Origin of the sequence: Cellulomonas uda (assembly GCF_006538705.1) — a bacterium.
Taxonomy (GTDB): domain Bacteria; phylum Actinomycetota; class Actinomycetes; order Actinomycetales; family Cellulomonadaceae; genus Cellulomonas; species Cellulomonas uda.
In genome coordinates, this window is sequence record NZ_BJLP01000021.1 from 1 (window position 1) to 56,935 (window position 56,935).

A 56,935-nucleotide genomic window follows, 5' to 3' on the forward strand; every position below is an offset into this window, starting at 1 on the left:
GAGCCGCTCGGCGAGGTTCTCCTCCGAGCCGTGGTACCGGCTCGCGCCGCCCGCGGGCAGCAGCAGGAGGCCCGGACGGACCACCTCGACACCGGCCACCACGCTCTCCGCCGCGACCGCGACGGGCTCGAACAGACGCGTGTCGCGGGCGTCGTCCGCGGGCAGCAGCTCGAGCTCGGGGCACACCGACTGCGCCTGCCGGCGGCGCATGCCGCGCCGCACGCCCTCGACGCGTGCGAGCGCACCCACCGCGACGACGTGCTGGCCGAGCAGGACCGCGGCAGGGACGTGGCGCGGGACCTCCAGCGACTGCGACGCCGCGACCACGGGCCAGTCGGGTACCCACAGGACCGTGGTGCGCGTGCTCGTCGGCCGACGCCCCTGCTCGTCGTCCCTCACCGGACGCACCTCATCCGACGAGCCGCAGCGGTGCGCGCCGCTCCTCGGCCTGCGGCACGGTCCGCGACACGGCCGCCGCGACCGCGGCGTCCTGGCCCGGGGCGGCCAGGGGGAACGTCAGGTCGAGTGCGAGCGGCACACCGGCACCGGCACGCCCCGCGCGCGCGACGCGCACCCGGTGGGTCCGCAGACGGCCGTGCCCGTCTCCGAGCCCCGACCACGCCGCCCGCTCCGCGGTGAGCACGACCTGAGCGCCCGGCCAGGGCGTGGTGGCGAGCAGCACGGCGCCGCGCTCCCGCGCACGTGCGGACAGGCGGCGCCGGTCCGCGTCGACGAGCCGCGCCTCCGGCCCGACGACGACCACGTCCACCCCGTCCAGCAGGGCAGCCAGGACGAGCGCGGCGTCCGCCCCCGGGTGCGGGACGACCGCGAGGCGGTCGAGCACCACGCCCGACTCCGCGGCCGCGAGCAGCCCGAGCGTGGGCTGGCCGACGACGGCCGCCCAGGAGCCCGCGGCGCTCGCCGCGGCCAGGACCGCGAGCGCGAGCGACGTCGAGCCCAGGACCGCGGTGGTCGCACCGCGGCGCAGCCCGTCCGGCAGGAGCGGGGCGAGGGCCGGCGGGACGGGCAGCGCGGGACGCTCGGTGGTGAGCAGCGCGGTCGACAGCACGCCGGGCGCGCGCGCGGGCTGCTCCGGGCCGTGGACGGTCATCCGCTCGGGGCGGGTCACCGGCTCGGGCACGGTCACCGGCTCGGGCACGGTCACCGGCTCGGGGACGGTCCCCGTCTCAGGGATGGTCTCAGGGATGGTCACCGGCTCAGGGACGGTCACCGGCTCAGGGACGGCCACCGGTCCGGGTCCCGTCGTCTCCGGCTCGACCGTCGGGACGGCGACGACGGGTCGCTCGTGCAGCAGCACGCTGCGTGCACCGGTGCGACGCTCGGCGTGCGCGAGCGCGAGCCGGGCCCGCGCGACCCGCTCCTCCCGCGACAGCACGTCGACCGTCATCACGCACCTCTGTGGACGTCGTCGCCGGACCCCCGGCACCTGCACAGACGCCGCTGACCTGCAGGTTCGCGGTCAGATCGCAGCCTGTTCGAACGTCTGTTCGACACTGCTAGTACACGCCCCGCGCGGCGCGATGTCAACCTGCGGCAGACCCGCGACCCGTGTCTCACCCGCATGGGCGAGCGAACCGCGCATCGCCTCCGAGGGCGTATGGTTTGACAGATTCATCAATCCATCAGGCGTTCTCCCCACCCCTGGAGCACCCGTGCCGCAGTCCCCCGGCCTCGACCGGCCCCTGGCCGAGGTCAAGGCCGACCTGTTCAAGGCCCTGAGCCACCCGGTGCGCGTGCGCACCCTCGAGCTGCTCGTCGAGCGCGACCGCCAGGTCGCCGACCTGCTCACCGAGCTCGACCTCGAGGCCTCCCACCTCTCGCAGCACCTGGCCGTGCTGCGACGCACCGGCGTCGTCACCGCGACCCGCCGCGGGAACGCCGTGCACTACACGCTCGCGCTGCCGGCGGTCGCGGACATGCTCGCGGCCGCACGCGCCGTGCTCGTCGACGCCGCCACACGCCGCGCCGAGCTGCTCGAGGACGCGCGGTGACCGCCACCGCACCCTCCGCCGCGCCCTCCTCCGACCACTCCTCCCCCACCTCCTCCACCGACCCCGCCGGATCCTCCAGCGCCTCCGACCCCTGGGGCACCCTGCGCCGCCTGCGCGCGCTGCTCCCCGGCCGCGACGACTACACGGGGCTGTCCCGCTCGTGGCGGCGCGACCTGGTGGCGGGGCTGACGGTCGCAGTCGTGGCGCTGCCCCTCGCGCTCGGGTTCGGCGTCTCCTCCGGGACCGGCGCCGCCGCCGGGCTGGTCACGGCCGTCGTCGCCGGCGCCGTCGCGGCCGTCCTCGGCGGGTCGCACCTGCAGGTCAGCGGACCGACGGGCGCGATGGCCGTGGTGCTCGTGCCCATCGTCGCGCGGTACGGCCCGCAGTGGGTGCCCGTCGTGGCGATCATGGCGGGCGGCATCGTCGTGCTCGCGGGCGTGCTGGGCCTCGGCCGGCTCGTCGCGTACCTGCCGTGGCCGGTGGTCGAGGGCTTCACCATCGGCATCGGTGTGGTGATCGCGCTCCAGCAGGTGCCGCTCGCGCTGGGCACACCGAAGGCGGAGGGCGAGAACGCCGCGCTCGTCGCCGCGCGCACCCTCGCCGCGACCGACTGGTCGGCGGCCGTCGCGCCGCTCCTTCTCGTCGCGCTGGGCGTCGCGCTCGTCGTCGGGCTGCCACGGCTCCACCGCGCGGTCCCGGCCTCGCTCGTCGCGGTCGCCGTGGCCACGGTCGTCGCCGAGGTCGCGCACCTCGACGTGCAGCGCATCGGTGCGCTGCCCTCGAGCCTGCCCGCACCGCACCTGCCGGTCGTGGACCTCGCGACGACGAGCGCGCTGTTCTCGTCGGCCCTCGCGGTGGCCGCGCTCGCCGCGCTCGAGTCCCTGCTGTCGGCGCACGTCGCGGACGGCATGGCCGACGACGTGCCACGCACCCGGCCCAACCGCGAGCTCGTCGGCCAGGGGGTCGCGAACGTCGCGTCCGGGCTGTTCGGCGGACTGCCCGCGACGGGTGCGATCGCCCGGACCGCGGTCAACGTGCGCACGGGGGCACGCACCCGCGTCAGCGCGCTCAGCCACGCGGCGGTCCTCGCGCTCGTCGTCTACGCCGCCGCGCCGCTCGTCGGGCGCATCCCGGTGGCCGTGCTGGCCGCCGTGCTGCTCGTCACCGCGGCCCGCATGGTCGACCTGCGCGCCGCCACGGCGATCTGCCGGTCGGGCCGGGCGGGTGCGCTCGTGCTCGTCGCGACGCTCGTCGTGACCGTCGCGTTCGACCTCGTGCTCGCGGTCGAGGTCGGCGTCGCGGTCGCGGCGGTGCTGTCGCTGCGCGCGGTCGCCCGGTCCAGCGGGCTGCACCGCGAGGACCCGCCCGACGAGGTGCTCCCGGCCAACACCGAGCGCGAGCTGCTGCACGAGCACATCGCGGTGTACCGGATCGACGGGGCGCTCTTCTTCGCCGACGTCCGGCGCTTCCTCGACGAGCTCACGGCTGTCACGGACGTGCGCGTCGTCGTGCTCCGGCTGTCCCGGGTCACCGTGATCGACACGAGCGGCGCGCACGCGCTCGTGCAGATCGTCACCGACCTCGAGCGGCGCGGCGTCGTCGTGCTGCTCAAGGGGCTGCGGCCCCAGCACCGCCGGGTCGCGGAGTCGATCGGCGTCATCGCGGCGCTGCGTCACGAGTCGCACCTGTTCGACGACCTCGAGGCCGCGCTGGACCACGCGCGTGCGCACGTGCGCGCCGCGCGCGTGCCCGCGACGATGGGCTCGGCCGCCCAGCCCGACGGCCCTCACGCCTGACCGGAGGACTCGCATGGTCTCGCTCACCCGCCCCGTCGCGCCGGACCCGTACTCGCTGCTGCCCGCCGTCCCCGCGTTCGAGGTCACCAGCACGGACTGGACGCACGGCGAACCGGTCCCCGACGTCCACACCAACACGCCCGCGGGGCGCAACGTCTCGCCGCACGTCGCGTTCTCGGGCTTCCCGGAGCAGACCGCGGGCTTCGCCGTGAGCGTGTTCGACCCGGACGCGCCCGGCGTCGCCGGGTGGTTCCACTGGACGGTGCTGGGCCTGGGCGCGGACGTCACGTCGCTGCCGACCGGAGCCGGCACGCCCGACGGCGCGGGCCTGCCGGCGGGGGCGTTCCAGCTGCGCAACGACGACGGCACGGTCGGTTACGTGGGCTGCGCGCCGCCGCCGGGCGACCAGGTGCACCGCTACTTCCTCGTCGTGCACGCGCTCGACTCCGCGGACCTCGGCCTGACACCCGACGCCCCGCCCGGAGCCGTGAGCTGCGCGCTGGTGTTCCACACGCTCGCGCGGGGCGTCCTGGTCGGCACCTACCAGCGCTGAGCCGCGCGCGACGACGGACGGCTCGGCCGGCGTCCCCGTTGGTCGGTAGGGTGCGGCGCGTGACCCTCGGGACCCTCGACTGGAAGCCTGCGCTCGAGCACCTCGACCTCGTCGCCGCGCCGACCGCGCGCACGCTGAGCGCGTGGGCCGCGGCCGACGCCGACGTGGCGCAGCACGTGCTCGTCGCCGAGATCGACCCGGACCTGGCCGACACGGCGGCGCTCACCGAGTCGTACGCGCTGCCGCCGTCCGCGTCGGCGAACTGCGTGCTCGTCGCGGGCCGACGCGAGGGCGCCGAACGCGTGGCCGCGGCCGTGGTGCGTGCGACGACGCGCGCCGACGTCAACAACGCGGTCAAGCGGCTGCTGGACGTGCGCAAGGCGTCGTTCCTGCCGATGGACCGCGCCACCACGGAGTCCGGCATGGAGTACGGCGGGATCACGCCCGTGGGCCTGCCGGAGGGCTACCGCGTGCTCGTGGACGCGGCGGTCACGGTGCCCGACGAGGCGGGCGCGCTCGTGGTGGTCGGCAGCGGTCTGCGGCGCTCGAAGATCGCCCTGCCGGGTGCGCTGCTCGCGCGTCTCCCGGGCGCCGAGGTGGTCGAGGACCTTGCCCTCGCTTGAGCGTCTTGGCCCATCGCACGGGCGTTCTTGACCCCGTGGTGACCGGCCCGTGGGGCACCTGTGGAGGTGTGGCCGGAGCCTCGTCGCGGGCCCGCCGGAGTCGGGACGGACGTCCCTGAGAACCCCGCTGCGGACGTCGGACGATCGGGTCATGCACCTCCTCCTGGCCGACCCCACCCAGACCCTGGACTCTCCCGACGCGGACCGCGACGAGCCGGTCGTCACCACCTTCCTCGCGGTGGCGCAGGCGCAGAACGACGAGCTCCCGCCCTTCTGGGACTGACGGGCACCGACCGGCCCCGCGCTCGAACGACGACGATCCGGCGCGGGGTCACCCCACCGCGCGTGTGGCCCAGAACGCGACAGCGGCCGCCGCGGCGACGTTGAGCGAGTCGACTCCCCCGGCCATCGGGATGCGCACGACGAGGTCGCAGGCCGCCACGGTCGCCGGCTTGAGGCCGTGCCCCTCGGCGCCCAGCACGAGCGCCAGCCGGTCCGGCAGGTCGGCGACGAGCGCGTCGAGCGTGATCGCGTCGTCGCCGAGCGCGAGCGCCGCGGTGACGAAGCCCGCCTCGCGCAGCGTGTCGACGCCCGCGGGCCACGGGTCGATCCGCGTCCACGGCACCTGGAACACGGTGCCCATCGACACCCGCACGGAACGCCGGTAGAGCGGGTCCGCGCACCGCGGCGTCACGAGCACCGCATCCACGCCGAGGGCGGCTGCCGAGCGGAACGCGGCGCCCACGTTGGTGTGGTCGACGACGTCCTCGAGCACCGCGACGCGACGCGCGCCCGCCAGCAGCGCCGCCGGGTCGGGCAGCGGTGGGCGGTGCATCGCCGCGAGCGCGCCACGGTGTACATGGAAGCCGGTGATCGCCTCGAGCACGGGCTCGTCGGCGACGTACACGGGCACCGGTGGGTCGTCGTCGGCGGGCAGGGAGGCGACCATGCGCTCGAGGTCGGGCACCCACCGCGGCGCGAGCAGCACCGAACGCGGCCGGTGCCCCGCCCGCAGGGCACGCTCCAGCACCGTCGAGCTCTCCGCGATGTACAGACCCTTGGCGGGCTCGTGCCGCGACCGCAGCGCGACGTCGGTGAGCGACACGTAGTCGGCGAGGCGCTCGTCGTCGGGGTCGGTGACGGTCAGCAGGTCCAGGTGCGGCACGACGCGTGGCCTCCCGCGGTCAGGCGGCGAGCCGGACGACGGGCCGGGCGTCGTCCCCGACGACGAACGACGCCGACGAGCCACCGGCGCGCACCTCGTAGTCGCCGCGCCAGCCGCTGACCGTGACCCGGCCGTCGGCGTCGGTGCGCAGCGTCGTCGGGGCGTGCCACCACTGCCCGCGCACGAGGTCGCGCAGCGCGTGGTACGCGGGCTTGGGCGTGCCGTCACGCCGCACCAGCCCCGCGGGCGCGCCGAGCCACGCCCCCTCGTCGCCCAGCCCCCAGTACGTCACCGACTGCACCGCCGGGTGCTCCGCGAGCAGCGTGTAGTGCGCCGTGAGCTCCGCGGCCTGACGCTCCTCGCCCTGCGGCGTCGAGGGCCACGAGTCGACGACGTAGTCGTTGAGGTCGTCGATCTCGGGCGGCATGAGGTCACCGGACACGAGCGTGGTCTCGGTGAAGTGCAGGGGCAGGCCGAACCGGGCGAACCGCTCGAGCACGCGCTGCGTCTTCTCCTCGCCCCACCAGCCCTGGTGCATGTGGCTCTGCAGGCCCAGCGCGTCGACCTGGATGCCGGCCTCGAGCACGCCCTCGATGAGGCACTCGTACGCGGTCGACATGTCGAAGTCGTTGAGCAGCAGGGTCGCCCCGGGGTTGGCGGCGCGCGCGGTCTCGAACGCGAGCCGGATCGTCTCGATCCGCCCGCGCTGCCACGCGAGCGGCGTGACGGCGTTCTCCTCGGCGCGGAACACCGGCATGATCACGACCTCGTTGATCGCGTCCCACGTGTCCACGAGACCCGCGAACGCCGTGACGTCATGCGTGATGCGCTCGCGCGCGATCCGCTCGACCTCCTCGACCGGGCGTCCGAGCAGCCACTGCGGCGCGAGCGTGTGCCACAGCAGCGGGTGCCCCTTGACGCGGACACCGCGCTCGACGAGCCTGCGTGCGGCCGCCGCCAGAGCGTCCGTGCGCGGGTGCCCCTCCTCGGGCTCGAAGTGCCGCCAGTAGAACGGGAGCGTCGCGGTGTCGAACAGCCCGTGCCACAGGTCGTCGAGCGGGGCGCGCTCACCCGGCGCGAGACGGACCTCGTCGAACGCGATGCAGCCGAAGCCGAACGCGTGCCGCGTCTGGGCGACCTCGACCTCACGCTCCGCCAGCGGGCTGCCCTGCGCGTCCAGGACGGTGAGCGTGGTCGAGGTGGTGCGGTGGTCGAGCGCGGCCATCGGTCGGGTCTCCTTCATCAGGGTTCGCGGTCAGCGTACGGGCGTCGGGGCGACGAGCCGGCCACCGACGAGCGCGACGACTCCCCCGAGCAGCGCGACCGCGGGCAGCACGAGGAACGCGGTGTGCACGCCGACCGCGTCCGCGAGCGCACCGAGCAGGAACGGGGCCACGCCGATCGCGAGCCCGCCGGCGAGCGTGGCCCGCGCCTGCGCGGCGTCCTGCGCCTGCGGGGCGGTCGACAGCAGCAGCGCGATGGACAGCGGGTACTGCACGCCGCAGCCGAATCCGGCGATCACGAGCCCGACCACGGCGACCGTCGACGACGACGCGGTCCACAGCACCGCCCAGCCGGCGATCGTCACGGCGAACGACGCCGCGAGCAGCATCGCCGGACGCACGCGCAGCGACAGCGGCCCGACGAGGAACCGCACGCCGGACACCCCCGCGACGAACCCGGCGGTCGTGGCCGTCGCGATCCCGGCACCCGCGGCGGTCTGCTCGCGCACGAGGTCGGTGGACCAGTACGTGGTGATGTTCTCCAGCGCGATCGCGGCGACGACCGCCGCGAGGAAGCACCACGCCGCGAGCGCGGAACGAGGTGCGGGCTCGTCGGGGGCGTCGGGCAGGTCGTCGACCGGGGCGACGGCCCGGTCCTCCACCGGGGCGAGCGCGTCGACCGGCCCGTGCGCGGTGCCGCCAACGGGCACGAGCCGCGGCTCGGCCCGCGGCGCGCGGGTGCGCGCCACGGCGGGCGGGGTCATCGCGCCACCGACGGGCAGCCGGGAGGCGGCCCACGCCGTCAGCAGGGTGATCGCGATGGTCACCGCGACCGCGGGGCGCCACCCCCACCCGATCGCGACGCACGCCCCCGCGGCGAGCGGCCCGACGAGGCCGATGCTCGACCCGACGCCGTTCGCCTCGGTCACCGCGGCGGATGCGGCGGGTCCGTGGTGCTGCGCGAGCCCGGCCTGCGACGCGGCGATCGCGACGTTGCCGCCGAGCGCGAGGACCGCGACGGCGGGCAGGCTCACCGCGAGCGAGCGCGCGAGCACGAGCGCGAGGACGCCGGCCGCGACGAGCACGAGACCGACGACGACGGCCGTGCGCCGGCCCGCGCGCGCCACGAGACGCGGGGCGACCCAGCTGGCGGCGATCGCGCCCACCGCCATCGCGGTGCCGTGCAGGCCGGCCTGCGCGTCGGAGATGCCGAGCTCGTCGGCGAGGAGCGGGACGCTCGGGTTGAAGCTGTACAGGAACCAGCCCCACGCCACGAAGCACCCGTAGAACGTCCAGGTCAGGCGGTCGCGGCGCACCGACCGAGGATACGTGTCACCACGAGCGCCGGGACGGGACCGAGGACCGCCCGGCGCGTCACCGGGACGGGCGGCTCGCGCGCAGGCACGCGACGAGCGTGTCGAGCTCGCGCCGGTACTCGGGGGCGCGCGGGTAGCCGGAGTGCGCGACCACCTGCAGGAGGTACGCGTCGGCGTCGACCTCGCTCGCGGGGACGTCGACCGGCGAGTCCGCGTACCCGTCGACGGGGAACCCGATGAAGTCCGTCCGCCGCCAGAGGCTGCGCCACCGCACCGCGCAGGGACCGCCCGGGGGTGACGTGAGCGAGCCGAGCAGCGTCGGCTCGGTCCGGGGGCCGGGCACGGGCGACGGGTCGGCGGCCCACGGGTCGGCGGCCCACAGGAGGGCGCCCGGGCTCGGGCGCGTGCCGAGCACCTCGGGCCCGAACAGCTCCGGGAAGAAGCGTCCGAAGTACGCACGCAGCTGCGTGCCGTAGGTCAGCAGGCCGACCCGGTGGTCGCCAGGCCCCGCGGGACCGTCCCACCGCGCCAGCAGGGTCGCGACGGCGACGACCCCGCCCAGGCTGTGCGCGGAGAGCAGCACGCGACGCCTCGCGCGGGTCGCCTCACCGCCGGGCAGCGGCGTGCCGTCGTCACCGAGCCACGCGTCGATGCGCGCCCTCAGCTCCGGCACGACGCGCTCGGCGTAGCACGGCGGGGCGAACGGGTGCGCGGCGCGCGGCAGGAAGCACATGAGGTCCCACAGCAGCCCCCAGGGACGCGCGAGCGCGTTCTCGGACCCGGCGAGCACCACGCTCGCGACGACGAGCCCGAGCGCCGCGACCACCGCCGCGCCGGACAGGTCGACCGCGAGCGCCCACAGCGTGCCGAGCGTGCCGCCGTACGTCGCGCGCGGGTCGGGCAGCGCGAGCGAGCCGACGAGCGCGAGCAGGTGCAGCACCGCGACCGCGCCGACCAGGCGCTCCGCGCGCTGTGCGAGCGCGGCTCGTCGTCGCGCGGCCTGCACCGCGGCGTCCTCCCCCGTGGTCGGCCGCGGCTGCGCGCCGCCGGGCACGACGGGCACGACGGTGCGGCGCAGCGTCGCCGTGCGGATCCCGAGCACGACGAGCAGCAGGACGAGCAGCAGCACACCGGCCACGCTCGCGACCGCGAACTGCTCGTAGCCCGGCGGGACGTGCAGGTGCGCGGCGGCCGGGCCGTGCACCACCACCGGGTCGCGCAGCGGGTCCTGGGCGGCGGCGTCGTCGAGCGCCTGCTGGGTCTGCGTGGACAGGCGCTGGTTCTCCGCGGCCGCGGGCGCGTCGAGCCACGCCACCGTCCCGAGGACCGCGGCGGCGCTGAGCACCATCGCGAGCCCGCCCGCGAGCGCGAGCAGCACGGCCGGCCCGCGGCCCGCCCAGCCCTCGCACGCGCGGCCGGGCCGTCGGCGGCTCACGACCCATGCGACGACGGTGAGCGTCACCAGGCAGAGCCCCGCGACGGTGCGCCACACGACGCCCCACGTGCCGGCGGACCACAGCACCGCGAGGCCGGCGCCGACGGCCGTCGCCAGGACGAGCGGCACCCACACCGCGGCGCGCAGGTGCGCACGGATCCCGACGGCCGCCAGCACGAGCAGGACCATGAGCGCGACGAGCGAGCGGGGCAGCGCGTGCAGCCCGAGGAAGGGCGGTGAGGCGGCGTCGGCGGGACGCAGCGGTCCGTCTCCCGAGCGCGCGACCGCCACGACCACCCACCCCAGCAGCACGAGCGCGGCACCCAGGAGCAGCACCTCGGCGGTGCGCGAGACCCGCACCTCGGCGGCGAAGGTCGAGCGGCCTCCGCCCGGCGGGTCGAGGCGCAGCCGCCCCGTGCGCCACGCGGCCAGGGCGACCACCACGGCCGCGGCGAGGACGGCCAGCGCCCACGGCAGCCGCCCGTCCCGCGCCCATACCGCGGCGTCCAGGCACCCCCGCGCACCGAACCCGTCCGAGTGCGTGCACTGCGGCACGTCGCGGTACAGGTAGTGCCACGAGACGAGCCCCGCGAGGGTCGCGAACGCCGCCGCCAGGTGCGCGAACCACTGCACGGACGAGCGGCGGGCGTGCGTCCAGAACCCCGGCCGCGCGAGCAGCGGCCAGGTCCCGCGCGGGTCGAGCCCCGCGCCGTCGGCCAGGCCCCGCGCCTTCGTCGTCGACATGCGTCGCTCGTACCGGAGCCGCCCCGTCGAGCCGACCGCCGCGAGCACGACGAGCACCACCGCGGTCGCCGCGACGAGCGCGGCGGTGCGCTCGCCGGTGGACCAGCGCGCCGCCGCGTCGGCCCACCCGGGCAGCGCCGCGCAGACCTGCACGTAGGTGACCTCGCCCGACGACGTGCGCGGCCCGTAGCACTGCGCACCGACGACGCCGAGCGTCACGGTCGCGACCGTCGCGAGCCACAGCAGCGTGAGCAGGAGCCCGAACAGCCGCACGAGCCCACCGCCGGCCGACGACCGTCGCCCGTGCGGCTCGTCGGCGTCGCGCGACCAGTACGCGACGTTCGCGAGCCCGAACGGGATGATCAGCACCCACAGCGCGCGCACGACTCCCGCGACGAGCCCGCTCACGCGACCCAGGCCCGGGACGGCGGACAGCCGCGCCATCGCACCCCACGAGTACGCCTCGCGCCGGACGCCGGGGGGCACCTCGCGCGGGTCGCCCGCGCGACGCGGCACCGCTGCGGCCGCGGCGGTCGGGGCCCAGAAGCTGCCGAGCTCGTCGCCGTCGACCTGCTCGACCTGGCCGGGCGCGAGCTCGAGCATGCTCGCGGGCGGCGTGTTGGCGACGCCGTGCACCCGCAGCTCCAGCACGTCGGGCGTCGTGGGCTCGGGCGTCGTGGGCCGACCCGTCCCGTGCCACCACCACCCCCACCGGTGCACGGTCGCCCCCTTCCTGGCGGCCCCCGCCACCCCCGTGGAGCGACCCTAGCCATCCCGGCACCACGCCCGCCATGCCCGTCTCGTCCCGGTTCGGCGCGTCCGGCCGTGGGGCGCGGTCCGGGTCACGCACCCCGCACGCGACGAGGCCCGGGACGCGCTGCGCGTCCCGGGCCCCGTGCGTCGGTCAGGCTGCCGCGCAGCTCGCGGTCAGGCCCGAGCTCGACCCCGAGCCGACGAAGCCGGCGGTGGCGCTCTGGCCGGACGCCAGCGTGCCGTTCCAGGCCGCGTTGGTGATCACGTTGCCGGAGGCGGTACCGCCCCACGCCTGCGTGACGGTCGCACCGTTGACGGTGACCTTCCAGCCCTTCAGCCCGCCGGACCCCGCCGTGACGACGACGTCCGCGACGTAACCGCCGGACCAGCTCGAGTTGACCTTCACGGTCGCGGTGCAGGCGCCGGAAGGCACCGTCGGCTCGTCCGTGGGCTCCTGCGTGGGCTCGTCGGTCGGCTCCTGCGTGGGCTCGTCCGTCGGCTCCTGCGTCGGCTCGTCGGTCGGCTCCTGCGTCGGGTCGCCGCCGCCCTCACCGATGATGATGTCGCTGCACAGGTAGTACGGCTGGTCGAGGTGGCTCGCCTGCCAGATCGTGTACAGCACGGCCCGGCCGCTGCGGTTCGGCAGCGAGACGTCGGTCTGGTACAGGCCGGTCGTCGGGTACGAGCCCGTCGTCTTCACCAGGTCGAGCGAGCCCCACGTGAGGGCCTGCGTGGTCGGGTCGAAGCCCGGCTTCGTGACGTAGATCTTCAGGTAGTCGGCCCCGTGCTTCGCGCCGTCCGTCAGGGTCAGGCGGAACGAGTTCGGCACCCGCGTCGCCGTCCACGCGCCAACGGTGTCCATCGACTTGTACAGGCCGTTCTGCGTGCGGCCGCCGCTGCAGAGCTGCCCGTCGGGGATCACGGCCTGGTGCTGGCCGCCGACGTTCTCGCGGAACAGGCCGTTCCAGTTCCACATCGCGTTCGGGTTGTCCTGGAACGCCTGCCAGCACATCGGGTCGTCCGTCGCCATCTGGGGGTTGAGGTGGTCGTCGCCCCACCGCTCCCAGCAGCTGTAGTTACGGGTCGGCGGGTCGGTCACCGAGCCGTGCGCGCTCGCCGACGGAGCCGCGAGCGTGAGGGCGCCCAGGCCCAGCGCGAGGGCCATCGGGACGGCCAGGGCGGCACGGCCCACACGGCGCAGGAGCCCTCGACGGGCGGGGGGTGCGGTCGATCGCATCGTTCCTCCAGGGGGAGTCGGTGTCCCGCGGGCAGGCCGCCACGCTGCTGACCCGGCGCGGGCGCGGTCGCCACCACCGTTCACATCGACCACCTGGGTGAACAACGTCCGAAACGGTTCACCCCGGCAATCCGCGACCAACGTCCCTGTCGCACCCCTCGGCCGGGTCAGACTTCCTCGGTCGCCGCCGCCGCGAACTGGCTCTGGTACAGGCGCGCGTACGCGCCGCCCGCGGCCAGCAGCTCCTCGTGCGTCCCCTGCTCGACGATCGACCCGTGCTCCATCACCAGGATCGCGTCGGCGTCCCGGATCGTCGACAGCCGGTGCGCGATCACGAACGACGTGCGCCCCGCGCGCAGCGCGTTCATCGCGCGCTGCACGAGCACCTCGGTCCGCGTGTCGACCGACGACGTCGCCTCGTCGAGGATGAGGATCGCCGGGTCGGACAGGAACGCGCGCGCGATCGTCAGGAGCTGCTTCTCCCCCGCCGAGACGCCCGTGCCCTCGTCGTCGATCACCGTGTCGTACCCGTCCGGCAGCGTCCGCACGAACCGGTCGACGTGCGTCGCCTCGGCCGCCGCGACCACCTGCTCGTGCGTCGCGCCGTCGACCCCGTACGCCAGGTTCTCCTCGATGGTCCCGCCGAACAGCCACGTGTCCTGCAGCACCATGCCGGTCTGCCGGCGCAGCTCGTCGCGCGTCAGGTCGCGGGTGTCCACGCCGTCGAGCGTGATGCGGCCCGCGTCGATCTCGTAGAACCGCATGAGCAGGTTCACCAGCGTCGTCTTGCCCGCACCCGTGGGACCGACGATCGCGACCGTGTGCCCCGGCTCCGCGACGAGCGACAGGTCGGTGATCAGGGGCGCGTCGGGCGAGTAAGAGAACGCGACGTGCTCGAACTCGACGCGCCCCCGCACGGGCCGGGCGAGGTACGCGGGCGAGCGCGGGTCGGGCTCCTGCTCGGGGGCGTCCAGCAGCTCGTACACGCGCTCCACCGACGCGACACCCGACTGCAGGAGGTTCGCCATGCTCGCGAGCTGCGTGATCGGCTGCGTGAACTGACGCGAGTACTGGATGAACGCCTGCACGTCGCCCAGCGTCATCGCGCCCGACGCGACGCGCAGACCGCCCACGACGGCGACGATCACGTAGCTGAGGTTCGACAGGAACCCGAGCGCGGGCTGGATGGTGCCGGAGATGAACTGCGCGCGCCGGGTCGAGTCGTACAGCGCCTCGTTGCGCTCCGTGAACGTCGCCACGGCGTCGTCGGACCGGTTGAACACCTGCACGAGCATGTGCCCGGTGAACATCTCCTCGATGTGCGCGTTGACCTGCCCGGTGTAGGTCCACTGCTCGATGAACCGCGGGCGCGAGCGCCGGGCGATCAGCGCGGCGACGACCATCGACAGCGGTACCGTCACGAGCGCGACGACGGCGAGCAGCGGCGAGATCCAGAACATCATCGCGAGCACGCCGACCACGGTGAGCAGCGACGTGATGACCTGGCTGAGCGTCTGCTGCAACGTCTGGGCGACGTTGTCGATGTCGTTCGTCACGCGGGACAGCAGCTCGCCGCGCGGCTGGGAGTCGACGTAGGCGAGCGGGACGCGGCCGAGCTTGGCCTCGACGTCGGCCCGCAGGCGCAGCACGGTGCGCTGCACGACGCCCGCGGTCATGCGGCCCTGCGCCCAGCCGAACAGGAACGAGCCCACGTACACCGCGAGCACGACGAGCAGGATCGAGCCGAGCCGGTCGAAGTCCACCCCCTGGCCGGGCACCACCTGCATGCCCGAGACCATGTCCGCGAGCTGGCCCTGGCCCTGCGCACGCAGTCCCGCGACCGCGTCCGCCTGGGAGATCCCCGCGGGCAGCATCGAGCCGACGACACCCTCGAACAGCACGTCGGTCGCGGTGCCGAGGAGCTTGGGCCCGACCACCGCGAGCACCACCGACGCCACGCCGAGCACGACGACCGCGACGAGCCGCACCCGCTCGGGCCGCAGGTCCCGCAGGAACCGCCGTCCGGAGGCGCGGAAGTCCATGGACTTCTCGCCGGGCATGCCCATCGCACCCATGGGGCCGTGCCCGGGGCCGGGGCGCCGGGGCCCGGCGGGCCGCGCGGGAGCGGCTGCCGCGGCAGCGGGGGCCGAGGACGGCGCGGGACGGTCCGCCGGCGCGTTCATGCCGCCTCCTGCGCGCTGAGCTGGGAGTACACGATCTCCTGGTAGGTCGCGTTCGCCCCGAGCAGCTCGTCGTGCGTCCCCTGCCCGACCACGCGGCCGGCGTCGAGCACCACGATGTGCTCGGCGTGCCGGATCGTCGCGACGCGCTGCGCGACCACGAGCACGCCCGCGTCGCGGGTCTCGGGGACGAGCGCGGCGCGCAGCGCGGCGTCCGTGGCGTAGTCGAGCGCGGAGAACGAGTCGTCGAACAGGTACACGCGTGGGCGGGCGGCGAGCGCCCGCGCGATCGCGAGACGTTGGCGTTGCCCGCCCGAGACGTTGGTGCCGCCCTGCGCGATCGGTGCGTCGAGGCCGCCGGGCATGGCCTCGACGAACTCGCGGGCCTGAGCGACCTCCAGCGCGTGCCACAGCTCGTCGTCGCCCGCGCCCGGCGCACCGTACTCGAGGTTCGAGCGCACCGTCCCCGAGAACAGGTACGGCTTCTGCGGGACCAGCCCGATCTGGGACCAGAGCTCGGGCAGCGCGACGTCGCGCACGTCGACGCCACCGAGGAGCACCTGCCCGCCCGTCACGTCGTAGAGCCGTGGCACGAGGTGGAGAAGCGTCGACTTGCCCGACCCCGTCGAGCCGATGATCGCGGTGGTCCGGCCGGGCTCGACCACCAGGTCGACCTCCTCGAGCACGGCGCGCTCCGCACCGGGGTACCGGAACTCGACGCCCCGCAGCTCGAGCCTCGCGCGCGTGCGCGCGTCGGTGGGCAGCGCGACCGGTGCGGCGGGCGGGAGCACGCTCGTCGTGGTCTCGAGCACCTCACCGACGCGACCCGCGGCGACGACCGCACGCGGGAACATCACGAACATCATCGTGCTCATCATCACGGCCATGAGGATGTACGCGATGTAGGACAGGAACGCCGTGAGCTGGCCGATCTGCATCGCACCGTCCGCGACCCGGTGCCCGCCGAACCAGATGACCGACGTGCTCGTCACGTTCAGGACCAGCATCACGGCGGGGAACATCAGCGCCATGAGCTGCCCGGTGCGCAGCGACGTGTCGTACAGCGCGCGGTTCGCCTCGTCGAACCTGGCGGCCTCACGCTCCTCGCGGACGAACGCGCGGACCACCCGCACCCCGGCGATCTGCTCGCGCAGCACGCGGTTGATCGCGTCGATCCGCTTCTGCATCACCCGGAAGTACGGGATCATCCGTGAGACGACCGCCCCGATGACCAGCCCGAGCACGGGCACCGCGACCACGAGGATCCACGACAGCCCGACGTCCTCCTGCAGCGCCATGACCACACCCCCGACGAGCATGATCGGGGCCATCAGGACGAACGTGAACGTCATGAGCGCGACCATCTGGATCTGCTGCACGTCGTTCGTCGTGCGGGTGATCAGCGTCGGCGCGCCGAACTGCCCGAGCTCGCGCGCGGAGAACGTCTGCACGTGCGCGAACAGCCGTCGTCGCAGGTCGCGACCGAAGCCAGTCGCGGCGTAGGAGCCGTACCAGACCGCCCCGATCGCGGTGACGACCTGCACGAGGCTGACCGCGAGCATCACGCCGCCGAGCCGCATGATGGTCGCGGTGTCGCCCTGCGCGACGCCGTCGTCGATGATCCGCGCGTTCAGGCTCGGCAGGTAGAGCGTCGCGAGCGTCTGCACGAGCTGCAGGAGGACGACGGCGGTCACCGCCCCGGAGTACGGGCGCAGGTGCTCCTTCAGCAGTCGGTCGAGCATCGACGCTCCTCACGTCCGGGGGTCACGCGCGGCCACGTCCGCGCACGCGCGGGCCCGACCACCCGCACGCCACGCTAGATGACTGCTGTCTGCAGACGAACACAATTCGCCCTGAGCGCACAAGGTCGCACCCCCGCCGCGGACGGTCGCGCGACGGGGGTGCCGTGGGAGATGAGGAGTCAGATGCGGTGCCGGAGCGGGTCAGCCCTGGTCGCGAGGCTGCGGCGGCGCCGGCGGCTCGTCGCGGGTCGGGGCGGGCGGCGCGTCCTGCGGCGGCACCGGGGGGACGGGCGGCGCCGGCGGCGCGGCAGGACGCGGCGGGACCGCTGCGCCGCCCGGGTGCTGCCCGAGCTCGGCCGCGGGGTCGAACGGACGCCCCGACAACGTGCCCGCGCTCGTCGCGTCGGCCGTCGCGGCCGCCGACTCGCGGCGGGCCTCGGCGAGCGCCTCGGCCGGGTCGGTGAGCGTCACGGGCGGCAGGTCGCCGTCCGCGAGCGGCGACTCCCCGGCGGGACGGTCGGCCTCGGTGGCGCCCGGCGCGGGCCACCCGCCGAACCCCTTGGCCATCTGCCCGAGCGCGCCCGTGAGCTCGGCGGGCAGGAACCACATCTTGTTCGACGGGTACGCCGCGATCTTCGGCAGCGTCTGCAGGTACTGGTAGGCGAGCAGCTTGGGGTCGGCGTCGCCGCGGTGCACGGCGTCGAAGACCTGCAGGATCGCGCGCGCCTCGCCCTCGGCCCGCAGGATCGCGGACTGCGCCTCACCCTCGGCCCGCAGGATCGCCGACTGCTTCTCGCCCTCGGCGGTGAGGATCTGCGACTGCTTGACGCCCTCCGCGGTGAGGATCGCCGCGCGACGGTCGCGCTCGGCACGCATCTGCTGCTCCATCGAGCCCTGGACCGACGCGGGCGGGTCGATGGCCTTGAGCTCGACCCGGTTGACGCGGATGCCCCACTTGCCGGTCGCCTCGTCGAGCACCCCGCGGAGCTGGCCGTTGATCTGGTCGCGGCTCGTGAGGGTCTGCTCGAGGTCCATCGAGCCGATGACGTTGCGCAGCGTGGTGACGGTGAGCTGCTCGATGCCGGTGATGTAGTTCGCGATCTCGTAGACCGCGTCCTTCGGCGACGTCACCTGGAAGTAGATGACCGTGTCGATGCTGACGACGAGGTTGTCGGACGTGATGACGGGCTGCGGCGGGAACGAGACGACCTGCTCGCGCAGGTCGACGCTCGCGCGCACGCGGTCGATGAACGGGATGAGCAGGTGCAGGCCCGCGTCCAGGGTCCGGCTGTAGCGTCCGAGCCGCTCGACGATGACCGCGACCGCCTGCGGCACGATCCGCACGGACCGGAACAGCGCGACGAGCACGAAGATCAGGACGAGCCCGCCCACCACGATCAGCGCGAGCTGGCCGACGTCGGTGGTGTCCTCGGTCATGGAGCCTCCTTGGTCCGTTCGGTGGTGCCGCGCTAGGGGCGCGGCGTGGGGACGACGACCGCGGTCGCGCCGTCGATGCGGGTGACCGTGACCTCGGTGCCGGGTGTCAGGGCGTCGCCGTCGGACGTCCGGGCGCTCCACACCTCACCCGCGAGCTTGACCCGCCCGGTCTCGCCCGTGACCGTCGCGATCACGACCGCCGGACGGCCGACGAGAGCGGACGCGTTGGTCTCGACGAGTGGCGTGCGTCGCCGCAGGTGCCGCAGCAGCCACGGCCGCAGCGTGACGAGCAGCAGCACGGACACGACGGCGGCGACGACGATCTGCACCCACAGCGGCGCTCCCGCGGCGCTGGCGACCCCTCCCGCGAGGGCCCCGCCCGCGGCCATGATGAAGACGAGCTCGAGCGAGAGCATCTCCAGGATGCCGAGCACCAGGGCGCTGCCGACCCACCAGAGCCACTCCACCCTGCGCACCTCCCGATCGTCAGCCGTGCACCGATCCTAGGCACACTCTTGACGGTCTCGTGATGATTCGGGCGCCGAGCGCCCACAAGGAGCGACGTGCGGGCGACGAACGGTCAGGCAGGCGGTCAGGCGAGCGTCGCGGCGCGGGCGGACCAGCGGCCCGCGTGGCGGTCGAGCAGCAGGTCGATCCCGAACGCGCCCGAGAGCTGCTCGGCCGTGAGGACCTCCTCGATGGGGCCGGACGCGTGGACCGCGCCGTCGCGCAGGAGCAGCAGGTGCGTGAAGCCCGGCGGGATCTCCTCGACGTGGTGCGTGACGAGCACCAGCACGGGCGAGCGGCGGTCGTCGGCCAGCTCGGCGAGCGCGCCGACGAGCTCCTCGCGGCCACCGAGGTCGAGCCCTGCCGCGGGCTCGTCGAGCAGCAGGAGCTCGGGGTCGGCCATCAGGGCACGAGCGATCTGCACGCGCTTGCGCTCACCCTCGCTGAGGGTGCCGAAGTACCGGTCGCCGAGGTGCTCGACCCCGAACGCCCGCAGCAGGTCGGTCGCGCGGGTCTCGTCGAGGTCCTCGTACTCCTCGCGCCAGCGCCCCGTCATGCCGTACGCGGCGGTCAGCACCACGTCGCGCACGAGCTCACCCGTGGGGATCTTGTCGGCGAGCGCGGAGCTGGACAGGCCGATGCGCGGCCGCAGCTCGAAGACGTCGACGTTGCCGAGCCGGCTGCCGAGGAGTTGCGCCGAGCCGCTCGTCGGGTGCATGCGCCCCGAGGCGACCTGCAGCAGCGTCGTCTTGCCCGCGCCGTTGCGTCCCAGGACGACCCAGCGCTCACCCTCGGCGACCGTCCACGACACGCTGTCGAGGATCGTCGTCGTCCCCCGTCTGATCGTCACGTCCTGGAGGTCGAGCACGTCGGTCATGGCACGACCCTAACCTTCGAGCGCCCGTCCCCGCGCACACGCCTCGCGACGGACGGCGGGCCCGGACGCCGTACCGTGGGCGGGTGCCCGACCTCGACCTGCCCAGGGGCGCCGTGCTCGCGCTGTGGCTCGGCGCGACCGCCGCCCGCCCCGCCGGCTCTCCCGTGCCCACGGCCGCACTGCGCGGCGTGCAGGGCGACGACGAGCCGCACGAGGTGGTGGACGCGACCGGCTCCCGCCTCGACCTCGCCGACGCGGTCGCGTCGTGGACGGCCCCCGACCTCGACGTCGTCGCGCTCCTGCCGGCCCCCGGCGACGTCGCGGGCGTGCCCGCCGCGGTGAGCGCGCAGGCGCTCGACGCGCGTGAGGTCGTCCTGCTGCGCTCGGCGGGCCGCAGCCTCGCGCTCGTCCCGGAGGTGACCGGGTTCGGCTCGGCCCTCGAGCCCGGGCACCTGGTCACGTGGCACGCCACCGAGGTGCCCGACTGGACGCTGGCGGTGCAGGGGCTCGGCACGCTCGAGGACGCCGACCGAGGCCTGCGGCGCGGCCTGACGGACGTCACGGACGCGCTCGTGCGCCTCGACGTGGCGCACTGGGACGACGAGCACGCGGCGCAGGTGGTCGCGCTGCGCGACGCGGGCGTGCCGACCTGGCGGCTGCCGGACCGTCTCGACGCGCGCCGCGGTCGGATCCTCGCGAGCGCCGCGCGGCTGCTCGCGATCGTGGACCTCGCGACCCGCGACGACGGCGGCGCCGTCAACCTGTGGCAGGCCGACCAGCGCACCGCCGCGCTGCGCGACGTCGACCGGCTCGCGCGTCGTGCGCTGTCCGCCGCGACGTTCGCCGGCCCGGCCGCGGGCCCGGGTCCTCAGGCGAGCACGCCTCGGTAGACCTCGAGGGTGCGCTCGGCGACGGCCGCCCACGAGAAGTGGTCCTCGACCCGCTGCCGGGCCGCCAGGCCCCACCGCCGGGCGCGCTCGACGTCCGTGACCGCCTCCGTGAGCGCGGCGGCGAGGTCGGCGACGAACCGCTCGGGGTCGCGCGGTGTACCCGTGCCGTCCTGCACCTGGTCGATCGGGACGAGCCAGCCCGTGACGCCGTCGTCGACGACCTCGGGGATGCCGCCCGTCGCGGTGCCGACCACGGGCAGCCCGACGGCCATGGCCTCGAGGTTGACGATGCCGAGCGGCTCGTAGACCGACGGGCAGACGAACACCGTCGACGCGGCGAGGACGGCGACGAGGTCCTCGCGCGGGAGCATCTGCTCGATCCACACCACTCCCGAGCGGCGCGTGCGCAGCGCCTCGACGAGGCCCGTGACCTCGGCGGCGATCTCGGGGGTGTCGGGTGCGCCCGCGCACAGCACGAGCTGCACGTCGGCCGGCAGCGACTCGGCCGCGCGCAGCAGGTACGGCAGGCCCTTCTGGCGCGTGATGCGCCCGACGAACACGACCGCGGGACGCGTCGGGTCGATGCCGAGCGCGCGCACGGTCTCGTCCGCGTGCGCGAGCGCGGCCTCGTCGGTGGGCCGACGCCACGCCGCCAGGTCGATGCCGTTGTGCACGACGTGCACGCGTGCGGGGTCGACCGCGGGGTAGCTGCGCAGGATGTCCTCGCGCATGCCGCCCGAGACGGCGATCACCGCCGCCGCGCCCTCGTAGGCGGTGCGCTCGACCCAGCTCGAGACCGCGTACCCACCGCCGAGCTGCTCGGCCTTCCACGGCCGCAGCGGCTCCAGGCTGTGCGCCGTGAGCACGTGCGGCACGCCGTGCAGCAGCCCGGCGACGTGCCCGGCGAGGTTCGCGTACCACGTGTGCGAGTGCACCAGGTCGGTCGCGACGTCGTCCTCGCCCGCACCGATGCCCGCGACGATCTCGAGGTCGACCCCGAGCGTCTGCAGCGCCGCGTTGGTGCCCGACAGACCCCCCGGGACCGAGTAGCCGTGCACGCCCTGCTCGCGCGCCGCGTCGTCGCGCGGCCCGTCGAAGCAGTGCACGCGCACGTCGAGGCTGCCCCGCAGCACCGCGGCCAGCTCCGCGACGTGCACCCCGGCCCCTCCGTAGACGTGCGGGGGGTACTCCCGGGTGAGCATGTCGACGCGCACAGACGACCTCCGTGGACGGCGGCCCGCACGCACCGGCGGGCCGTGATGCGCGACACGCTAGCGCGTGAACGCGCCCTGGCCTCGCCCGCACCGCCTGTCGGGCCTAGGGTTCGGGGCATGGCACAACCGCGCGTCCTGGCCATCGTCCTCGCAGGTGGCGAGGGCAAGCGACTCATGCCGCTCACGGCCCACCGGGCGAAGCCGGCAGTCCCGTTCGGCGGGATCTACCGGCTCATCGACTTCGCCCTGTCGAACGTCATCAACTCCCACTACCTGCACGTGATCGTGCTGACGCAGTACAAGTCCCACAGCCTGGACCGGCACGTCTCGAAGACGTGGCGCATGTCGGCCCTGCTCGGCAACTACGTCGCCGCCGTCCCCGCGCAGCAGCGCGTCGGCAAGCACTGGTACCTCGGCAGCGCCGACGCGATCTACCAGTGCCTGAACATCATCGACGACGAGCGCCCCGACATCGTGGTCGTGGTCGGCGCCGACCACGTCTACCGCATGGACTTCTCCCAGATGGTCGACGCGCACATCGCGTCCGGTGCCGAGCTGACCGTCGCGGGCATCCGCCAGCCGATCGAGGAGGCCGACCAGTTCGGCGTCATCGAGACGCACCCGGACGACCCGACGCGCATCAGGGCGTTCCGCGAGAAGCCGACCGACGCGATCGGCCTGGCGGACTCGCCGCACGAGGTGCTCGCCTCGATGGGCAACTACGTGATCGACGCGGACGCCCTGGTGAAGGCCGTGACGGTCGACGCCGAGGACGTGAACTCCCGGCACGACATGGGTGGCGACATCGTGCCGTGGTTCGTCGAGCGCGGGACCGCGGGCGTGTACGACTTCATCCGCAACGACGTGCCGGGCTCGACGCCCCGTGACCGGGACTACTGGCGCGACGTCGGGACGATCGACGCGTTCTACGAGGCGAACATCGACCTCATCGCGGTCGAGCCGGTGTTCAACCTGTACAACGACGAGTGGCCCCTGCACACCGGCTACACGGGTCTGCCGCCGGCCAAGTTCGTGCACGCCGGCGCGGGCCGTCTCGGGCACGCCGCGGACTCGATCGTCTCCCCGGGCGTCGTCGTCTCGGGTGCGACGGTGTCCGGCTCGGTGCTCTCCCCGGGCATCCGGCTGCACTCGTGGGCGCAGGTCACGGACTCGGTGCTGATGGACGGCGTGCAGGTCAGCCGGTACGCGCAGGTGCACCGCGCGATCCTCGACAAGAACGTCATCGTCCCCGAGCGGGCGCGCATCGGGCTCGACCACGAGCACGACCGCGCGCGGGGCTTCACCGTGACCGAGTCCGGGCTCACCGTGGTCCCGAAGGGCTCGATCATCACGGACTGACCTTCGCTCGGCGTCGTGCGTGCGGGCCGGACCGTCGGCGTGGACGGTCCGGCCCGCGGCACGTCGCGCTCGGTACCCTGCACGCCGTGACGAACGCTGCCGCCGGCCTGCTCGTGATGGACGTCGACTCCACGCTCATCACGGGCGAGGTGATCGAGATGCTCGCGGAGCACGCGGGGTCCGCCGAGCTCGTCACGCAGATCACCGAGCGCGCCATGCGCGGCGAGCTGGACTTCGCCGCGTCGCTGCACGAGCGCGTCGCGACCCTGGCCGGGCTGCCGGTGAGCGTGCTCGACGAGGTGCGTGCGCAGATGCGGCTCTCCCCCGGCGCACGCGAGCTCGTCGCGGCCGTGCAGGAGCGGGGGTGGGCCGTCGGGCTCGTCTCGGGCGGGTTCGTCGAGCTCGTGACACCGCTGGCCGCGTCGCTGGGCATCTCGCTCGTGCGCGCCAACCGGCTCGAGGTCGGCGACGGACGACTCACGGGACGCGTCACAGGCGCCGTCGTGGACCGCGCCGCGAAGGCGGTCGCGCTGCGCGACTACGCCGCGAGCGTCGGTGTCGACCTCGCGGCGACGGTCGCGATCGGCGACGGCGCGAACGACCTCGACATGCTCGCGACGGCCGGCTTCGGCATCGCGTACAACGCCAAGCCGGTCGTCGCGCAGCAGGCCGACGCGACGATCGAGGGGCGCCTCGACGCCGCCCTCACCCTCGCGCCGTTCGCCTGACGCCCGGCGTCAGGACGCGGTGACCAGGCGCAGGAGCCGGGCGGCGCGCGGCTGGAGGTCGGCCCACGCGCCGTCAAACTCGAGCCACGACCACGACGCGGTCGGCACACCCACCTGCACGCGCGCGACCGCGGCCTCGTCGGAGCCGGGTCCGGCGAGCGTCGCGGCGGCATGCGACATGGTCGGCTCGTGCCCGACGACGACGAGCGTGCGCACCGCGGCGGGCGCGGACGCGACGAGCGAGAGCAGCGAGCGCACGCCCGCGTCGTACACCTCGCCGCGGTACTCGACCGGCGGCTCGAGGCCGAGCGCGCCGCGCACGAGCTCCCAGGTCTGACGCGTCCGCACGGCGCTGGAGCACCACACCAGGTCGGGAGCGACCCCGGCCTCGGCCATCGCCGCGCCCACGAGCGGGCACTGCCGGCGCCCCGCGAGCGCGAGCGGGCGCTCGTGGTCGGGGATGCCGTCGGGGTGCTCCGCCTTGGCGTGGCGCAGCAGCACGAGCCGTCGCGTGCTCACGGGGTCAGCGTGCCACTCGGGCACGTCTCCCGCACGCACCGCGTCACCGGCCCGGGTCACTGACCCATCGCGTGCACGCCGCCGTCGACGTGCACGATCTCGCCGGTGGTCGCGGGGAACCAGTCGGACAGCAGCGCGGCCACGGCGCGCGCGGCGGGCTCCGGGTCGGTGACGTCCCAGCCGAGCGGCGCCCGGTCGGACCAGCGCGACTCCATCGTCTCGAAGCCGGGGATGGACTTCGCGGCGGTGGTGCGGATCGGGCCGGCGGAGACGAGGTTGACGCGCACACCAGAGGGGCCGAGGTCACGCGCGAGGTAGCGCGCGGTCGACTCGAACGCGGCCTTCGCGACACCCATCCAGTCGTAGACCGGCCACGCGAACTTGGCGTCGAACGTCAGGCCGACGACGGAGCCGCCCTCGGTGAGCAGCGGCTGCGCGGCCACCGCGAGCGACTTGAGCGAGTACGCGGAGACCTCGAGCGCGGTGGACACGTCCGCCCACTCGCCCGCGAGGAAGTTGCCGCCCATGACGGACTGGGGGGCGAACCCGATCGAGTGCACGACGCCGTCGAGACGGTCGACGCCGGCCTCGCGCACGCGGTCCGCGAGCGCCGCCAGGTCGTCGGCGTCGGTGACGTCGAGCTGGACCACGGGCGCCTCGACGGGCAGGCGGCGGGCGATGACCTGGGTGAGCCGGAACTGCCGGCCGAAGGACGTCAGGACGACCTGCGCCCCCTCCTCCTGGGCGAGGCGCGCGACGTGGAACGCGATGGATCCGTCCGTCAGGACGCCGGTGACGAGGAGCTTCTTGCCGGTGAGCAGGCCCATGGTGTGTGTCTCTCTTCCGTGGTGCGGGGGTTCGAAGGGTGGGTCAGTGGCCCATGCCGAGGCCGCCGTCGACGGGCAGCACGGCGCCGCTGACGTACCCCGCGGCGGGCGACGCGAGGAACTCGACGGCCGCGGCGACCTCGTCGGGTGTGGCGAAGCGGCCCGCGGGGATCGCGGCCTTGTAGGACGCCTGCGTCGCCTCGGGCAGCGCGCGCGTCATGTCGGTGTCGATGAAGCCGGGTGCGACGACGTTCGCGGTGATCCCGCGGCCGCCGAGCTCGCGCGTGATGGACCGCGCCATCCCGACGAGGGCGGCCTTGGAGGACGCGTAGTTGACCTGCCCGGGACCGCCGTACAGACCCACGACCGACGAGATGAGCACGATGCGCCCGCGACGCAGCCGGATCATGGGCTTGCTGGCGCGACGCACGCACCGGAACGCGCCCTTGAGGTTCACGTCGAGGACCTCGTCGAACTCCTCGTCCGTCATCCGCATGAGGAGCTGGTCGCGGGTGACTCCCGCGTTCGCGACGAGCACCTCGACCGGGCCGAGCTCGGCCTCGACCGCCGTGAACGCGGCGTCCACGGACGCGCTGTCCCGCACGTCCCCGACCACGCCGAGCACGCCCGGCGGGAGCTCGCCGGACCGGTAGATCGTCGCGACCCGGTCCCCCGCGGCGACGAACCGCTGCGCGATCGCCCGGCCGATGCCGCGGTTGGCGCCCGTGACGAGCACGACGCGCGGCGCGGGCCGCTCGTCGCCGGACGGGACGCTGGAGTTGTCGGAAGTCTCAGGCACGAGTCACGACGGTAGCCGAGCAGGTGCGCTCGTCGCCGTTCCGGCGCGGCACAGGTTGTCGCGCCCCAGTTGGGGGAAGTGCACAAGAGCGGCGGACGTGGTCCGTGGGTCGGCGCCCGTGCGCAGGAACGTACGATCGAGGCGTGAGGTCACGTCGAGGCGAGGAGCCGGTCCAGCGGATCACCGCTGCGCCCGAACCGCTCGCCGAGGACGTCGCCCGGCGCCAGCGCCGGTACCTCGCCCAGATGGGCGTCCGCCTCGTGTGCTTCGTGCTCACGATCGTCACGTGGTCGCACGTGCCGCGGTGGGTGTCCCTGGTGCTCGTCGTCGCCGCCGTGGTGCTGCCGTACGTGGCGGTCATCTTCGCCAACGCGGGCCGCGAGCGTCGCGACGACGCCGAACCCTTCGTCGACCTGCGCGAGATCGGCCCCGGCGGCCGGCCGGGCCGGATCGGCGACACACCCGACGACCCCGCGGGAGGCCGCGCGTGACCCTGCCCGTGCCGGACCCGGTGGACGACCCGATCTGCAGCGCACGCGGCTGCCGGCGGGACGCCACGTGGGCGCTGCTGTGGAACAACCCGAAGCTGCACGTGCCCGAGCGCCGCAAGGTGTGGCTCGCGTGCGACGAGCATCGCGAGCACCTGACGCAGTTCCTCGACGTGCGCGGCTTCCTCAAGGACACCGTCCCGGTGGCGGAGCTCGCGTCGTCGGACGCGCCGTGAGCCCTGCCCGGCGGCGGGCCGTCGTCCTGGTGCTCGTCGGCGTGCTCGTCGCGGTGGCGTGCACGTTCCTGGGTCGCTGGCAGTGGCACCGCCACGAGTGGCGGGACGCGCAGATCGCGACGGTCGAGCGCAACTACGACGCTCCCCCGGTCCCCCTGGCCGACGTGCTGGCAGCACCGGGCGACCGGCTCGCGGACGCCGACGAGTGGTCGCAGGTCCGCACGACGGGTCGCTACCTCACGGACGCGACGGTCCTGCTGCGCAACCGACCGGTCGAGGGCAACCCGGCGTACCACGTGCTCGTCCCGTTCCGGGTCACGGGCACGGACGCGGTGCTCGTCGTGGACCGCGGCTGGGTGCCGACCGGTGCGGACGCGAGCGCCGGCGTCGACGTGCCCCCGCCGCCCGCGGGCGAGGTCGGGCTCGTCGTGCGCGTGCGGCACGCCGAGCAGCCGAGCGACCGCGGCGCGCCCGCGGGGTCGGTGCAGGCGCTGCACCCTGCGCAGGTCGCCGCCGCCGCGGGGCTCACGGACGCCGCGGTCTACGCGGGCGCGTACGGGCAGCTCGTCGCCGAGGACCCGGCACCCGCGACACCCCTCGGGACGTTGCCCGCACCCGACCTCGACCCCGGCTCGCACCTGTCGTACGCGTTCCAGTGGTGGGCGTTCGCGCTGGGCGGCCTGCTGGGCTTCGCCTGGCTCGCCCGCCGCGAGGTCGTCGAGGAACGCGACGGCACGGGCGCACCGTTCGAGCCGTCCGAGCCCGCGGGCGGGACGGCACCGGCCGCGCCGGCACGCCCCGCCCGGCCCCGCCGGCGCGAGGGCCGGGCCGAGGCCGAGGAGGACGCCCTCATCGACGCGCAGACGCCCGACGACGCGAGCCGCACGGCCCGCTGAGCGCGCTCAGGCCAGCGTGATCAGGTCCAGGTAGTCGGCGCTCCACAGGTCCTCGTCACCGTCCGGCAGCAGGAGCACGCGCTCCGGGTCCAGCGCGGCGACCGCGCCCTCGTCATGGCTCACGAGCACCACGGCACCCTGGTACCCCCGCAGCGCCGCGAGGATCTCCTCGCGGCTCGCCGGGTCGAGGTTGTTCGTCGGCTCGTCGAGCAGCAGGACGTTCGCCGCCGAGACGACGAGCGCCGCGAGCGCGAGCCGCGTCTTCTCCCCGCCCGAGAGCACGCGCGCCGGCTTGTCGGCGTCGTCGCCCGAGAACAGGAACGAGCCGAGGACGGAGCGGACCTGCGTGTCGGAGAGGTCCGGCGCCGCCGAGCGCAGGTTCTCCACCACCGTGCGCTCGAGGTCGAGCGTCTCGTGCTCCTGCGCGTAGTACCCGAGCTTGAGGCCGTGCCCGGGGTGCACCTCGCCGGTGTCCGGGGTCTCGATGCCCGCGAGCAGCCGCAGCAGGGTGGTCTTGCCCGCGCCGTTGAGACCGAGCACCACGACACGTGAGCCGCGGTCGATCGCCAGGTCGACGCCCGTGAAGACCTCCTGCGAGCCGTACGACTTCGACAGGTCCGACGCCGTGAGCGGCGTGCGCCCGCACGGCGCCGGGTCGGGGAACCGCAGCTTGGCGACCTTGTCGCTCGCGCGGACCTCCTCGAGGCCCGACAGCATCCGCTCGGCGCGCCGCGCCATGTTCTGCGCCGCGACGGCCTTGGTTGCCTTGGCGCGCATCTTGTCCGCCTGCGCGAGCAGCGCCGCGGCCTTCTTCTCGGCGTTCGCACGCTCCCGGCGACGCCGCTTCTCGTCGGTCTCGCGCTGCAGCAGGTACGCGTCCCAGCCGAGGTTGTACTGGTCGAGCGCGGCGCGGTTCGCGTCGAGGTGGAACACCTTGTTGACGGTCGCGCGCAGCAGCTCGGCGTCGTGCGAGATGACGACGAAGCCGCCCGAGTACGCCTTGAGGTAGTCGCGCAGCCAGGCGATCGAGTCGGCGTCGAGGTGGTTCGTCGGCTCGTCGAGCAGGAGTGTCTCGACACCGGAGAACAGGATCCGCGCGAGCTCGACCCGACGGCGCTGGCCGCCGGACAGCGTCCCGAGCGTCTGGGCGAGCACACGGTCGTCGAGCCCGAGGTTCGCGGTGATGCGGTGCGCCTCCGACTCGGCGGCGTAGCCGCCCGCCGCGGTGAACCGGGCCTCCAGGCGCGAGTAGCGCGCCATCGCCTTGTCCCGCTCGTCGTCGGTGCCCTCGGCCATGACCTGCTCGGTCGCGCGCATGCTGCGCACGATCTCGTCGAGGCCGCGCGCCGACAGCACGCGGTCGAGCGCGAGCACGTCGAGGTCACCGGTCGCGGGGTCCTGCGGCAGGTAGCCGACCTCCCCGCGCGTGATCGTGCCGCTCGTCGGCTGGGCCTGGCCCGCGAGCGTCTTGGTGAGGGTCGTCTTGCCGGCGCCGTTGCGGCCGACGAGACCGATGCGGTCGCCCGCAGCGATGCGGAACGAGGTCTCGGCGAGCAGCTCGCGTGCGCCGATGCGCAGGCCGACGCCGTGGGCGGTGATCACGTGGTGGTTTCCTCCGGAAAGCCCGCGCCTGTCTTGGGCGGGCGCACAAACGCCGTCCATCCTAACGAGCACTAGCGTGACGACCGTCGTCCTTTCCCCCGCCCACCGGCGGGACGGCGGCGCCGTCCGGCACGGACGGGCGCGGCGACGACGAGCACGAGCGCACGAGCGCGGACGACGACCCGACCGATCCCGCACGACGACGCACCGGAGCACCGACCCGAGGGGGCCACCCGTGACCGACGCACGCCAGCACTCCGCACCGCCCGGGACCGCGATCGCGGACGCCCCGCAGTCCCCCGCGCTGCCCGACCCGGCCGCGGTGCTGGACGTCGCGCTGCCCGAGCCCGCCGAGCGGGCGCACCCCGCGACGGCCGACGTCGCGCTCGTCGCGGTGTTCGCCGCGTTCATCGCGGTGTGCGCGGTCGTCCCCGGCATCCCGACGGGCACCGGGGTGCCCGTCACGCTCCAGACCTTCGGGGTCGTGCTGGCCGGCCTGGTGCTCGGCTGGCGCCGCGGCGCGCTCGCCGTGCTGCTCTACCTCGCCGTGGGGCTCGCGGGCGTGCCCGTGTTCTCGGGCGGCACGGGCGGCCTGGCGGTGCTCGCCGGGCCCAGCGTCGGCTACCTGCTGGGCTTCCCGCTGGCCGCCGCGCTCGCGGGCGTGCTCGCGAGCGCCGCGCGCAAGGCGACCGGCCCCGCGCGTTACCTCGTCCTCGTCGCGAGCGGCCTGACCGCCACCGCGCTCACCGTCCACCCGCTGGGTATCGCGGGCATCGTGCTGCGCACCGACCTCACGGCCGGTGAGGCCTTCGCGGCGGGCGCCGTGTTCTTCCCCGGGGACACCGTGAAGACCCTCCTCGCGGCCGCGGTCGCGCTCGCGGTGTTCGCCGCCTACCCGGACCTGCTGCGCCGGCGCCGCTGATGATCGAGCTGAGCGAGGCGCTCGTCACGGCCTGGACGCCCGACCCCTCGGGCGGCCCGGACACCGTCACGCGCCTGCTCGGCCCGGTCACGCTGCGCCTCACCGAACGGCGCGTGGCGGTCGTCGGCGCGAACGGCTCCGGCAAGTCGACGCTCGCGCGCCTGCTCAACGGGCTCGTGCTGCCGTCGTCCGGGACCGTGCGCGTCGACGGGCTCGACACGCGTACCGACGGACCGGCCGTCCGGCGGCGCGTCGGCTTCGTGTTCACCGACCCCGACGCGCAGCTCGTCATGCCCACCCCCGTCGAGGACGTCGCGCTGTCGCTGCGGCGCAGCGTGCCCGACGCGCGCGAGCGCGAGGCCCGGGCCCGTGCGGCGCTCGCGCGCATCGGGCTCGCGGACCGCGCCGACCTGCCCGTGCACGCGCTGTCCGGCGGGCAGCGCCAGCTCCTCGCGCTCACGTCCGTGCTCGCGACCGACCCCGACGTGCTGGTCTGCGACGAGCCGACGACGCTGCTCGACCTGCGCTGGCGCGCGGTGGTCGACGACCTGCTCGCCGACCTGCCGCAGCAGGTCGTCGTCGTCACGCACGACCTGGACGCCGCGCTGCACGCCGAGCGCGTCCTCGTCGTCGACGACGGCCGGGTGGTCCACGACGGCGAGCCGTCCGCCGCCGTCGCCGCGTACCGGGACCTCATGACCTCCTCCCCCGTGCGTTCCGGCGAAATCCGGTGACCCGCCCCGGCACGCCGCTGCGGCCCGTCTGGTCCGGCCCGCTCGGGATGCACCAGCCGGGCACCTCGGTGCTGCACCGGGCGCCCGCGCTCCGCAAGCTCGCGGCCCTCGCACTGGCCGGCGTCGTCGTCCTCGTCGTCCGCGGAGCCGCGTCGGCGCTCGTCGCGCTCGCCGTCGCCGTCGCCTGCCACGCCGTCGCGAGGCTCTCGTGGCACCGCACGCGCAGCGGCCTCGTGCGCGTCGGCGCCGTCGCGGTCCTCGTCGGCGGGTACCAGGCATGGTCACGCGGCTGGGCGTCGGGCGTCGAGACCGCCGCCGACCTCGTCGCGCTCGTCCTGCTCGCCACCGTCGTCACCGCGACCACGCGCGCCGACGACCTGCTCGACGCGCTGCGCCGTGCCGCCGGGCCGCTGCGGCACGTCGGCCTCCCCCCGCAGACCGTCGCGCTCGCGGTGAGCCTCATGCTGCGCTCCGTCCCCGTCCTGCTGCACGCCGCGCACGAGTCCCGCGACGCCGCACGGGCGCGCGGGCTCGGCCGCTCGCCGCGCGCGCTCGTCGTGCCGGCCGCGGTGCGCATGGTCGGCCACGCACGCGCGACGGGCGAGGCGCTCGCCGCGCGCGGGATCGGCGAGGGCTGAATCGCGCGGTGCCCGTGCACGGACTACCGTCCCGGGTGTGACGTTCCAGGAGGGTGGCAGCTTCGGCGGCGGACGCGTGCAGTCGCGCCGCTCCGCCGGCGGGCGTGGCATGGCGATCGGCGGCGGCGTCGGCGGTCTCGGGTTGCTCGTGATCCTCGCGATCACGCTGCTGTCCGGGGGCAACGTGGACCCCGGCGCGCTCCTCGGTGGTGGCGGGGGCGAGCCCGGTCAGGACGGCACCGTCGGTGCCTGCACGGCCGAGCAGGCCAACACCGACCGCGCGTGCCGCCTGTCCGCGACCCTCGACTCCCTCGACACGTACTGGACGCCCACCCTGCGCAAGGCGGACGCGACCATCCCGGAGGCCGTGGAGTTCACGTCCGCGGTGCGGACCGCGTGCGGCGACGCGTCGTCGTCGTCCGGGCCGTTCTATTGCCCCGGGGACCAGACGATCTACCTCGACCTGGGCTTCTTCGACCTGCTGACCAGCCAGTTCGGCGCGAAGGGCGGCCCGCTCGCCGAGATGTACGTCTACGCGCACGAGTACGGCCACCACGTCCAGAACGTCACCGGCGTGTTCGACTCCTCCGACCGCCGCGGGTCGGGCGCCGGGTCGGACTCCGTGCGCGTCGAGCTCCAGGCCGACTGCTACGCGGGCATGTGGGCCGGCAACGCCGCGACCACCGAGGACCCCGACACCGGTGTCACCTACCTCAAGCCCATCACCGCCGACGAGCTCGCGCAGGCGATCGACGCGGCCGCAGCCGTGGGCGACGACCACATCCAGCAGCAGTCGGGCGGCGGTGTGAACCCCGACTCGTGGACCCACGGCTCGAGCGAGCAGCGCCAGCGCTGGTTCACCACCGGCTACCAGCAGCGCGACCTCGCGGCGTGCGACACCTTCGCCGCCGACACGCTCTGACGCCCGCATCGGGCAGACTCCGGGCATGAGCACCGACGACAGCTCCGCCCGCGTGGGCGTCTATCTCGACTTCGACAACATCGTCATCTCCCGCTACGACCAGCTCCACGGTGACGGCTCGTGGCGCAAGGACAACGCGCGTGACGCCGGTAAGGACGTCGCCCCTCGGCTCGACGCCGCCCGGGTCGACGTGAGCGCGCTCCTCGACTACGCGTCGTCGTTCGGCACGCTCGCCGTGACCCGCGCGTACGCCGACTGGTCGGTGCCGGCCAACGCGGCGTACCGGCGCCAGCTGGTGGACCGCGCGATCGACCTCACGCAGCTCTTCCCTGCGTCCGGTACCAAGAACGGCGCCGACATCCGGCTCGCCGTGGACGTGCTCGAGGACCTGTTCCGTCTCACCGACCTCACGCACGTCGTGATCGTGGCTGGCGACTCCGACTACATTGCGCTCGCGCAGCGGTGCAAGCGCCTCGGGCGCGTGGTCGTCGGCGTCGGCGTGCCGGGCGGGACCAGCAAGGCACTGATCTCCGCGTGCGACGAGTTCGAGTACTACGACGAGGCCGTGCGGCAGTCGGACGAGGCAGAGGACGACGACACCGTCGTCACGGGCGCCCCGGACGACGCTGCTGCCTCGCCCGTGACGACCGCTCCGCGCACGGCGACGACCGCGACGCGCACCGAGCCCGAGACGTCGTCACAGCCGATCAGCGGTCCGGTCGCGACGCGGCTGCTCGCACGCGCACTCGGGCTGGTCGCGAAGGACGCCGACGGCTGGAGCCAGGCGTCGGCGGTCAAGCAGCAGATGAAGCGGCTCGACCCCCGGTACAACGAGGCTGCGCTCGGCTTCGCGACGTTCACGGACTTCGTGCGCTCACGCCAGGGGCAGGTCGAGCTCCGGGAGGAGGGCCAGGCGCGGTGGCTCCGGCTGCGCGCCCCCAAGTCGAAGAAGGGCTGAGCGCACGCCGCGCCGGGCTGACCTGCGTGGCGCGGCCCAGTGCGACCCCCACCACGCAGGTCAGCCGGACCCACGCGATGCGTCGGTGCTACGCGCGGGCCGCGCGCGCGAAACGGGTCAGGCGGACCCGAACGAGACGGCTCACGACGGCGCCCAGCGCGAGCGGCGCACGCGTCACCGTCGCGAGGGCTCGGGCCGTCTCCCGGCCCACCCGGTCGACGTCAGCGCGGGCCGAGGCCGCCATCACTCCCACCTGGTGCGCGCGCAGGGCGTGCGCGAGCGCCGGGACGTCCGCCAGCACGTCGGCGCGCACGGCGTGGTCCTCGGGAGCGAGCAGACGCAGCCACTCCGCGAACAGACGCACTCGTGCTTCCGCCGAGTCGTCGAGCAGACCGGACCGGAGAGCGTCCTGCCGGCTGACCGCTCGCACGGTGCGATCGTGATCCCGCACCGAGTCCAGCTCGACGACCGCCATACCCGACGCCGCGGCGTCGTCGAGCAGCACGGTCAGGCGCGCGTCGCGCAGCTGGAGCGCGGCGCGGACCGGCGCCCACGACGCGTCGTCGGGGTCGGACAGCCCGGCGAGCTGCACGACCCCGTCGCCGGCCGTCCGACCCGCACGCGAGCGTGCCGCTCCGGCCCGCCGCGAGACCTCGGACTCGAGCCAGGTGCAGTCGTCGCAGAGCGTCTTGGCGGCCCTCAGCAGCGACAGACCCCAGTCGCCGACCAGGCACGCGGTGCACAGCTCCCCGCGGGTGACGAGGTCGACACCGGTCCGGCTCGCCTCCGCGACCGCCGCGGGGGCGGGGCGCAGCTCGACGAGACCGTCGGCGCGCAGGAACTTCTCACTCATGGGCGTACTCCCTTCGCACTTCCCGGCGGCGGTCGCCGCCGGGCCGGTCTTCCTCCGGGGCACCGTGCGCGAGGTTGCGCGGTTGCCGGACCAGCACGCGGAGGGCGTCTCGCTGATCGCTCTTGACCTGGGGAGACGCTAACGCGGCCCGGCTCGCACGAGCAAGGGACGTCACACGAACGCGGGCGGTGGACGACGAGTCCGCCGTCCACCGCCCGCGTGCGAGGTGTGTCAGATGTTGAAGCCGAGGGCCCGCATCTGCTCACGACCGTCCTCGGTGATCTTCTCCGGGCCCCACGGCGGCATCCAGACCCAGTTGATGCGGAAGCCGTCGACGATGCCGTCGAGCGCCTGCGCCGACTGGTCCTCGATGACGTCGGTGAGCGGGCACGCCGCCGACGTGAGCGTCATGTCGATCACCGCGGTGTTCTGCTCGAGCGCGACCCCGTACACGAGGCCGAGGTCGACGACGTTGATCCCGAGCTCGGGGTCGATCACGTCGCGCATCGCCTCCTCGACGTCCGCGACGGTCGTCGGTGAGCCAGTGCTGGGGGTGGTCATGCGTCCTCCCGGGATCCGGTCTTGATGAGTGCGTCGTTCAGCGCGACCCAGCCGAGCAGGGCGCACTTCACGCGTGCGGAGTACTTGCCGACGCCCGTGAAGGCGGCGGCGTCGCCGAGCGCCTCCTCGGCGTCGTCGTCGTCGAGCCCCTGCCCCCTGGACTGCATGAGGTCGCGGAACGACGCGGCGAGCGTGTCGACGGTGCCCAGCGGCTGGTCGAGCACCAGGTCGTGCAGCACCGAGACCGAGGCCTGCGAGATCGAGCAGCCCTGCCCCTCCCAGCGCAGCCCGCGGACCACCCCGGCGTCGTCGACGTCGACCTGCAGGGTCACCTCGTCGCCGCACGTGGGGTTCACCTGGTGCGACTGCGCCGAGCGGGCGCCGTCCGCCGCCTCGCCCAGCCCTCGCCCGTGCGGGAACTTCGCGTGGTCCAGGATCACCTGCTGGTACAGCTGCTCCATCGAGCTGCTCATACGTCGCCCTTCTCGTGGCGCCGGGGGCGCCGTCAGTCCGTCAGTCCGAAGAACGCCCGGACCCCCGCGAGCGCTTCCCGGAACACGGCGATCTCCTCGTCGGTGGTGTACACCGCGGCGGTCGCGCGTGCCGTCGCGGCCACGCCGAACCGGCGGTGCAGCGGCTGTGCGCAGTGGTGGCCGACGCGCACCGCGACGCCGGCGTCGTCGAGCACCTGCCCCACGTCGTGCGCGTGCACGCCGTCGACGACGAACGACACCGCGGCGAGCCGGTCTGCGGTGTCGGTCGGGCCGATCACCCGCACACCCGGCACGGACGCCACCGCGTCGAGCAGCAGGCCCGCCAGGTCGTGCTCGTGCGCGGCGACGGCGTCCATCCCGAGGTCGGACAGGTAGGTCGCGGCCGCGCCCATCGCGACGGCCTGCGAGACCATCTGCGTGCCGGCCTCGAACCGCTGCGGCGGCGGGGCGTACGTGGTCTCGGTCATCGTGACGACCTCGACCATCGAGCCGCCCGTGGTGACCGGCGGCATCGCCTCGAGCAGCTCGCGTCGCCCGTAGAGCGCGCCGACGCCGGTCGGGGCGAGCATCTTGTGCCCCGAGAACGCGGCGAAGTCGACGCCGAGCTCGTGCAGGTCGACCGGCAGGTGCGGCACGGACTGGCACGCGTCGAGCACCGTGAGCGCGCCCACCTCGCGGGCGCGGGCGACGAACGCGGGCACGTCGGTGATCGCGCCGGTCACGTTGGACGCGTGCGTGAAGGCCAGCACGCGCGTGCGGTCGGTGACGACGCTCGAGAGCTCGTCGGTCCGCAGTCGCCCGTCGTCGTCCACGCCGATCCACCGCAGCGTCGCACCCGTGCGCAGCGCGAGCTCCTGCCACGGCACGAGGTTCGCGTGGTGCTCGGCCTCGGTGACGACGATCTCGTCGCCGGGACGCAGCGCGAACCGCTGTGCCGCTGCTCCCCCGCGGCCCGCCGTCGCGTTCGACAGCGCGTAGGCGACCAGGTTGATGCCCGCGGTCGCGTTGCTCGTCCACACGAGCTCGCCGGGCGACACCCCGACGAACGACGCGACGCGCGCCCGGGCGTCCTCGAACGCCTCGGTCGCCTCCTCGGCGAGCTGGTGCGCACCGCGGTGGACCGCGGCGTTGCGCTGCAGGTAGAAGTCCTGCTCGGCGTCGAGGACCACGTCGGGCTTCTGCGACGTGGCCCCCGAGTCGAGGTAGACCAGCCGCTTGCCGTCACGCAGCGTGCGCTCGAGCAGCGGGAAGTCGGCCCGCACCGCCGCCAGCTCGGCGGCCTCCAGGGTGGTGCTCACTGCGGATCCCCTCGACGTGGACGGGTGGGGTGCGCGGGTGCCGGGCAGCGGCCCGGCACCCGCACGAGGTCAGGAGTTGACCAGGAACCGGTCGTAGCCCTCGTTCTCGAGGCGCTCGGCGAGCTCCGGGCCGCCCTCCTCCGCGATGCGGCCGTCGACGAAGACGTGCACGAAGTCGGGCGTGATGTAGCGCAGGATGCGCGTGTAGTGCGTGATCAGCAGGACGCCGACGTCGGTGGTCGAACGGACGCGGTTGACGCCCTCGGACACGATGCGCAGCGCGTCGACGTCGAGGCCCGAGTCGGTCTCGTCGAGGATCGCGAGACGCGGCTTGAGCAGCTCCATCTGCAGGATCTCGTGGCGCTTCTTCTCACCGCCCGAGAAGCCCTCGTTCACGGACCGCTCCGCGAACGTCGAGTCCATGCGCAGGTTCTCCATCGCGGCACGGACGTCCTTGACCCACGAGCGCAGCGCGGGGGCCTCGCCGTCGATCGCGGTCTTCGCGGTGCGCAGGAAGTTCGACACCGAGACGCCCGGCACCTCGACCGGGTACTGCATCGCCAGGAACATGCCGGCGCGGGCCCGCTCGTCGACGGACATCGCCAGGACGTCCTCGCCGTCGAGCAGCACCGAGCCGCCCGTGATCTGGTACTTCGGGTGGCCGGCGAGCGAGTACGCGAGCGTCGACTTGCCCGAGCCGTTGGGGCCCATGATCGCGTGCGTCTCGCCGCTGTTCACGGTCAGGTCGACGCCGCGCAGGATGGGCTTGGGGCCCTCCTTCGTCTCGACGCTGACGTGCAGGTCGCGGATCTCCAGGGTGGTCATGCGGGTTGCTCCTCGGTGACGGTCAGACAGTCCGGTCCACGTCGACGAGCACGCGCTCGCCGTCCAGCGTGACCGGGTAGACGGGGACGGGGGTGACGGCGGGCGGGCCGAGCGGCTTGCCGGAGCGCAGGTCGAACCGCGAGCCGTGCAGCCAGCACTCGATCGTGCAGCCCTCGACCTCGCCGTCGGACAGCGAGACCGCGCCGTGCGAGCAGATGTCGCTGATCGCGTGCAGCTCGCCGTCGTCGTCGCGGACGATCGCGACCTCGACGGTCCCGGTCTCGCCCTCGAGCTCGACGCGCAGCGTGCCCCCCGTGGGCACGTCGGACGCGTAGCACGCGAGCTGTGCGGTCATGCCTGCTCCACCACGGCACCCGCGTCGCTGCCCTCGACGGCGACCTGGTCGAGCACGGACATCGACTCCTCGAGCTCGGCCTCGATCGCGGCGATGAGCCGCTCCTCGACCTCCGGGACACCGATCTCGTGCACCAGCTCGGCGAAGAAGCCGCGCACGACGAGGCGTCGCGCGTCGGGCTCGGGGATGCCGCGGGCCCGCAGGTAGAACAGCTGCTCGTCGTCGAACCGGCCGGTCGCGGACGCGTGCCCCGCGCCCTCGATCAGCCCGGTCTCGATCTCGAGGTTCGGCACGGAGTCCGCGCGCGCCCCGTCGGTGAGGACGAGGTTGCGGTTGAGCTCGTACGTGTCGGTGCCCTCGGCCTCGGCCCGGATCAGCACGTCGCCGACCCACACCGTGTGCGCGCCCGCTCCCTGCAGCGCGCCCTTGTAGGTCACGCGGCTCACGCAGCTGGGCACCGCGTGGTCGACGAACAGCCGGTGCTCCTGGTGCTGGCCGGCGTCCGCGAAGTACAGCCCGAGCATGGTGACCGAGCCGCCCTCGCCGGCGAACTGCGCGTCCGGGGTCACGCGCACGACGTCGCCGCCGAGCGTCACGACGATGTGCTTGACCGTCGCGTCACGGCCGACCTTGAGGCGGTGCGACGCGGCGTGCACGGAGCCCTCGGCCCAGTCGTGCACCGACACGACCGTGAGGTGCGCGCCGTCCTCGGCGACGATCTCGACCGTCTCGGTGAGCGCGGCGTGGCCGACGTGGTCGATGACCACGGTGCCCTGCGACATCGCCTCGGCCCGCACGACGAGGTGCGCCGCGCTCGGCTCGAGCGGCGCCTCCTGCGTGCCCGCGCCCTCGACGCCCTCGATGCGGATCGACGTGACCTTCGAGGTCACGGCCTCCCGCGGGATCGTCACGAGCGTGGCGCGCGGCGCCGAGGCCCACGCGACGGCCGCCGCGCGGTCGCCCGGCTTGCCGACGACACCGAGACGCGCGTCGCCGCGGTCGACGATCTCGACGACGACCTCGGGCGACTCGACGACGGTCGTCAGGACGCCGTGCCCGTCGAGCACGCCGCCCGAGTCCGCGGCGAACAGCGGCGCGAGGCGCGCGACGGGAGCGAACCGCCACTCCTCCTCGCGGCCGGTGGGGACGGCGAAGTCCGCGACGTCGAAGGACGTCCTGCGCTCGGCGCGCGAGGCCTCCGGCACACCGCCCACACCGTGCGTGTGCGCGCCGTCCGCGACCGCGCGGGAGTGGTCGGTCGAGAGCGCCGACTCGTTCGTGGTGGTCGTCATCAGCCGACGGCCCCTTCCATCTGCAGCTCGATGAGGCGGTTGAGCTCGAGGGCGTACTCCATGGGCAGCTCACGCGCGATGGGCTCGACGAACCCGCGCACGATCATCGCCATGGCCTCCGTCTCCGGCATGCCTCGGGACATCAGGTAGAACAGCTGGTCCTCGCTCACGCGGGACACCGTGGCCTCGTGGCCCATCGACACGTCGTCCTCGCGGACGTCGACGTACGGGTAGGTGTCCGAGCGGGAGATCTGGTCGACGAGAAGCGCGTCGCACAGCACGTTCGACGCGGAGTGCGAGGCACCCTCGAGGATCTGCACGAGACCGCGGTACGACGTGCGGCCACCGCCGCGCGCGACCGACTTCGAGACGATCGACGACGACGTGTGCGGCGCGGCGTGCACCATCTTGGAGCCCGCGTCCTGGTGCTGGCCTTCGCCGGCGAACGCGATCGACAGCGTCTCGCCGCGCGCGTGCTCGCCCATGAGGTAGATCGCCGGGTACTTCATCGTCACCTTGGAGCCGATGTTGCCGTCGACCCACTCCATGGTCGCGCCCTCGGCAGCGGTCGCCCGCTTGGTGACGAGGTTGTACACGTTGTTCGACCAGTTCTGGATCGTCGTGTACCGCACGCGGGCGTTCTTCTTGACGATGATCTCGACGACCGCCGAGTGCAGCGAGTCCGACGAGTACACGGGCGCCGTGCAGCCCTCGACGTAGTGCACGTACGAGCCCTCGTCGGCGATGATCAGCGTCCGCTCGAACTGGCCCATGTTCTCGGTGTTGATCCGGAAGTAGGCCTGCAGCGGGATCTCGACGTGCACGCCCGGCGGGACGTAGACGAACGAGCCGCCCGACCACACCGCGGTGTTGAGCGACGCGAACTTGTTGTCGCCCGGGGGGATCACGGAGCCGAAGTACTGCTCGAAGATCTCCGGGTGCTCGCGCAGGCCGGTGTCGGTGTCGAGGAAGATGACGCCCTGCTCCTCGAGCGACTCCTGGATCTGGTGGTAGACCACCTCGGACTCGTACTGCGCGGCGACACCGGCGACGAGGCGCTGCTTCTCCGCCTCGGGGATCCCCAGCCGGTCGTACGTGTTCTTGATGTCCTCGGGCAGGTCGTCCCAGCTGGCCGCCTGCTTCTCCGTGGACCGCACGAAGTACTTGATGTTGTCGAAGTCGATGCCCGACAGGTCCGCACCCCACCAGGGCATGGGCTTCTTCTCGAACATGCGCAGCGACTTCAGGCGCGTCTTGAGCATCCACTCCGGCTCGTTCTTGAGCCGGGAGATCTCCCGCACGACGTCCTCCGAGAGGCCGCGCCTCGCGGTCGCGCCCGCGGTGTCCGTGTCGTGCCAGCCGTAGTTGTAGCTGCCGATCGAGGCGATGGCCTCGTCCTGCGTCATCGGCTGCTCCGGGTCCTGCGTAGGTGCGCTCATGCGTTCGTTCCTTCCGGGGCGAGCACAGGGGGGTTCGTGGTCGGGGCGACGTCGGCCGCGGGTGGCGGCTGGGCGACCGGGATGTTCGTGGTGCACACGTGCCCGCCGCCCGCGAGGGTCGCGAGCCGCTGCACGTGGACGCCGAGCAGGCGCGAGAACGCGCGCGTCTCGGCGTCGCACAGCTGCGGGAACTCGTGCGCGACGTGCTGCACCGGGCAGTGGCCCTGGCACAGCTGGACGGCGTGCAGGCCGGGCACCGTGCGGGCCGTCGCCGCGTAGCCGTCGTCCGACAGCGCGTCCGCGAGCAGCTCGACGCGTCCCGCCACGTCGCCTCCCGCCGCGCCCTCGACGCGCGGCGCGAGCCGTGCCTCGAGCTCCGCGACGCGCTGCGCCGCGAACCGTTCGACGGCCTCGGTCCCGACCGTGTCCGCGAGGAACCGCAGCGCGTCGGTCGCGATCTCCGCGTAACGCTGCGACAGCGCGCTCTGACCCAGCGCCGTCACGACGTACCGCTTCGCGGGCCGGCCGCGGCGGGCCGGTCCGTGACCGACGCCGTCGTGCACCGCGATCTGGGCGGCGGTCTCGAGGACGCCCAGGTGCCGCCGGATCGCGGCGGGCGTCAGGTCGAGCCGTGCGGCGAGGTCGGCGGCCGTGATGGGCCCCTCGCCGGCGACGAGCTGCAGGACGCGCTGCCGCGTCGACGCGTCCGTGGTGTCCTCGCCGGGCCCCGGGAGCGGGACCGCATGCGTGAGCTCGCTCATCCCACCTCCGCTCGTCGGCTGCTTCGTCGTGCGACGCGACCTGCGGGGCGCACGACCGATATCGACAACATGGTTGTTGCCAAATTCCCCGTGCGCAAGCAAGGCAACCCTTCGCGGCCGCCCGGTCGCGGTGTGACGTCCCCCACCGCTGGCTCGACGCGGAGCGTCAGGGCGTCCCGCGCGCGGCCCACCTAGACTCGTCGTCCGTGCCCGCCTCCCCCGTCGCCGAGCAGGCCGTCGAGATCTCCGGTCTCGTCAAGCGCTACGGCGACCGCGCCGTCGTCGACGGCCTCGACCTCGTCGCACGGCCCGGCGCCGTCACCGCCGTCCTGGGGCCGAACGGCGCGGGCAAGACGACGACGATCGAGTGCTGCGAGGGCCTGCGCCGGCCCGACGCGGGCACCGTGCGCGTGCTCGGGCTCGACCCCGTCGACGACGCGCGCGAGCTGCGCCCCCGGGTCGGCGTGATGCTCCAGGACGGCGGTCTGCCGACCGGCGTGCCCGCCGCGCAGATGCTGGAGCACGTCGCGCGCATGTACGCCGACCCGCGCCCGCTCGACGAGCTCACCGAGCGGCTCGGGCTCGGCTCGTTCGCGCGCACCACCGTGCGACGCCTGTCCGGCGGTCAGCGCCAGCGTCTCGCGCTCGCCACGGCCGTCGTCGGCCGACCCCAGGTCGCGTTCCTCGACGAGCCCAGCGCCGGTATGGACCCGCAGTCCCGCCACGCCGTGTGGCAGCTCGTCCGCGAGCTGCGCGACGAAGGCGTGGCCGTGGTGCTCACCACGCATCTCATGGACGAGGCCGAGGACCTGGCGGACCACGTGGTCGTCGTGGACCACGGGAAGGTCATCGCGCAGGGCTCGGTGCGCGACCTGGTCTCGTCGGGTGACGACCGCACGCTGCGCCTCGACGCGACGCCCGGGCTCGACGTGGTCGCGCTCACCGCCGCGCTCACGGCCGACGGACCGGGTGTCACGACGACCGAGACCTCACCCGGCAGCTACGCGGTCGTCGGCCCCGTCGGCCCGACGACCGTCGCCGCCCTGACCCGCTGGCTCGCCGAGCAGGACGTGCTCGCGACCCGGCTGACCGTCGGCCGCCGCACGCTCGAGGACGTCTTCCTCGACCTGACCGGGCGGACCCTGCGATGAACTCTTCGATGAACTCTGCGATGAACTCTGCGATGAACCCTGCGCCGACCGGACCCGAGACGGCCCGACCCCGACCGCCCCGGCCCGAGCCCACCGGCTCCCGCGCCCACGCCGGCTCCTCGTCGCGCCGCACGCGTGTCCTCGCGCAGACCTCGTTCGAGGCACGCGCGATCCTGCGCAACGGCGAGCAGCTGATGGTGACGGTGGTCGTGCCCGTGCTCGCGCTCGTCGGGCTCGTGCAGGCCGACGTGCTCGACGTCGACACCGGCGGGCTCAGCCGTATCGACTTCTTCACGCCCGGCATCCTCGCGCTCGCCGTCATGACGTCGTCGTTCACGTCGCAGGCGATCGCGTCGGCGTTCGACCGCCGCAACGGCGTGCTGCGGCTGCTGTCGACCACGCCGCTCGGCCGCGGCGGGCTGCTCGCGGGCAAGGTGCTCGGCGTGCTCGTCGTCGAGCTCGTGCAGGTGCTCGTGATCGGGCTCACAGCGGTCGCGCTCGGCTGGCGCCCCGACGCGTTCGGCGTCGCACTCTCGCTCGTCGCCGTGCTGCTCGGGACCGCGGCGTTCACGTCGCTCGCGATGCTCGTGGCGGGCACCCTGCGCGCGGAGGCGGTGCTCGCGGTCGCGAACCTCGCGCTGCTGCTCCTCGCGATCGCCGGCGGCGTGATCGTCCCCGCGGACCGCCTGCCCGGCCCGCTCTCCCACCTCGCGCTGCTGCTGCCGTCGGGCGCGCTGGGCGAGGCCATGCGGGGGGCGTTCCAGCAGGGCACGCTGCCCGCCTGGTCGGTCGTCGTGCTGGTCGGCTGGACCGCGGCGCTCGGGTGGGGCGCCGGGCGCCTGTTCCGCTGGCACTGACCGCGCGGCGCGCGCAACGTCACAGGCCTCCCGGTCCGTCCGCGGCCCGGCCGCCGGACGGCTCGGCCTAGGCTGGTCACCGTGAGTGCGAGCCCCACGTCCGTCGTCCCCGACCGCGAGCCGGCCCGCGGCCCGCGCGGCCGCTGGGTCGCCCTGCTGGCCTGGCTGCGCGGCCACGTGCGCGCGGTGCTCGTCGCGAACCTCGTGCTCCAGATCGCGATCGTCGCCACCGGCGGTGCGGTGCGCCTCACCGCGTCCGGGCTCGGCTGCTCGACGTGGCCGCAGTGCGAGCCGGGCAGCTTCGTCCCGGTGCTGCACGACGCGACCACCTACCACGTGTTCGTCGAGTTCGGGAACCGGCTCATGACGTTCGTGCTCACGCTCGCGGCCGTCGCGGTCGCGTACGTCGTGTGGCCGGACCGCGCCCGCTCCCGCTCGTTCCGCCTGCTCGGCTGGGTGCCGCTCGCGGGTGTCGTGGCGCAGGCGGTCGTCGGCGGCGTGCTCGTGCTCCTGGCGCTGCCGCCGATCCTCGTCTCGACGCACTTCCTGATCTCGATGGCGCTGGTCTCCGCGTCCCTGGTGCTGCTGCACCGCGCCGACGAGGGCGGCGACGGCGTGCCCACGCCGCTCGTCGACCGCACGACCCTGCTCCTGACGCACCTCGCGGCCGGGCTCATGGTCGTCGTCCTCGTGCTCGGCACGCTGACGACGGGCGCGGGCCCGCACTCGGGAGACGACGAGGTCGGCTACCGGCTCGCGGTCGACCCGCTGCTCATGGCGCGCGTGCACGCCGCGGCCGTGTGGGCGTTCACCGCCGTGCTCGTCGCGGTGCTCTGGCGCACGCGCCGCGGCGGTCCTGCGGGGACGCGGGCGCTCGCGGCCCACCGGGCGTCGCTGGTGCTGCTCGGGCTGACGGTCGCGCAGGGCGCGATCGGGTACGTCCAGACCGCGACGGGGCTGCCGATCGCGCTCGTGAACCTGCACCTGGTGGGTGCCGCGCTCCTCGCGGCCGGGACGACGCGCGTGTGGCTGTCCACGCGGACCCGGTCGGTCGACGGGACGCCGGGGGCCACGCAGCCGGTGTGAGCGCGCGACGACGCGCGGCGGCGCGCAGCGGCGCCGGGAACACTCCGGGGCAGAACGGGGTGTTCCGTGTCGGAGGTCACACCTAGAGTCGCGACCATGACCGACGACACCCTCGACCGGCACGCAGGCCGGCACGCCTCCGCGGGTTCGGCCCCGCCGGACGCCGCACCGCAGGCGCAGCCCGCCGTCGTCGCGCGCGGGCTCGTGAAGCGCTACAAGGAGGTCGTCGCGCTCGACGGCGTCGACCTCACCGTCCCCCAGGGCAGCGTCCTGGGGCTCCTCGGGCCGAACGGCGCGGGCAAGACGACCACGGTCCGCATCCTCGCGACCCTCCTGCGGCCCGACGCGGGCACCGCGCAGGTCTCCGGCGTCGACGTGCTGCACGACCCGCGCGCCGTCCGCCGGCGCATCGGCCTGTCGGGTCAGTACGCGGCGGTCGACGAGTACCTCACCGGGTACGAGAACCTCGAGATGATCGGGCGGCTGTACCACCTGGGCAAGGCGCGCTCGCGCGAGCGGGCACGCGAGCTCCTCGCGCAGTTCCGCCTCGAGGACGCCGCGGACCGCCCGTCCCGCACGTACTCCGGCGGCATGCGCCGCCGGCTCGACCTGGCGGGTGCGCTCGTCGCGAGCCCGCCCGTGATCTTCCTGGACGAGCCGACGACGGGCCTCGACCCGCGCGGGCGCGCGGACATGTGGGAGGTCATCCAGACGCTGGTCAAGAGCGGGACGACGCTCCTGCTCACCACGCAGTACCTCGAGGAGGCCGACGTGCTGGCGGACGAGATCGTCGTGATCGACCACGGCAAGGTCATCGCGCAGGGCACGGCCGACCAGCTCAAGCTCCAGGTCGGCGGCGAGCGTCTCGAGCTGTCGGTCTCCGACGCGTCGACCCTCGCGCGCGTGGGCGAGCTGCTCGCGCCGCTCGGCGTGGGGCACGCGACGCTCGACGAGGGCCGCCGCTCGCTCGTCATGCCCGTGACCGGCGGTGCCCGCACCCTCACCGAGGCGCTGCGTCTGCTCGACCAGGCGCAGATCGCGCTCGACGACGTCGGGCTGCGGCGCCCCACGCTCGACGACGTGTTCCTGACGCTCACGGGCCGCCCCGCGGAGGACGACGAGACGACGACGAAGGAGGGTGCGTGATGGCGCTCCCCACCGTGCTGAGCGACGCCCACGTCGTCGCCCGCCGCAACATCATCAAGATCAAGCGCGTCCCCGACCTGCTGGTCTTCACGACGCTCTCGCCGATCATGTTCGTGCTGCTCTTCGCGTACGTGTTCGGCGGCGCCATCCAGGTGCCCGGCGGCACCGACCCGGGCGCCTACCGCGAGTTCCTCATGGCGGGGATCTTCGCGCAGACCGTGATCTTCGGCGCCACCATCACCGGCGCGGGGCTCGCGGAGGACGTGAAGAAGGGCATCATCGACCGGTTCCGGTCCCTGCCCATGGCGCCCTCGGCCGTGCTGACCGGCCGCACGCTGTCCGACGTGGTGAACAACGTCCTCGTCCTCGTCGTCATGTCCCTCACGGGACTGCTGGTCGGCTGGGCGATCCACAGCTCGGTGCCCGAGGCCCTGCTCGGGTTCGCGCTGCTCATCGTGTTCGCCTACGCGATCTCGTGGATCATGGCGTGGCTCGGGATGCTCGTCCCGAGCGTCGAGGTGTTCAACAACGCGACGTTCATCGTGATCTTCCCGCTCACGTTCGTGGCGAACACGTTCGTCCCGCTCGAGTCGCTCCCGAAGGTCCTGCAGACGTTCGCCGAGTGGAACCCCGTCTCGGCCGTCACGCAGGCCTCGCGTGAGCTGTTCGGCAACATCCCGGCGGGCGTCCCCGAGCCGACGTCATGGCCGCTGCAGCACGCGGAGCTCTACACCCTGATCTGGACGGTCATCTTCCTGGTCGTGTTCATCCCGCTCGCGAACGCGCAGTACCGGCGCAGCACCAGCCGCTGACGCCCGCGACGACGAGGGCGGGGTCGGGACGCAGTCCCGACGCCGCCCGGCCCCGCCCTCGTCAGGTCCAACCTCGGTCCGACCTCTCGGCTCAGGGAGTGACGGACTCGAGCGTCTCCCAGCCTCGCGCACGCGCCGCGGCCGCCGCGAGCACACCCACCACGGTGGACGGGCTCGCGAACCGGTCGCCCAGCACGCCCGCGACGGCCTCGTCGAGCGGCACCCAGACCGGCACCATCGACGCCTCCTCGTCCTCGCGGACGAACCGGTCGGCGTCCGGCACGGGCGTCAGGTCGCGTGCCAGGAAGACGGTGATCCGCTCGGACGACCCGCCCGGGGTCGTGAAGAACTCCACCAACCGCCACCAGCGACCGGCCACGAGGTCGGCCTCCTCCGCGAACTCGCGAGCCGCCGCGCGCACCGGGTCCTCGCCCGGGACGTCGAGCAGCCCCGCGGGCGGCTCCCACAGCACGTGCCGCACGGGGTGGCGGTACTGCGACAGCAGCAGGACGCGGTCCTCGTCGTCCAGGGCGATGACGGCCACGGCACCCGTGTGCGCCACGTACTCGCGCACGACCTGCGACTTCCCGAGGTCGACCACGTCACGCGCGAGGTCCCAGACCCGCCCGTGGTGGACGACCTCGTGCTCGAGGACGGGGTGCTCGTCCGCGCGGTCGCGCGGCTCCTCGTCGGTGCTCAGCTCTCGTCCTTGCGGGCGAGCGCAGCGCCCACGAGCCCCGCGAACAGCGGGTGCGCGTGCGTCGGCCGGGACTTGAACTCCGGGTGCGCCTGCGTCGAGACGTAGTACGGGTGCGCCTGGCGCGGCAGCTCGACGAACTCGACGAGCGACGTGTCGGGCGAGACGCCCGAGATCACCAGGCCGGCCTCCTCGAGCTTGTCGCGGTAGGCGTTGTTGACCTCGTACCGGTGACGGTGCCGCTCGCTGATCCGCGTGGCGCCGTAGGTCTCGGCGACCACCGAGCCCGGCGTCAGGACCGCGTCGTACGCCCCCAGGCGCATCGTGCCGCCCAGGTCGCCGCCGCCGCCCACGATCGCGAGCTGCTCGGCCATCGTCGCGATGACGGGGTGCGTCGGGTCGTCGTCGAACTCCGAGGACGAGGCGCCCTCGAGACCCAGCACGTTGCGCGCGTACTCGATGACCATGCACTGCAGCCCCAGGCACAGGCCCAGCGTCGGCACGCGGTTCTCGCGCGCCCAGCGCAGCGCGCCGAGCTTGCCCTCGATGCCGCGCACGCCGAACCCGCCGGGCACGAGCACCGCGTCCACGCCCTCGAGCGCCGACTGCGCGCCCTGCGGCGTCTGGCAGTCGTCGGACGTGACCCAGCGGATGACGACCTTCGCGTCGTGGTGGAAGCCACCCGCACGCAGGGCCTCCGTCACCGACAGGTACGCGTCGGGCAGGTCGATGTACTTGCCGACGAGCGCGATCTCGACCGAGTGCGCGGGCTCGTGCACGCGCTTGAGGAGCTCGTCCCACCCGCTCCACTCGACGTCGCGGAACGGCAGACCGAGCCGCTGCACGACGTAGGCGTCGAGGCCCTCGGAGTGCAGCACGCGCGGGATGTCGTAGATGCTCGGCGCGTCCTTGGCGATCGCGACCGAGTCGACGTCGACGTCGCAGAACAACGCGATCTTGCGCTTGATCGACTCCGGGACCTCGCGGTCGGCGCGCAGCACGATCGCGTCGGGCTGGATGCCGATGCTGCGCAGCGCGGCGACGGAGTGCTGCGTGGGCTTGGTCTTCAGCTCACCGGACGGGCCGATGTACGGCAGGAGCGACACGTGCAGGAAGAACACGTTGTCGCGGCCGAGGTCGTGGCGCACCTGGCGGGCGGCCTCGAGGAACGGCTGCGACTCGATGTCGCCGACCGTGCCGCCGATCTCGGTGATGATCACGTCGACGTCGTCGGACGCCTGCGAGCGCATGCGCGCCTTGATCTCGTCCGTGATGTGCGGGATGACCTGGACGGTGTCGCCGAGGTACTCGCCGCGCCGCTCCTTCGCGATCACCTGCGAGTAGACCTGGCCGGTCGTGACGTTCGCCGAGCCGACGAGGTTCACGTCGAGGAACCGCTCGTAGTGGCCGACGTCGAGGTCCGTCTCCGCACCGTCGTCGGTCACGAAGACCTCGCCGTGCTGGAACGGGTTCATGGTGCCCGGGTCCACGTTGATGTACGGGTCGAGCTTCTGCATGGTGACCGTCAGGCCACGCGAGCGGAGGAGTCGGCCGAGGCTGCTCGCCGTCAGGCCCTTGCCGAGAGAGGAGGCAACTCCCCCGGTGACGAAGATGTGCCGGGTCAGGTGGTCCGACCGCCCGGAGAGTCGGTGCGCGCGCTCTGTCACGGGATTCCAGCCTACCCGACGTCCCCGCCGCCGGAGCCCCCGGCACGCGGTGAGTCGGACCACTGCGCGGCCGGGGCCGCCGAGCGGTCCGCGCGCAGCACCCCGAGCACCGTGGACCGGTCCGCGAGCCCGACGACCGCCGCGACGACCGCGAGCGCAAGCGTGGCTCCCCCGGCGCCGGCACCCAGCGCGGTCCACACGCCGTGGCCCGCGACGTCCTGCACCGCGTCGGCGACCCATCGCCCGACGACCGCAGCGACACCCACCCCCGCCACGAGGACCGCGGTCGTGCGGGCGAGACCGAGCAGTGCGCCCGGCCCGGCGGCGCGACGCAGCAGGACCAGCGCGATCGCACCGGCGACGAGCATGCCGACCGTGCTCGCGGCCGCGATCGAGACGACCGCGCCACCGTCCGGCAGGCGCAGACGGACCAGGACGACGGCGGCGAGCGCCACGGTCCCCCAGCCGAGGACGTTCGCGGCCGCGGCCGCGCGCCCGCGCTCGAGGGCGTACAGCGACCGCGAGACGTGGAACAGCAGGGCGAACCCCGCGAGCCCCGGCATCATCCAGGTCAGCGCGAGGCCCATCTGGCCGGCGATCGCGGCGTTCCCCGCGATGTGCGCGAACACCGTCGCGACCGCGGGCGCTGCGGCCACGACGACCGCGACACCCACGCCTGCCGCGACGAGCACCGCGCGCGTGGTGACCGCGGCCATCGTCGCGAAGCCCGCACGGTCGCCCGCCGACGCGCGCGCCGCCAGACGCGGGAACGTCGACGTGGCGAGCGGGACCACGAGCACCGCGTACGGCAGCAGGTACACCTGCTGGGTGTAGAGGAACCGCGTGAACGTGCCGACCTCGGCGTACGGCTGCCACCAGGCGACGCGCATGACGACGAGCAGCGCGAGCTGCTGCGCCGCGACGGACCCGACGCCCGCGAGGGCGAGCCGCAGCAGCCGCGGTCCGACGCCCTCGGGGAACCGCAGGGAGACCCGCAGCCGCACGCCGAGCCGGTGCACGGGCACGAACATCGGCAGGCACATCGCGGCGACGCCCAGCGTGGTGCCCCACGCGAGCGCCTCGAGCGCACCCGCCGCGAGCGCGTCGGGGTCGGAGCGCTCGCCGTCCGCGAGCGCCCCGTAGACCAGGTAGGTCGCCATGACGACGAGCGAGGAGATGACGGGCGCGAACGCGGGCCAGAAGAAGCGCTTGTGCGCCTGCAGCACCGCGTACAGCAGGACGGCCACGCCGTACATCGGCACCTGCACGGCGAACACCAGGATGAAGAACCGGATGAGGGCGACCTGGTCCGGCGTGTGCGCGAGGGACTGCGCCACGGGCGACGCGAGGGCCGCGAGCAGCAGCGCGAGCGGGCCGAGCACGAGCAGGGTCCAGCCCAGGGCACCCGACGCCGTGCGCTCGACCTCCCTGCGGTCCCCGCGCGCGATCGGCGCGGCGAGCAACGGGATGAGCGCGCCCGCCAGAGCGCCACCCGCGGCGACCTCGAACAGGACGTTCGGCAGCAGGTTGGCGGAGTTGTACGCGTCCCCGATCGCCCCGTCGCCGACCTGCGAGGCCTGCAGGAGCCAGCGCGCGAAGCCCAGGAGCCGTGAGAGCACCGTGACCGCGGCGATCATGGCCGCGGCCCCGGCGAGCCCGCCGAGCGCGCGGCGGACCTGAGGGCTCACCCCTCGTCGCCCGGCGGTTCGGCCGGCGCGTGCACCGGACGACGGCCCCAGCGGTCGACGTCGCGCAGCACCGGCGTCGACTCGATGACGGTCGTGAAGCTCACCTTCTCGCTGGCGAGCGTCAGGCCGACCGTGGCGGCCAGCGCCGCGAGGCGCACCGGGCGAGGTGCGCTGAGCACGACCGCCGCACCGAGCGCGGCACCGAGCGCGTTCGCTCCGCCGTCGCCGAGCATGTCGGTCTCCGCGAGGTCCGCACCCGCGGCTGCCGCCGAGGCGCCCACGACCGACGCCGCAGGCACGGCGCCGGCGCCGGGTCCGACGGCGAGCGGCAGCGCGGCGACCGTGCTCGCCTTGAGCGCACGCCCGGGACGCAGGTCGAGCAGGTTGACGAGGTTCGCGCTCGTCGCGACGAGGGCCCCCGACAGCGCGACGTCGGCCCCCCAGCCGAGCAGCCCGCGACGTCCGCCCGAGGGCGAGGTCCGCGGTGTGGCGATCGCCGCGGTCACGAGCGCGCCCGCGCCGATGCCGAGGACCTTGAGACCGCCGGTCGTGACGCGGCCCTGCGCGAGCGCACCGAAGTGACCGCGCAGGCCCTTGCGCCGGTCCTGGACGTCCTCCGCCAGGTCGTCGACGATCCCGAACGCCGCACCCGTCGCCGTCGCGACCACGGTGGCCGCCGCCGCGCGACCCGGCGCGACGAGCGCGCCGGCGAGGACGCCCGCCGCGACGGCCGGGCCCTCGAGCATGCTGACGGGCTCACCGCGGTGGTTGGTCCGCAGCCAGCGCTGCTGTCCGCCGGGCGCGTGCTCCTCGAGCACGGCCCGCACCACCGCGGTGACGGTCCGTGCCGCCGCCGCGGCGACGAGGCGCCGCGTGACGCTCATCCGCCCGTTCCCGCGGGCGTGGTGGCCGCGCTCGTCGGGTCACCGGTGCCCTGCTCCGGGTCGACGACCGGTGTGCGGTCGACGGGCGGGAGCGTGACCGCCGCGGGCAGCGGGGTCTCGTCGTCGCCGAACCCGTAGTGCCCGATCGTGCCCGAGATGCGCGCGGCGAGCGCGAGCGGCACCGTGACCTGGCCGGTCACGAGCTCGGCGCCGGAGACGGTCGCCAGCCGCGACGCGAGCGCCTCGTCGGCGAGCACCACGTCGACGAGGCTGCCCGCGCCACGCGGGCCGTCGACCAGCACGGAGCCCTCGGACTGCTCCTGGGCCGCCCGCAGCACCGCGACGTGCGCGTCGGTCGAGGCGGCGTCCGCCTCGGTGGTCGGGGTGGCCGCGGTGCCCGCGGACGCGGGTTCGACCGGGACCGCGAGGACGACGACCGCGTCGGCGCCGGTCGTGACCGGGTCCGCGAGCGTGATCATGGGGTTGTCGCCCTCCGACAGGATCGCCAGCACGTTCGCGGCGTCCGCGGTCAGCGCGTCGGGCGAGGCCGGGTCGGCACCCGTGAGCCCCTGCACCAGCGCCTGCGCGAGCTGCTCGTCGAGCGTCGCGTCGTCGGCGGGTGCGGGGTCGAGGTTCTCCAGCACGAGGCCGACCAGGGCGTTGCGGTACGAGCGCAGGTCCGGGTCGAACCACGCGTCCGTGAGCGCCACGTGCGCCGTGACCTCGGCACCCGACTGCGCGAGCCGGTCGTCGACTGCGGTGCGCTCGGCCTCGGGGACGTCGCCGAGCGCGACGACCGCGACGCGACGCTCCTCGAGCGCGCCGTCCAGGAGGGCGGGGCCGGACGCGTCGACGAAGGCGCGCGCGTCCGCGAGGTCGCCCGAGGTCTCGTCGAGCTGCGTGCGCAGCTCGTCCTTCTCGGTGCGCAGCTGGTCGACCTGACCGGTCAGCGTGTCGCCGATGGTCTCCTTGAGCGGTCCGGCGCCGAGCGCGATGCCCACGGCGAGCGCGAGGAACACCGAGATGAGCGAGACGAGGTGGTAGCGGAAGTCGATCACGAGGCGGTCTCTCCGTGGGTCGTGCCCGGGGTGGCGTGGGTGCTCATGCGGCGCCTGAGAACAGGCCGCGGACCCACGAGGTGAAGTCGTCGACGCGCGCACCCACGAGGCCGAAGAACGTCTGGCCGGCCTCCGTGGAGGCGAGCGCGACGCCGAGGGCGAGCAGGCCCGCGAGCACCAGGAGCGTGAGCTGCAGGTTCGAGATGCGCTGGCGGTACAGGCGCGAGACGCCCTTCGCGTCGACGAGCTTGCCGCCGACGCGCAGTCGCGTGAGGAACGTGCTCGCCATGCCGGAGCGTCCCTTGTCGAGGAACTCGACGAGCGTCGCGTGCGTGCCGACCGCGACGATCAGCTCGGCGCCCTTGTCGTCGGCGAGCAGCATCGCGACGTCCTCGCTGGTGCCCGTCGCCGGGAACACGACGTGCGGCACCCCGAGCTGCTCGACCCGCGCGATCCCGGGCGCACGCCCGTCGCGGTACGCGTGGACGACGACCTCGGCACCGCACGCCAGCGCACGGTCGGAGACGGAGTCCATGTCGCCGACGATCATGTCGGGCCGCCAGCCGGCCTCGAGGATCGCGTCCGCGCCGCCGTCCACGCCGATGAGCACCGGGCGGTACTCACGGATGTACGGGCGCAGCGTGACGAGGTCCTCCTTGTAGTGGTACCCGCGCACGACGATGAGCACCTGGCGGCCGTCGATGCGCGTGTCGATGTCCGGCACGCCGACGCCGTCGAGGAGCAGGTCCCGCTCGCGGCGCAGGTAGTCCATCGTGTTCGCGGCGAACGACTCGAGCTGCACGGAGAGGCCGGCGCGCGCCTCCTCCATCGCGAGCGCGACGCTCGCCGTGGTCTGCTCGACCCCCTCGGCGACGAGCGTGCCGCCGTCGTGCACGGCCCCGTCGAGGATGCGGACGTGGTGGCCCTCGGTGATGCCCATGACGTCGGGACCGAGGTCGTCGACCAGCGGGATGCCCGCCTCGACGAGGATCTCCGGGCCGAGGTTGGGGTACCGGCCCGAGGTGGACCGCGCCGCGTTGAGCACCGCCGCCGGCTGGCACGCGACGAGCGCCTCGGCCGACACACGGTCGAGGTCCTCGTGGTCGATGACGGCGATGTCGCCGGGCCGCAGACGCTTGGTCAGCGACTTGGTCCGACGATCGACACGGGCGGGCCCGGCGACCCCGGGTTCAGGCGCGGGCGGACGACGACGACGCAGAGTGGCTCTCATCGTGGTTCATCGTCCCATGCCCGACAGCTCCAGGAGCTCCGCTGCGTGCGCGCGTGCCGAGTCCGAGTCGTCCTGACCGCTCAGCATGCGTGCGAGCTCGCGGACGCGCTCGTCGTCCGTGACGGACCTCACGTCCGACGCGGTGACGACGTCGACCCCACCCCGGGTCGACTTCGACACGACGAGGTGGTGGTCCGCGAACGCGGCGACCTGTGCGAGGTGGGTCACGACGAGCACCTGGGCGTCGCGCGCGAGCGCGGCGAGCCGCCTCCCGACCTCGACGGCGGCCTTGCCGCCGACGCCCGCGTCGACCTCGTCGAACACGAACGTCGCGGGCCGGTCCGCACCCGCGCGCTCCGCGAGCGCGACCTCCAGCGCGAGCATGACGCGCGACAGCTCACCGCCCGACGCACCCTTGCCGAGCGGCCGTGCGGGCGCACCGGCGTGCGGCACGAGCAGCATCTCGACCTCGTCCGCCCCGTGCGGCCCCGGCTCGGCCGCGGGCTGCACGACGACCTCGACCCGCGCGCCCGCCATGGCGAGACCGGCGAGCTCGGCGGACACCGTCTTCGCGAGCCGCTCGGCCGCGGCCGAGCGTGCGGCCGACACGGCACCCGCGAGCTCGGTGAGCCGCGCGTCCAGCTCCGCGAGCTGCACGTCCAGCTCCTCGATCCGCTGGTCGCCGCCCTCGAGCTCGAGCAGGCGCAGGCTCGCGGTGCGTGACCACTCGAGCACCTCGGCCACGTCCTTGCCGTACGCGCGGGTGAGTGTCGCGAGCTCGGCGCGCCGCTGGTTGACCACCTCGAGCCGTCGCGGGTCCGCCTGCAGGTCGGACGCGTACGACACGAGCTCGGCTGCCGCGTCGGCGAGCACGTAGCCCGCCTCGCCGACACGTGTCGCGAGCTCGGCCAGGGCCGGGTCGTGCGTCCCGACGTGCTCGAGCGCTCGTCGCGCCTGCTCCACGAGGTCGGCGGCGCTCACGAGCCCGCTGCCGCTGTCCGTGTCACCCGCGAGCGCGTCGTGCGCGGTCACGGCCGCGACGCGCAGCTCCTCGGCGTGCGCGAGCCGCCCCTCCTCGGCGCCGAGCTCGACGTCCTCGCCGGGCTGCGGGTCGACACGTTCGACCTCCGCGAGCCCGAGCCTCAGCAGCTCCGCCTCGCGCGAGCGGTCCTGGGCCCGCTCGACGAGCTCGGCGCGCTCGGCGCGCACGCGCGCCCGCTCGGCCCACGCGTCGCGGTACGCGCGCAGCGTCCGTGCGTGGTCCGGGCCGGCGAACTCGTCGAGCGCGGCGCGCTGGTGCGCAGGTGAGCGCAGCCGCGCCTGGTCCGCCTGCCCGTGCACCGTCACGAGCGTCTCCGCGAGCTCGGCGAGCACCGCCTGCGGCACCGAGCGTCCTCCGACGAACGCGCGGGAACGACCCGAGCCGCCCTCACCCGCAGCGCCGACGGTGCGCACGAGCAGGAGGCTGCCGTCGTCGTCCACCGCGCCGCCCGCCTCGGCCGCGCGCTCGAGCGCCGGGTGACCGGCCGCGAGCACCACACGGCCCTCGACGGCGGCACTGCTCGCGCCGGTCCGCACCGTCGCCGGGTCGGCCTTGCCGCCGAGCAGCAGCGCCAGCGCCGTGAGCACCATCGTCTTGCCCGCGCCGGTCTCCCCCGTGAGCACCGTCAGGCCGCGGCCGAGCCGCACGTCCGCGGCGCCGATCACGCCCAGGTCGCTGATCCGGATCTCCTCGATCACCGTGCACCACCGTCCTGCGGCACGTCGCCGTCACGGCGAGCCGCGGCGAGCCCCCGCCAACCCGTGACCGGGAGCGCGAACTTCTGGACGAGCCGGGTGGTGAACGGCGCCGGGCTCAGCCGTGCGAGGCGCACCGGCACGTCGCTGCGCGTCACCTCGACGCGCGCGCCCTGCGGCACCTCGACCGTCCGACGCCCGTCGCACGTGAGCTGTCCCGGCGCGGGCGAGCGCTCGAGCACCTCGAGCGCGAGACGGCTCCCCGGCCCGACGACGAGCGGGCGGGCGAACAGCGCGTGCGCCGAGATGGGCACGAGGATCATGCCGTCCACGTCGGGCCACACCACCGGGCCGCCCGCGGAGAACGCGTGCGCGGTGGAGCCCGTGGCCGTCGCGGCGACCATGCCGTCACAGCCGAAGCTCGACAGCGGGCGCCCGTCGACCTCGACCGCGACCTCGAGGATCCGCGAACGCTCCGCCTTCTCGAGCGCCGCCTCGTTGAGCGCCCAGTCCTCGACCACGTCGCCGCCGGGGAGCAGCACGCGCACGCGCAGCGTCACGCGCTCCTCGACGTCGAAGTCACCCTCCGTGAGCCGCCGGACCGCCTCGCCCACGTCGTCCCGCTCGCTCTCCGCGAGGAAGCCCACGTGCCCCAGGTTGACGCCGAGCAGCGGCACACCCGTACCGCGCGTCAGCTCCGCGGCGCGCAGGATCGTCCCGTCGCCACCGAGCACGACCGCGAGCTCGAAGTCGGGCAGGTCCGCCGCCACGGTCTCCTCGGAGGCGAGCACCGGCTCGATGCCGGCGCCCTCGAGCACCCGGACGGCCTCACGGGTGGCGCTCACCGCCTCCAGGCGGCCGCGGTGCGTGACGATCAGGGCACGACGCGTCACAGCGCACCTCCTGGGAGCCCGCCGCTGACGACGCGCTCGATCTGCTCGGTGGGGACCTGCGGCGAGACCTCGGCCCGCAACCACAGGAAGTACTCGACGTTGCCGCTCGGTCCGGGCAGCGGGCTCGTGACCACTGCGCGCACCCCGAGGCCGAGTGCCGCCGCCGCGTGCGCCACGGACACGACGGCCTCCGTGCGCAGCCGGGCGTCGCGCACCACGCCGCCCGAGCCGAGCCGCTCACGGCCGACCTCGAACTGCGGCTTGACCATGACGAGCAGGTCGGCGGCCGGCGCGGCGACGGCGGCGAGCGCCGGCAGCACGAGGGGCAGCGAGATGAACGACAGGTCCGCGACGACGAGGCCCGGAGCCGGGTCGACGTCCCCCGCAGCGAGACCGCGGACGTTGACGCCCTCGCGCACGTCGACGCGTGGGTCGTCGCGCAGCCGGTCGACGAGCTGGTCGTGCCCGACGTCGACCGCACACACCGTGCGCGCGCCGCGCCGCAGCAGGACGTCCGTGAACCCGCCCGTGCTCGCGCCCGCGTCCAGGCAGTGCCGCCCCGCGACGACGAGCTGCGGGAGCGCGTCGAGAGCGCCCGCGAGCTTGTGCCCCGCGCGCGAGGCGTACCCCGGGTCGTCGTCGTCCAGCGTGACTGTGACCCCGCGCGCGGGGTCGACCTGCGTCGCGCTGCGCTGCACCGGGCGGCCGTCGACGCTGACACGGCCCGCCGCGATCAGCTCACCCGCGTGGCGGCGCGACCGGGCCAGACCGCGACGCACGAGCTCGGTGTCCAGTCGGGTGGTCACGCGGTCAGCCCT

Annotated in this window: 57 protein-coding genes and 1 riboswitch (1 of these 58 cut by a window edge); of the genes, 21 read left to right on the plus strand and 36 right to left on the minus strand. The window is 74.2% G+C overall.

Features of this window, described 5'->3' with window-relative positions; all coding sequences use genetic code 11:
* The coding region (locus tag CUD01_RS07575; protein ID WP_443090750.1) for a Y-family DNA polymerase at positions 1–399 on the minus strand (399 nt) is incomplete at its 3' end.
* A gap of 10 nt (positions 400–409) precedes the next feature.
* Positions 410–1,408: a DnaE2-dependent mutagenesis accessory factor ImuA' gene (gene imuA' / locus CUD01_RS07580; RefSeq protein ID WP_141319990.1), complete on the minus strand. Its 999-nt coding sequence runs from the start codon at positions 1,406–1,408 to the stop codon at positions 410–412.
* 265 nt (positions 1,409–1,673) lie between these two features.
* On the opposite strand from imuA', the gene CUD01_RS07585 reads away from it, so the two are divergent.
* The 5 genes from CUD01_RS07585 to CUD01_RS17230 all read left to right on the plus strand — a co-directional run bounded on the left by CUD01_RS07585 (position 1,674) and on the right by CUD01_RS17230 (position 5,267).
* Complete coding sequence (locus tag CUD01_RS07585; protein ID WP_141319992.1) at positions 1,674–2,012, plus strand: ArsR/SmtB family transcription factor; 339 nt, start codon at positions 1,674–1,676, stop codon at positions 2,010–2,012.
* A 101-nt stretch (positions 2,013–2,113) separates the two neighbouring features.
* Positions 2,114–3,808, plus strand: coding sequence for a SulP family inorganic anion transporter (locus CUD01_RS07595; protein WP_141320069.1), 1,695 nt, complete (start codon positions 2,114–2,116; stop codon positions 3,806–3,808).
* Between the two features lie 13 nt (positions 3,809–3,821).
* Positions 3,822–4,361, plus strand: a complete 540-nt coding sequence (locus CUD01_RS07600; protein WP_141319994.1) for a YbhB/YbcL family Raf kinase inhibitor-like protein — start codon at positions 3,822–3,824, stop codon at positions 4,359–4,361.
* Between the two features lie 59 nt (positions 4,362–4,420).
* Positions 4,421–4,984 (plus strand): YbaK/EbsC family protein, encoded by a 564-nt coding sequence (locus CUD01_RS07605; RefSeq protein WP_244937704.1) that lies wholly within the window; start codon positions 4,421–4,423, stop codon positions 4,982–4,984.
* 151 nt (positions 4,985–5,135) lie between these two features.
* Positions 5,136–5,267: a hypothetical protein gene (locus CUD01_RS17230; RefSeq protein WP_279589644.1), complete on the plus strand. Its 132-nt coding sequence runs from the start codon at positions 5,136–5,138 to the stop codon at positions 5,265–5,267.
* A gap of 48 nt (positions 5,268–5,315) precedes the next feature.
* Here CUD01_RS17230 and CUD01_RS07610 read toward each other — a convergent pair whose 3' ends face one another.
* The 10 genes from CUD01_RS07610 to CUD01_RS07655 form a co-directional block, all read right to left on the minus strand.
* Positions 5,316–6,149, minus strand: coding sequence for a TrmH family RNA methyltransferase (locus tag CUD01_RS07610; protein ID WP_141319998.1), 834 nt, complete (start codon positions 6,147–6,149; stop codon positions 5,316–5,318).
* 19 nt (positions 6,150–6,168) lie between these two features.
* Positions 6,169–7,392: an endo-1,4-beta-xylanase gene (locus CUD01_RS07615; RefSeq protein WP_166772014.1), complete on the minus strand. Its 1,224-nt coding sequence runs from the start codon at positions 7,390–7,392 to the stop codon at positions 6,169–6,171.
* A gap of 12 nt (positions 7,393–7,404) precedes the next feature.
* Positions 7,405–8,688 (minus strand): MFS transporter, encoded by a 1,284-nt coding sequence (locus tag CUD01_RS07620; RefSeq protein ID WP_141320000.1) that lies wholly within the window; start codon positions 8,686–8,688, stop codon positions 7,405–7,407.
* 58 nt (positions 8,689–8,746) lie between these two features.
* A complete protein-coding gene (locus CUD01_RS07625) occupies positions 8,747–11,587 on the minus strand; it encodes a hypothetical protein (protein ID WP_141320002.1) in 2,841 nt (946 codons plus the stop codon).
* 184 nt (positions 11,588–11,771) lie between these two features.
* On the minus strand, positions 11,772–12,857 hold the full coding sequence (locus CUD01_RS07630; protein ID WP_141320004.1) for a lytic polysaccharide monooxygenase: 1,086 nt from the start codon (positions 12,855–12,857) through the stop codon (positions 11,772–11,774).
* A gap of 167 nt (positions 12,858–13,024) precedes the next feature.
* Positions 13,025–15,040 (minus strand): ABC transporter ATP-binding protein, encoded by a 2,016-nt coding sequence (locus tag CUD01_RS07635; RefSeq protein WP_141320006.1) that lies wholly within the window; start codon positions 15,038–15,040, stop codon positions 13,025–13,027.
* Positions 15,037–16,779, minus strand: a complete 1,743-nt coding sequence (locus CUD01_RS07640; protein ID WP_141320008.1) for an ABC transporter ATP-binding protein — start codon at positions 16,777–16,779, stop codon at positions 15,037–15,039. Before CUD01_RS07640 ends, CUD01_RS07635 begins: the two co-directional genes overlap by 4 nt.
* A 201-nt stretch (positions 16,780–16,980) precedes the next feature.
* On the minus strand, positions 16,981–18,216 hold the full coding sequence (locus CUD01_RS07645) for an SPFH domain-containing protein (protein WP_141320010.1): 1,236 nt from the start codon (positions 18,214–18,216) through the stop codon (positions 16,981–16,983).
* A 32-nt stretch (positions 18,217–18,248) separates the two neighbouring features.
* A complete protein-coding gene (locus CUD01_RS07650; RefSeq protein ID WP_094179899.1) occupies positions 18,249–18,683 on the minus strand; it encodes an NfeD family protein in 435 nt (144 codons plus the stop codon).
* 125 nt (positions 18,684–18,808) lie between these two features.
* Positions 18,809–19,600 (minus strand): ABC transporter ATP-binding protein, encoded by a 792-nt coding sequence (locus CUD01_RS07655; protein WP_141320012.1) that lies wholly within the window; start codon positions 19,598–19,600, stop codon positions 18,809–18,811.
* An 83-nt stretch (positions 19,601–19,683) separates the two neighbouring features.
* Here CUD01_RS07655 and CUD01_RS07660 point away from each other — a divergent pair, with 83 nt between their 5' ends.
* A complete protein-coding gene (locus CUD01_RS07660; protein ID WP_094179897.1) occupies positions 19,684–20,490 on the plus strand; it encodes an Rv1486c family protein in 807 nt (268 codons plus the stop codon).
* On the opposite strand, the gene glgA is transcribed toward CUD01_RS07660, so the two are convergent.
* A complete protein-coding gene (glgA, locus tag CUD01_RS07665; RefSeq protein ID WP_141320014.1) occupies positions 20,469–21,704 on the minus strand; it encodes a glycogen synthase in 1,236 nt (411 codons plus the stop codon). The genes CUD01_RS07660 and glgA overlap by 22 nt on opposite strands.
* Before the next feature lie 117 nt (positions 21,705–21,821).
* Here glgA and glgC point away from each other — a divergent pair, with 117 nt between their 5' ends.
* Together glgC and serB are read left to right on the plus strand one after the other, a co-directional pair.
* Positions 21,822–23,063, plus strand: coding sequence for a glucose-1-phosphate adenylyltransferase (glgC, locus tag CUD01_RS07670; RefSeq protein ID WP_141320016.1), 1,242 nt, complete (start codon positions 21,822–21,824; stop codon positions 23,061–23,063).
* A 77-nt stretch (positions 23,064–23,140) separates the two neighbouring features.
* Positions 23,141–23,791, plus strand: a complete 651-nt coding sequence (gene serB, locus CUD01_RS07675) for a phosphoserine phosphatase SerB (protein ID WP_141320073.1) — start codon at positions 23,141–23,143, stop codon at positions 23,789–23,791.
* Between the two features lie 9 nt (positions 23,792–23,800).
* Here serB and CUD01_RS07680 read toward each other — a convergent pair whose 3' ends face one another.
* Genes CUD01_RS07680 through CUD01_RS07690 form a run of 3 tightly spaced genes read right to left on the minus strand, consistent with a single transcriptional unit; the run spans position 23,801 to position 25,936 of the window.
* Positions 23,801–24,310: a SixA phosphatase family protein gene (locus CUD01_RS07680; protein ID WP_141320018.1), complete on the minus strand. Its 510-nt coding sequence runs from the start codon at positions 24,308–24,310 to the stop codon at positions 23,801–23,803.
* 56 nt (positions 24,311–24,366) lie between these two features.
* On the minus strand, positions 24,367–25,137 hold the full coding sequence (gene fabI / locus CUD01_RS07685; protein WP_141320020.1) for an enoyl-ACP reductase FabI: 771 nt from the start codon (positions 25,135–25,137) through the stop codon (positions 24,367–24,369).
* A gap of 43 nt (positions 25,138–25,180) precedes the next feature.
* Entirely contained in the window at positions 25,181–25,936 is a 756-nt protein-coding gene (locus CUD01_RS07690; RefSeq protein WP_094179893.1) for a beta-ketoacyl-ACP reductase, read from the minus strand.
* A gap of 143 nt (positions 25,937–26,079) precedes the next feature.
* Between CUD01_RS07690 and CUD01_RS07695 the strand changes: the two genes are divergently transcribed.
* The 3 genes from CUD01_RS07695 to CUD01_RS07705 are packed head-to-tail and all read left to right on the plus strand — an operon-like array spanning position 26,080 to position 27,556.
* On the plus strand, positions 26,080–26,427 hold the full coding sequence (locus CUD01_RS07695; protein WP_141320022.1) for a DUF3099 domain-containing protein: 348 nt from the start codon (positions 26,080–26,082) through the stop codon (positions 26,425–26,427).
* Positions 26,424–26,660 carry a hypothetical protein gene (locus CUD01_RS07700; RefSeq protein ID WP_094179891.1) on the plus strand — a complete coding sequence of 79 codons (237 nt, stop codon included), beginning with the start codon at positions 26,424–26,426 and terminating at the stop codon, positions 26,658–26,660. Before CUD01_RS07695 ends, CUD01_RS07700 begins: the two co-directional genes overlap by 4 nt.
* Positions 26,657–27,556: an SURF1 family cytochrome oxidase biogenesis protein gene (locus CUD01_RS07705; RefSeq protein ID WP_141320024.1), complete on the plus strand. Its 900-nt coding sequence runs from the start codon at positions 26,657–26,659 to the stop codon at positions 27,554–27,556. Before CUD01_RS07700 ends, CUD01_RS07705 begins: the two co-directional genes overlap by 4 nt.
* A 6-nt stretch (positions 27,557–27,562) precedes the next feature.
* On the opposite strand, the gene CUD01_RS07710 is transcribed toward CUD01_RS07705, so the two are convergent.
* Positions 27,563–29,158, minus strand: coding sequence for an ABC-F family ATP-binding cassette domain-containing protein (locus CUD01_RS07710; RefSeq protein ID WP_094179889.1), 1,596 nt, complete (start codon positions 29,156–29,158; stop codon positions 27,563–27,565).
* A gap of 235 nt (positions 29,159–29,393) precedes the next feature.
* On the opposite strand from CUD01_RS07710, the gene CUD01_RS17030 reads away from it, so the two are divergent.
* Genes CUD01_RS17030 through CUD01_RS07735 form a run of 5 tightly spaced genes read left to right on the plus strand, consistent with a single transcriptional unit; the run spans position 29,394 to position 33,332 of the window.
* Positions 29,394–30,080, plus strand: coding sequence for a biotin transporter BioY (locus CUD01_RS17030; protein WP_371860767.1), 687 nt, complete (start codon positions 29,394–29,396; stop codon positions 30,078–30,080).
* Positions 30,080–30,814: an energy-coupling factor ABC transporter ATP-binding protein gene (locus CUD01_RS07720; protein WP_141320028.1), complete on the plus strand. Its 735-nt coding sequence runs from the start codon at positions 30,080–30,082 to the stop codon at positions 30,812–30,814. The genes CUD01_RS17030 and CUD01_RS07720 overlap by 1 nt, the downstream gene beginning before the upstream one ends.
* Entirely contained in the window at positions 30,811–31,452 is a 642-nt protein-coding gene (locus tag CUD01_RS07725; protein ID WP_244937705.1) for an energy-coupling factor transporter transmembrane component T, read from the plus strand. The genes CUD01_RS07720 and CUD01_RS07725 overlap by 4 nt, the downstream gene beginning before the upstream one ends.
* Positions 31,453–31,489: 37 nt before the next feature.
* Positions 31,490–32,374 (plus strand): KPN_02809 family neutral zinc metallopeptidase, encoded by an 885-nt coding sequence (gene ypfJ, locus CUD01_RS07730; RefSeq protein ID WP_141320030.1) that lies wholly within the window; start codon positions 31,490–31,492, stop codon positions 32,372–32,374.
* A gap of 25 nt (positions 32,375–32,399) precedes the next feature.
* Positions 32,400–33,332 carry an NYN domain-containing protein gene (locus CUD01_RS07735; RefSeq protein ID WP_141320032.1) on the plus strand — a complete coding sequence of 311 codons (933 nt, stop codon included), beginning with the start codon at positions 32,400–32,402 and terminating at the stop codon, positions 33,330–33,332.
* Positions 33,333–33,420: 88 nt separating this feature from the next.
* On the opposite strand, the gene CUD01_RS07740 is transcribed toward CUD01_RS07735, so the two are convergent.
* From CUD01_RS07740 to CUD01_RS07780, 9 genes are all read right to left on the minus strand, one after another.
* On the minus strand, positions 33,421–34,185 hold the full coding sequence (locus CUD01_RS07740) for a hypothetical protein (RefSeq protein ID WP_141320034.1): 765 nt from the start codon (positions 34,183–34,185) through the stop codon (positions 33,421–33,423).
* Positions 34,186–34,195: 10 nt separating this feature from the next.
* Positions 34,196–34,313: riboswitch (SAM riboswitch) on the minus strand.
* A gap of 103 nt (positions 34,314–34,416) precedes the next feature.
* Positions 34,417–34,746 (minus strand): metal-sulfur cluster assembly factor, encoded by a 330-nt coding sequence (locus tag CUD01_RS07745; RefSeq protein WP_094179884.1) that lies wholly within the window; start codon positions 34,744–34,746, stop codon positions 34,417–34,419.
* Entirely contained in the window at positions 34,743–35,219 is a 477-nt protein-coding gene (gene sufU / locus CUD01_RS07750) for a Fe-S cluster assembly sulfur transfer protein SufU (RefSeq protein WP_094179883.1), read from the minus strand. The genes CUD01_RS07745 and sufU overlap by 4 nt, the downstream gene beginning before the upstream one ends.
* 32 nt (positions 35,220–35,251) lie before the next feature.
* Positions 35,252–36,538 carry a SufS family cysteine desulfurase gene (locus tag CUD01_RS07755; protein ID WP_141320036.1) on the minus strand — a complete coding sequence of 429 codons (1,287 nt, stop codon included), beginning with the start codon at positions 36,536–36,538 and terminating at the stop codon, positions 35,252–35,254.
* A gap of 69 nt (positions 36,539–36,607) precedes the next feature.
* Positions 36,608–37,363, minus strand: coding sequence for a Fe-S cluster assembly ATPase SufC (gene sufC / locus CUD01_RS07760; protein WP_141320038.1), 756 nt, complete (start codon positions 37,361–37,363; stop codon positions 36,608–36,610).
* Positions 37,364–37,385: 22 nt separating this feature from the next.
* The gene (locus tag CUD01_RS07765) at positions 37,386–37,718 is read right to left on the minus strand and encodes a non-heme iron oxygenase ferredoxin subunit (RefSeq protein WP_141320040.1); all 333 of its coding nucleotides are present in this window, start codon (positions 37,716–37,718) and stop codon (positions 37,386–37,388) included.
* Positions 37,715–39,010 carry a Fe-S cluster assembly protein SufD gene (gene sufD, locus CUD01_RS07770; RefSeq protein ID WP_141320041.1) on the minus strand — a complete coding sequence of 432 codons (1,296 nt, stop codon included), beginning with the start codon at positions 39,008–39,010 and terminating at the stop codon, positions 37,715–37,717. Before sufD ends, CUD01_RS07765 begins: the two co-directional genes overlap by 4 nt.
* Positions 39,010–40,449: a Fe-S cluster assembly protein SufB gene (gene sufB / locus CUD01_RS07775; protein WP_141320043.1), complete on the minus strand. Its 1,440-nt coding sequence runs from the start codon at positions 40,447–40,449 to the stop codon at positions 39,010–39,012. Before sufB ends, sufD begins: the two co-directional genes overlap by 1 nt.
* Positions 40,446–41,210: a helix-turn-helix transcriptional regulator gene (locus CUD01_RS07780; RefSeq protein ID WP_141320045.1), complete on the minus strand. Its 765-nt coding sequence runs from the start codon at positions 41,208–41,210 to the stop codon at positions 40,446–40,448. Before CUD01_RS07780 ends, sufB begins: the two co-directional genes overlap by 4 nt.
* A gap of 206 nt (positions 41,211–41,416) precedes the next feature.
* On the opposite strand from CUD01_RS07780, the gene CUD01_RS07785 reads away from it, so the two are divergent.
* The 5 genes from CUD01_RS07785 to CUD01_RS07805 all read left to right on the plus strand — a co-directional run bounded on the left by CUD01_RS07785 (position 41,417) and on the right by CUD01_RS07805 (position 46,262).
* A complete protein-coding gene (locus tag CUD01_RS07785) occupies positions 41,417–42,361 on the plus strand; it encodes an ABC transporter ATP-binding protein (RefSeq protein ID WP_141320047.1) in 945 nt (314 codons plus the stop codon).
* 20 nt (positions 42,362–42,381) lie between these two features.
* Positions 42,382–43,218 carry an ABC transporter permease gene (locus CUD01_RS07790; RefSeq protein WP_243860757.1) on the plus strand — a complete coding sequence of 279 codons (837 nt, stop codon included), beginning with the start codon at positions 42,382–42,384 and terminating at the stop codon, positions 43,216–43,218.
* Between the two features lie 81 nt (positions 43,219–43,299).
* On the plus strand, positions 43,300–44,304 hold the full coding sequence (locus CUD01_RS07795) for a COX15/CtaA family protein (RefSeq protein WP_244937706.1): 1,005 nt from the start codon (positions 43,300–43,302) through the stop codon (positions 44,302–44,304).
* A gap of 96 nt (positions 44,305–44,400) precedes the next feature.
* Positions 44,401–45,450, plus strand: coding sequence for an ATP-binding cassette domain-containing protein (locus tag CUD01_RS07800; protein ID WP_141320051.1), 1,050 nt, complete (start codon positions 44,401–44,403; stop codon positions 45,448–45,450).
* Complete coding sequence (locus tag CUD01_RS07805) at positions 45,450–46,262, plus strand: ABC transporter permease (RefSeq protein WP_094179873.1); 813 nt, start codon at positions 45,450–45,452, stop codon at positions 46,260–46,262. Before CUD01_RS07800 ends, CUD01_RS07805 begins: the two co-directional genes overlap by 1 nt.
* A gap of 91 nt (positions 46,263–46,353) precedes the next feature.
* Here the strand turns inward: CUD01_RS07805 and CUD01_RS07810 are convergent, their stop codons facing one another.
* The 10 genes in view from CUD01_RS07810 to CUD01_RS07855 are tightly spaced (at most 43 nt apart) and all read right to left on the minus strand, a layout consistent with a single transcriptional unit that may run on beyond the window.
* Positions 46,354–46,962 carry an NUDIX domain-containing protein gene (locus CUD01_RS07810; RefSeq protein WP_141320079.1) on the minus strand — a complete coding sequence of 203 codons (609 nt, stop codon included), beginning with the start codon at positions 46,960–46,962 and terminating at the stop codon, positions 46,354–46,356.
* Positions 46,959–48,626: a CTP synthase gene (gene pyrG / locus CUD01_RS07815; RefSeq protein ID WP_094179872.1), complete on the minus strand. Its 1,668-nt coding sequence runs from the start codon at positions 48,624–48,626 to the stop codon at positions 46,959–46,961. Before pyrG ends, CUD01_RS07810 begins: the two co-directional genes overlap by 4 nt.
* A gap of 11 nt (positions 48,627–48,637) precedes the next feature.
* Positions 48,638–50,314 carry a murein biosynthesis integral membrane protein MurJ gene (murJ, locus tag CUD01_RS07820; protein ID WP_141320053.1) on the minus strand — a complete coding sequence of 559 codons (1,677 nt, stop codon included), beginning with the start codon at positions 50,312–50,314 and terminating at the stop codon, positions 48,638–48,640.
* Complete coding sequence (locus tag CUD01_RS07825; RefSeq protein WP_141320055.1) at positions 50,311–51,198, minus strand: hypothetical protein; 888 nt, start codon at positions 51,196–51,198, stop codon at positions 50,311–50,313. Before CUD01_RS07825 ends, murJ begins: the two co-directional genes overlap by 4 nt.
* Positions 51,195–52,256 (minus strand): copper transporter, encoded by a 1,062-nt coding sequence (locus tag CUD01_RS07830; protein WP_141320057.1) that lies wholly within the window; start codon positions 52,254–52,256, stop codon positions 51,195–51,197. Before CUD01_RS07830 ends, CUD01_RS07825 begins: the two co-directional genes overlap by 4 nt.
* A 43-nt stretch (positions 52,257–52,299) precedes the next feature.
* Positions 52,300–53,487 (minus strand): putative cytokinetic ring protein SteA, encoded by a 1,188-nt coding sequence (steA, locus tag CUD01_RS07835; RefSeq protein ID WP_094179868.1) that lies wholly within the window; start codon positions 53,485–53,487, stop codon positions 52,300–52,302.
* 6 nt (positions 53,488–53,493) lie between these two features.
* The gene (gene recN / locus CUD01_RS07840) at positions 53,494–55,227 is read right to left on the minus strand and encodes a DNA repair protein RecN (protein ID WP_141320059.1); all 1,734 of its coding nucleotides are present in this window, start codon (positions 55,225–55,227) and stop codon (positions 53,494–53,496) included.
* Positions 55,224–56,117 (minus strand): NAD kinase, encoded by an 894-nt coding sequence (locus tag CUD01_RS07845; RefSeq protein WP_141320061.1) that lies wholly within the window; start codon positions 56,115–56,117, stop codon positions 55,224–55,226. Before CUD01_RS07845 ends, recN begins: the two co-directional genes overlap by 4 nt.
* A complete protein-coding gene (locus CUD01_RS07850) occupies positions 56,114–56,923 on the minus strand; it encodes a TlyA family RNA methyltransferase (RefSeq protein WP_141320063.1) in 810 nt (269 codons plus the stop codon). The genes CUD01_RS07845 and CUD01_RS07850 overlap by 4 nt, the downstream gene beginning before the upstream one ends.
* A 4-nt stretch (positions 56,924–56,927) precedes the next feature.
* A protein-coding gene (locus CUD01_RS07855) for a hypothetical protein (RefSeq protein ID WP_141320065.1) crosses the window boundary here: on the minus strand, positions 56,928–56,935 show its final stretch. Its footprint extends 364 nt past the window's final position; 8 of the gene's 372 nt are visible here — the last part of the coding sequence; its start codon lies beyond the right edge, outside the window; it ends in the stop codon at positions 56,928–56,930.

Excerpts from the sequence above, each read along its gene's own strand:
- imuA' (WP_141319990.1), bottom strand. The coding sequence starts at position 1,408 with ATGACGGTCGACGTGCTGTCGCGGGAGGAGCGGGTCGCGCGGGCCCGG.
- CUD01_RS07600 (WP_141319994.1), top strand. The coding sequence starts at position 3,822 with ATGGTCTCGCTCACCCGCCCCGTCGCGCCGGACCCGTACTCGCTGCTG.
- CUD01_RS17230 (WP_279589644.1), top strand. The coding sequence starts at position 5,136 with ATGCACCTCCTCCTGGCCGACCCCACCCAGACCCTGGACTCTCCCGAC.
- CUD01_RS07615 (WP_166772014.1), bottom strand. The coding sequence starts at position 7,392 with ATGAAGGAGACCCGACCGATGGCCGCGCTCGACCACCGCACCACCTCG.
- CUD01_RS07630 (WP_141320004.1), bottom strand. The coding sequence starts at position 12,857 with ATGCGATCGACCGCACCCCCCGCCCGTCGAGGGCTCCTGCGCCGTGTG.
- CUD01_RS07635 (WP_141320006.1), bottom strand. The coding sequence starts at position 15,040 with ATGAACGCGCCGGCGGACCGTCCCGCGCCGTCCTCGGCCCCCGCTGCC.
- CUD01_RS07640 (WP_141320008.1), bottom strand. The coding sequence starts at position 16,779 with ATGCTCGACCGACTGCTGAAGGAGCACCTGCGCCCGTACTCCGGGGCG.
- CUD01_RS07645 (WP_141320010.1), bottom strand. The coding sequence starts at position 18,216 with ATGACCGAGGACACCACCGACGTCGGCCAGCTCGCGCTGATCGTGGTG.
- CUD01_RS07655 (WP_141320012.1), bottom strand. The coding sequence starts at position 19,600 with ATGACCGACGTGCTCGACCTCCAGGACGTGACGATCAGACGGGGGACG.
- glgC (WP_141320016.1), top strand. The coding sequence starts at position 21,822 with ATGGCACAACCGCGCGTCCTGGCCATCGTCCTCGCAGGTGGCGAGGGC.
- fabI (WP_141320020.1), bottom strand. The coding sequence starts at position 25,137 with ATGGGCCTGCTCACCGGCAAGAAGCTCCTCGTCACCGGCGTCCTGACG.
- CUD01_RS07720 (WP_141320028.1), top strand. The coding sequence starts at position 30,080 with ATGATCGAGCTGAGCGAGGCGCTCGTCACGGCCTGGACGCCCGACCCC.
- CUD01_RS07735 (WP_141320032.1), top strand. The coding sequence starts at position 32,400 with ATGAGCACCGACGACAGCTCCGCCCGCGTGGGCGTCTATCTCGACTTC.
- CUD01_RS07740 (WP_141320034.1), bottom strand. The coding sequence starts at position 34,185 with ATGAGTGAGAAGTTCCTGCGCGCCGACGGTCTCGTCGAGCTGCGCCCC.
- CUD01_RS07745 (WP_094179884.1), bottom strand. The coding sequence starts at position 34,746 with ATGACCACCCCCAGCACTGGCTCACCGACGACCGTCGCGGACGTCGAG.
- sufU (WP_094179883.1), bottom strand. The coding sequence starts at position 35,219 with ATGAGCAGCTCGATGGAGCAGCTGTACCAGCAGGTGATCCTGGACCAC.
- sufC (WP_141320038.1), bottom strand. The coding sequence starts at position 37,363 with ATGACCACCCTGGAGATCCGCGACCTGCACGTCAGCGTCGAGACGAAG.
- CUD01_RS07765 (WP_141320040.1), bottom strand. The coding sequence starts at position 37,718 with ATGACCGCACAGCTCGCGTGCTACGCGTCCGACGTGCCCACGGGGGGC.
- sufD (WP_141320041.1), bottom strand. The coding sequence starts at position 39,010 with ATGACGACCACCACGAACGAGTCGGCGCTCTCGACCGACCACTCCCGC.
- sufB (WP_141320043.1), bottom strand. The coding sequence starts at position 40,449 with ATGAGCGCACCTACGCAGGACCCGGAGCAGCCGATGACGCAGGACGAG.
- CUD01_RS07780 (WP_141320045.1), bottom strand. The coding sequence starts at position 41,210 with ATGAGCGAGCTCACGCATGCGGTCCCGCTCCCGGGGCCCGGCGAGGAC.
- CUD01_RS07790 (WP_243860757.1), top strand. The coding sequence starts at position 42,382 with ATGAACTCTGCGATGAACCCTGCGCCGACCGGACCCGAGACGGCCCGA.
- CUD01_RS07800 (WP_141320051.1), top strand. The coding sequence starts at position 44,401 with ATGACCGACGACACCCTCGACCGGCACGCAGGCCGGCACGCCTCCGCG.
- CUD01_RS07805 (WP_094179873.1), top strand. The coding sequence starts at position 45,450 with ATGGCGCTCCCCACCGTGCTGAGCGACGCCCACGTCGTCGCCCGCCGC.
- CUD01_RS07825 (WP_141320055.1), bottom strand. The coding sequence starts at position 51,198 with ATGAGCGTCACGCGGCGCCTCGTCGCCGCGGCGGCGGCACGGACCGTC.
- steA (WP_094179868.1), bottom strand. The coding sequence starts at position 53,487 with ATGAGAGCCACTCTGCGTCGTCGTCGTCCGCCCGCGCCTGAACCCGGG.